The organism is Methanosarcina sp. 2.H.T.1A.6 (assembly GCF_000979455.1).
GTDB lineage: Archaea > Halobacteriota > Methanosarcinia > Methanosarcinales > Methanosarcinaceae > Methanosarcina.
Window position 1 is genome coordinate 1 of record NZ_JJOY01000014.1, and the last position, 57,671, is coordinate 57,671.

General features: G+C 43.9%; 56 protein-coding genes and 2 tRNA genes (1 of these 58 running past the window's edge). 24 read left to right on the plus strand and 34 right to left on the minus strand.

The window, feature by feature from the left end:
• Positions 1 to 206: 206 nt before the first annotated feature.
• The 5 genes from EO98_RS03600 to EO98_RS03625 form a co-directional block, all read right to left on the minus strand.
• Entirely contained in the window at positions 207 to 827 is a 621-nt protein-coding gene (locus EO98_RS03600; protein ID WP_048141422.1) for an S-layer protein domain-containing protein, read from the minus strand.
• Positions 811 to 1,788, minus strand: a complete 978-nt coding sequence (locus EO98_RS03605; RefSeq protein ID WP_048136301.1) for a biotin--[acetyl-CoA-carboxylase] ligase — start codon at positions 1,786 to 1,788, stop codon at positions 811 to 813. Before EO98_RS03605 ends, EO98_RS03600 begins: the two co-directional genes overlap by 17 nt.
• 116 nt (positions 1,789 to 1,904) lie before the next feature.
• A complete protein-coding gene (locus EO98_RS03610) occupies positions 1,905 to 3,386 on the minus strand; it encodes an acetyl-CoA carboxylase biotin carboxylase subunit (protein WP_048141424.1) in 1,482 nt (493 codons plus the stop codon).
• A gap of 22 nt (positions 3,387 to 3,408) precedes the next feature.
• Positions 3,409 to 5,127 carry a sodium-extruding oxaloacetate decarboxylase subunit alpha gene (oadA, locus tag EO98_RS03615; protein ID WP_048141426.1) on the minus strand — a complete coding sequence of 573 codons (1,719 nt, stop codon included), beginning with the start codon at positions 5,125 to 5,127 and terminating at the stop codon, positions 3,409 to 3,411.
• 579 nt (positions 5,128 to 5,706) lie between these two features.
• Positions 5,707 to 6,654 carry a class I SAM-dependent methyltransferase gene (locus tag EO98_RS03625; RefSeq protein ID WP_048141431.1) on the minus strand — a complete coding sequence of 316 codons (948 nt, stop codon included), beginning with the start codon at positions 6,652 to 6,654 and terminating at the stop codon, positions 5,707 to 5,709.
• 320 nt (positions 6,655 to 6,974) lie between these two features.
• Between EO98_RS03625 and EO98_RS03630 the strand changes: the two genes are divergently transcribed.
• Positions 6,975 to 7,187 (plus strand): histone family protein, encoded by a 213-nt coding sequence (locus EO98_RS03630; protein WP_048136291.1) that lies wholly within the window; start codon positions 6,975 to 6,977, stop codon positions 7,185 to 7,187.
• Positions 7,188 to 7,424: 237 nt separating this feature from the next.
• Here EO98_RS03630 and EO98_RS03635 read toward each other — a convergent pair whose 3' ends face one another.
• From EO98_RS03635 to EO98_RS03645, 3 genes are all read right to left on the minus strand, one after another.
• Entirely contained in the window at positions 7,425 to 7,688 is a 264-nt protein-coding gene (locus EO98_RS03635; protein WP_048136288.1) for a 4Fe-4S binding protein, read from the minus strand.
• A gap of 172 nt (positions 7,689 to 7,860) precedes the next feature.
• Entirely contained in the window at positions 7,861 to 8,373 is a 513-nt protein-coding gene (locus tag EO98_RS03640) for a small multi-drug export protein (protein WP_048141432.1), read from the minus strand.
• A 196-nt stretch (positions 8,374 to 8,569) separates the two neighbouring features.
• A complete protein-coding gene (locus EO98_RS03645) occupies positions 8,570 to 9,574 on the minus strand; it encodes a replication factor C small subunit (RefSeq protein WP_048141434.1) in 1,005 nt (334 codons plus the stop codon).
• A 335-nt stretch (positions 9,575 to 9,909) separates the two neighbouring features.
• Between EO98_RS03645 and EO98_RS03650 the strand changes: the two genes are divergently transcribed.
• Positions 9,910 to 10,449: a DUF2284 domain-containing protein gene (locus tag EO98_RS03650; RefSeq protein ID WP_048141435.1), complete on the plus strand. Its 540-nt coding sequence runs from the start codon at positions 9,910 to 9,912 to the stop codon at positions 10,447 to 10,449.
• Between the two features lie 116 nt (positions 10,450 to 10,565).
• Here the strand turns inward: EO98_RS03650 and EO98_RS03655 are convergent, their stop codons facing one another.
• Genes EO98_RS03655 through mmcA form a run of 8 tightly spaced genes read right to left on the minus strand, consistent with a single transcriptional unit; the run spans position 10,566 to position 17,211 of the window.
• On the minus strand, positions 10,566 to 10,901 hold the full coding sequence (locus EO98_RS03655; protein ID WP_048141437.1) for a DUF4870 domain-containing protein: 336 nt from the start codon (positions 10,899 to 10,901) through the stop codon (positions 10,566 to 10,568).
• 52 nt (positions 10,902 to 10,953) lie between these two features.
• A complete protein-coding gene (locus tag EO98_RS03660) occupies positions 10,954 to 11,760 on the minus strand; it encodes a Fe-S cluster domain-containing protein (RefSeq protein ID WP_048136274.1) in 807 nt (268 codons plus the stop codon).
• Positions 11,757 to 12,347, minus strand: a complete 591-nt coding sequence (gene rnfA, locus EO98_RS03665; RefSeq protein ID WP_048136272.1) for an Rnf electron transport complex subunit RnfA — start codon at positions 12,345 to 12,347, stop codon at positions 11,757 to 11,759. The genes EO98_RS03660 and rnfA overlap by 4 nt, the downstream gene beginning before the upstream one ends.
• 1 nt (position 12,348) lies before the next feature.
• Complete coding sequence (rnfE, locus tag EO98_RS03670; protein WP_048136270.1) at positions 12,349 to 12,984, minus strand: Rnf electron transport complex subunit RnfE; 636 nt, start codon at positions 12,982 to 12,984, stop codon at positions 12,349 to 12,351.
• 5 nt (positions 12,985 to 12,989) lie between these two features.
• The gene (gene rnfG / locus EO98_RS03675; RefSeq protein ID WP_235283665.1) at positions 12,990 to 13,550 is read right to left on the minus strand and encodes an Rnf electron transport complex subunit RnfG; all 561 of its coding nucleotides are present in this window, start codon (positions 13,548 to 13,550) and stop codon (positions 12,990 to 12,992) included.
• Positions 13,547 to 14,404, minus strand: a complete 858-nt coding sequence (gene rnfD / locus EO98_RS03680) for an Rnf electron transport complex subunit RnfD (protein WP_048136268.1) — start codon at positions 14,402 to 14,404, stop codon at positions 13,547 to 13,549. The genes rnfG and rnfD overlap by 4 nt, the downstream gene beginning before the upstream one ends.
• Positions 14,405 to 15,718 carry an Rnf electron transport complex subunit RnfC gene (gene rnfC / locus EO98_RS03685; RefSeq protein ID WP_048141439.1) on the minus strand — a complete coding sequence of 438 codons (1,314 nt, stop codon included), beginning with the start codon at positions 15,716 to 15,718 and terminating at the stop codon, positions 14,405 to 14,407.
• Positions 15,719 to 15,732: 14 nt separating this feature from the next.
• Positions 15,733 to 17,211 carry a methanogenesis multiheme c-type cytochrome gene (mmcA, locus tag EO98_RS03690; RefSeq protein ID WP_235283673.1) on the minus strand — a complete coding sequence of 493 codons (1,479 nt, stop codon included), beginning with the start codon at positions 17,209 to 17,211 and terminating at the stop codon, positions 15,733 to 15,735.
• A gap of 1,141 nt (positions 17,212 to 18,352) precedes the next feature.
• On the opposite strand from mmcA, the gene EO98_RS03695 reads away from it, so the two are divergent.
• The gene (locus EO98_RS03695; RefSeq protein WP_048141443.1) at positions 18,353 to 19,378 is read left to right on the plus strand and encodes an FAD:protein FMN transferase; all 1,026 of its coding nucleotides are present in this window, start codon (positions 18,353 to 18,355) and stop codon (positions 19,376 to 19,378) included.
• Between the two features lie 92 nt (positions 19,379 to 19,470).
• On the opposite strand, the gene thpR is transcribed toward EO98_RS03695, so the two are convergent.
• Positions 19,471 to 20,028 carry an RNA 2',3'-cyclic phosphodiesterase gene (gene thpR / locus EO98_RS03700; protein ID WP_082098464.1) on the minus strand — a complete coding sequence of 186 codons (558 nt, stop codon included), beginning with the start codon at positions 20,026 to 20,028 and terminating at the stop codon, positions 19,471 to 19,473.
• Positions 20,029 to 20,449: 421 nt separating this feature from the next.
• Here thpR and EO98_RS03705 point away from each other — a divergent pair, with 421 nt between their 5' ends.
• Both EO98_RS03705 and EO98_RS03710 read left to right on the plus strand, forming a co-directional pair.
• On the plus strand, positions 20,450 to 21,325 hold the full coding sequence (locus EO98_RS03705) for a diadenylate cyclase (RefSeq protein ID WP_048141445.1): 876 nt from the start codon (positions 20,450 to 20,452) through the stop codon (positions 21,323 to 21,325).
• A gap of 275 nt (positions 21,326 to 21,600) precedes the next feature.
• Complete coding sequence (locus EO98_RS03710) at positions 21,601 to 22,320, plus strand: DUF1614 domain-containing protein (protein WP_048141447.1); 720 nt, start codon at positions 21,601 to 21,603, stop codon at positions 22,318 to 22,320.
• 433 nt (positions 22,321 to 22,753) lie between these two features.
• On the opposite strand, the gene EO98_RS03715 is transcribed toward EO98_RS03710, so the two are convergent.
• The 4 genes from EO98_RS03715 to EO98_RS03735 form a co-directional block, all read right to left on the minus strand.
• Positions 22,754 to 24,994, minus strand: a complete 2,241-nt coding sequence (locus EO98_RS03715) for an S-layer protein domain-containing protein (protein ID WP_048141580.1) — start codon at positions 24,992 to 24,994, stop codon at positions 22,754 to 22,756.
• A 337-nt stretch (positions 24,995 to 25,331) separates the two neighbouring features.
• A complete protein-coding gene (locus EO98_RS03720) occupies positions 25,332 to 26,384 on the minus strand; it encodes an mRNA surveillance protein pelota (RefSeq protein ID WP_048141449.1) in 1,053 nt (350 codons plus the stop codon).
• Entirely contained in the window at positions 26,381 to 28,753 is a 2,373-nt protein-coding gene (gene rqcH / locus EO98_RS03725) for a ribosome rescue protein RqcH (RefSeq protein ID WP_048141451.1), read from the minus strand. Before rqcH ends, EO98_RS03720 begins: the two co-directional genes overlap by 4 nt.
• A gap of 364 nt (positions 28,754 to 29,117) precedes the next feature.
• Positions 29,118 to 29,951: a formylglycine-generating enzyme family protein gene (locus EO98_RS03735; RefSeq protein WP_048141455.1), complete on the minus strand. Its 834-nt coding sequence runs from the start codon at positions 29,949 to 29,951 to the stop codon at positions 29,118 to 29,120.
• Between the two features lie 560 nt (positions 29,952 to 30,511).
• Here EO98_RS03735 and priS point away from each other — a divergent pair.
• The 13 genes from priS (at position 30,512) to EO98_RS03790 (ending at position 39,854) form a co-directional block, all read left to right on the plus strand.
• Positions 30,512 to 31,756, plus strand: a complete 1,245-nt coding sequence (priS, locus tag EO98_RS03740) for a DNA primase catalytic subunit PriS (protein ID WP_048141457.1) — start codon at positions 30,512 to 30,514, stop codon at positions 31,754 to 31,756.
• Positions 31,722 to 32,438, plus strand: coding sequence for a hypothetical protein (locus EO98_RS03745; RefSeq protein ID WP_048141459.1), 717 nt, complete (start codon positions 31,722 to 31,724; stop codon positions 32,436 to 32,438). The genes priS and EO98_RS03745 overlap by 35 nt, the downstream gene beginning before the upstream one ends.
• Before the next feature lie 401 nt (positions 32,439 to 32,839).
• The gene (locus EO98_RS03750; RefSeq protein WP_048136241.1) at positions 32,840 to 33,118 is read left to right on the plus strand and encodes a 50S ribosomal protein L44e; all 279 of its coding nucleotides are present in this window, start codon (positions 32,840 to 32,842) and stop codon (positions 33,116 to 33,118) included.
• 6 nt (positions 33,119 to 33,124) lie between these two features.
• Positions 33,125 to 33,313, plus strand: coding sequence for a 30S ribosomal protein S27e (locus EO98_RS03755; protein WP_048124561.1), 189 nt, complete (start codon positions 33,125 to 33,127; stop codon positions 33,311 to 33,313).
• A gap of 74 nt (positions 33,314 to 33,387) precedes the next feature.
• The gene (locus EO98_RS03760) at positions 33,388 to 34,200 is read left to right on the plus strand and encodes a translation initiation factor IF-2 subunit alpha (protein ID WP_048141461.1); all 813 of its coding nucleotides are present in this window, start codon (positions 33,388 to 33,390) and stop codon (positions 34,198 to 34,200) included.
• A 6-nt stretch (positions 34,201 to 34,206) separates the two neighbouring features.
• Complete coding sequence (locus tag EO98_RS17695; RefSeq protein ID WP_082098461.1) at positions 34,207 to 34,362, plus strand: RNA-protein complex protein Nop10; 156 nt, start codon at positions 34,207 to 34,209, stop codon at positions 34,360 to 34,362.
• Positions 34,363 to 34,371: 9 nt separating this feature from the next.
• Positions 34,372 to 35,142, plus strand: coding sequence for a proteasome assembly chaperone family protein (locus tag EO98_RS03765; RefSeq protein WP_048141463.1), 771 nt, complete (start codon positions 34,372 to 34,374; stop codon positions 35,140 to 35,142).
• 113 nt (positions 35,143 to 35,255) lie between these two features.
• Positions 35,256 to 36,659, plus strand: coding sequence for a TIGR00375 family protein (locus EO98_RS03770; RefSeq protein WP_048141465.1), 1,404 nt, complete (start codon positions 35,256 to 35,258; stop codon positions 36,657 to 36,659).
• 200 nt (positions 36,660 to 36,859) lie between these two features.
• Positions 36,860 to 36,943: transfer RNA gene (locus EO98_RS03775), tRNA-Ser, on the plus strand.
• Positions 36,944 to 37,476: 533 nt separating this feature from the next.
• Positions 37,477 to 37,968: a rubrerythrin family protein gene (locus EO98_RS03780; protein WP_048141467.1), complete on the plus strand. Its 492-nt coding sequence runs from the start codon at positions 37,477 to 37,479 to the stop codon at positions 37,966 to 37,968.
• 322 nt (positions 37,969 to 38,290) lie between these two features.
• Entirely contained in the window at positions 38,291 to 38,440 is a 150-nt protein-coding gene (locus EO98_RS18205) for a hypothetical protein (RefSeq protein WP_156161013.1), read from the plus strand.
• Between the two features lie 97 nt (positions 38,441 to 38,537).
• Positions 38,538 to 38,730: transfer RNA gene (locus tag EO98_RS18210), tRNA-Trp, on the plus strand.
• Between the two features lie 464 nt (positions 38,731 to 39,194).
• Positions 39,195 to 39,854, plus strand: a complete 660-nt coding sequence (locus EO98_RS03790; RefSeq protein WP_255350257.1) for a PEGA domain-containing protein — start codon at positions 39,195 to 39,197, stop codon at positions 39,852 to 39,854.
• Positions 39,855 to 40,025: 171 nt separating this feature from the next.
• On the opposite strand, the gene EO98_RS03795 is transcribed toward EO98_RS03790, so the two are convergent.
• The 6 genes from EO98_RS03795 to groES all read right to left on the minus strand — a co-directional run bounded on the left by EO98_RS03795 (position 40,026) and on the right by groES (position 46,180).
• Complete coding sequence (locus EO98_RS03795; RefSeq protein WP_048141473.1) at positions 40,026 to 41,216, minus strand: pyridoxal phosphate-dependent aminotransferase; 1,191 nt, start codon at positions 41,214 to 41,216, stop codon at positions 40,026 to 40,028.
• A 291-nt stretch (positions 41,217 to 41,507) separates the two neighbouring features.
• Positions 41,508 to 41,975, minus strand: a complete 468-nt coding sequence (locus EO98_RS03800) for a hypothetical protein (protein WP_235283667.1) — start codon at positions 41,973 to 41,975, stop codon at positions 41,508 to 41,510.
• A 296-nt stretch (positions 41,976 to 42,271) separates the two neighbouring features.
• Positions 42,272 to 42,955 carry a queuosine precursor transporter gene (locus EO98_RS03805; RefSeq protein WP_048141477.1) on the minus strand — a complete coding sequence of 228 codons (684 nt, stop codon included), beginning with the start codon at positions 42,953 to 42,955 and terminating at the stop codon, positions 42,272 to 42,274.
• A 130-nt stretch (positions 42,956 to 43,085) separates the two neighbouring features.
• Positions 43,086 to 43,913 (minus strand): ribonuclease H family protein, encoded by an 828-nt coding sequence (locus EO98_RS03810; protein WP_048141479.1) that lies wholly within the window; start codon positions 43,911 to 43,913, stop codon positions 43,086 to 43,088.
• Between the two features lie 252 nt (positions 43,914 to 44,165).
• The gene (gene groL / locus EO98_RS03815; protein ID WP_048141482.1) at positions 44,166 to 45,776 is read right to left on the minus strand and encodes a chaperonin GroEL; all 1,611 of its coding nucleotides are present in this window, start codon (positions 45,774 to 45,776) and stop codon (positions 44,166 to 44,168) included.
• 125 nt (positions 45,777 to 45,901) lie between these two features.
• Positions 45,902 to 46,180, minus strand: a complete 279-nt coding sequence (groES, locus tag EO98_RS03820) for a co-chaperone GroES (RefSeq protein ID WP_048141484.1) — start codon at positions 46,178 to 46,180, stop codon at positions 45,902 to 45,904.
• A 259-nt stretch (positions 46,181 to 46,439) separates the two neighbouring features.
• On the opposite strand from groES, the gene EO98_RS03825 reads away from it, so the two are divergent.
• The 3 genes from EO98_RS03825 to EO98_RS03835 all read left to right on the plus strand — a co-directional run bounded on the left by EO98_RS03825 (position 46,440) and on the right by EO98_RS03835 (position 48,490).
• Positions 46,440 to 46,847, plus strand: coding sequence for an ArsR family transcriptional regulator (locus EO98_RS03825; RefSeq protein WP_048141486.1), 408 nt, complete (start codon positions 46,440 to 46,442; stop codon positions 46,845 to 46,847).
• Positions 46,848 to 46,982: 135 nt separating this feature from the next.
• A complete protein-coding gene (locus tag EO98_RS03830; protein ID WP_048141488.1) occupies positions 46,983 to 48,122 on the plus strand; it encodes a DUF362 domain-containing protein in 1,140 nt (379 codons plus the stop codon).
• Between the two features lie 122 nt (positions 48,123 to 48,244).
• Complete coding sequence (locus EO98_RS03835) at positions 48,245 to 48,490, plus strand: transcriptional regulator (RefSeq protein ID WP_235282964.1); 246 nt, start codon at positions 48,245 to 48,247, stop codon at positions 48,488 to 48,490.
• Between the two features lie 121 nt (positions 48,491 to 48,611).
• Here the strand turns inward: EO98_RS03835 and EO98_RS03840 are convergent, their stop codons facing one another.
• From EO98_RS03840 to EO98_RS18705, 4 genes are all read right to left on the minus strand, one after another.
• Positions 48,612 to 49,211, minus strand: coding sequence for a hypothetical protein (locus tag EO98_RS03840; RefSeq protein ID WP_048141490.1), 600 nt, complete (start codon positions 49,209 to 49,211; stop codon positions 48,612 to 48,614).
• A gap of 178 nt (positions 49,212 to 49,389) precedes the next feature.
• Positions 49,390 to 50,220, minus strand: a complete 831-nt coding sequence (locus EO98_RS03845; RefSeq protein ID WP_235283669.1) for a winged helix-turn-helix domain-containing protein — start codon at positions 50,218 to 50,220, stop codon at positions 49,390 to 49,392.
• Positions 50,221 to 50,594: 374 nt separating this feature from the next.
• Positions 50,595 to 51,452, minus strand: coding sequence for an AIM24 family protein (locus EO98_RS03850; RefSeq protein ID WP_048141492.1), 858 nt, complete (start codon positions 51,450 to 51,452; stop codon positions 50,595 to 50,597).
• A 170-nt stretch (positions 51,453 to 51,622) separates the two neighbouring features.
• Positions 51,623 to 51,781 (minus strand): hypothetical protein, encoded by a 159-nt coding sequence (locus EO98_RS18705; RefSeq protein WP_156164118.1) that lies wholly within the window; start codon positions 51,779 to 51,781, stop codon positions 51,623 to 51,625.
• Between the two features lie 291 nt (positions 51,782 to 52,072).
• Between EO98_RS18705 and EO98_RS03855 the strand changes: the two genes are divergently transcribed.
• From EO98_RS03855 to EO98_RS03865, 3 genes are all read left to right on the plus strand, one after another.
• Complete coding sequence (locus tag EO98_RS03855) at positions 52,073 to 52,726, plus strand: phosphoribosyltransferase (protein WP_048141494.1); 654 nt, start codon at positions 52,073 to 52,075, stop codon at positions 52,724 to 52,726.
• Between the two features lie 133 nt (positions 52,727 to 52,859).
• The gene (locus EO98_RS03860) at positions 52,860 to 53,117 is read left to right on the plus strand and encodes a hypothetical protein (protein WP_048141496.1); all 258 of its coding nucleotides are present in this window, start codon (positions 52,860 to 52,862) and stop codon (positions 53,115 to 53,117) included.
• Between the two features lie 163 nt (positions 53,118 to 53,280).
• The gene (locus tag EO98_RS03865) at positions 53,281 to 54,276 is read left to right on the plus strand and encodes a cation diffusion facilitator family transporter (protein WP_048141498.1); all 996 of its coding nucleotides are present in this window, start codon (positions 53,281 to 53,283) and stop codon (positions 54,274 to 54,276) included.
• 212 nt (positions 54,277 to 54,488) lie between these two features.
• Here EO98_RS03865 and EO98_RS03870 read toward each other — a convergent pair whose 3' ends face one another.
• The 3 genes from EO98_RS03870 to EO98_RS17380 all read right to left on the minus strand — a co-directional run.
• Complete coding sequence (locus EO98_RS03870) at positions 54,489 to 55,868, minus strand: sensor histidine kinase (protein ID WP_052734547.1); 1,380 nt, start codon at positions 55,866 to 55,868, stop codon at positions 54,489 to 54,491.
• 152 nt (positions 55,869 to 56,020) lie between these two features.
• The gene (locus EO98_RS03875) at positions 56,021 to 56,419 is read right to left on the minus strand and encodes an MASE3 domain-containing protein (RefSeq protein ID WP_048141500.1); all 399 of its coding nucleotides are present in this window, start codon (positions 56,417 to 56,419) and stop codon (positions 56,021 to 56,023) included.
• A gap of 276 nt (positions 56,420 to 56,695) precedes the next feature.
• A protein-coding gene (locus EO98_RS17380) for a PGF-pre-PGF domain-containing protein (RefSeq protein ID WP_052739196.1) crosses the window boundary here: on the minus strand, positions 56,696 to 57,671 show its 3' portion. It continues 596 nt past the right edge of the window; only the last 976 of its 1,572 coding nucleotides appear in the window; its start codon lies off the right edge, out of view — the gene reads right to left on this strand; it ends in the stop codon at positions 56,696 to 56,698.

The following is a 57,671-nucleotide window of genomic DNA, read 5'->3' on the forward strand; positions in this document are numbered from 1 at the left end:
CTTTAGCTGTACTTTTAGTGGGGATAACTGTAAATTACGGCATTAAAGAAAGGAAGGAATTACAAGCTTTCTCTGAGTAACGAAGTAAAGAGGGGGCTATATTTTTAAGTAAGACTCTTATTTTTAAGTAAGACTCTTATTTTTAAGTAAGACTCTTATTTTTAAAACATGTTTAAAACTCACTCAACAAACCACTTTTTCATAAATCATTTCTTCTTATATATTCCTGCAAAAAAGCCAGTTACCAAAAAAACGGCTCCAATACCCAGAAGAAAAAGGGGCAGATCAAAACCTTCTGCCTGGTTTTCAAACAAAGGAGGGATAGAAGAATTGTTATCAAAGTTACCGGCAGGAGGAGTTTCGGGTTTCTGGGGCATGGGAAGCCTGGAGTTGAGGTGTTGATACACTGGAGAGAACCTTACCAGTACTCCATTTGCCCCGGCATAGATGGTGTCCACTGTGAGGTTCAAAATCTCTGTAGAGTTATTAGAATATACAAAAGTGCTGCCCTCACTGACAATAGCGTCTTCAAGGAAAACTCCTTCCCTGCTAAGTTCGATCCATACCTTGCTGCCCTCAGTATCAGCACCTTTTACGTAAATCTGATAATCCTGTAAGAATGTGTAGTAGTCTCCTGACCGCACATAAATCTCGTCCCCGTCAATTAAAATAATAGGAAGCTTCCCCTCATCTGCACCAGCCGGAACAGGAAGTACTGCACAGAAGAGAATTGAAAAGAAAAAAAAGACCAGAAGGGAGAAAAAAAGTGCAGGCAGGAGATTTGCTCCTTCCCTGCTTTTTCTTCCATGTTTATTTGGGGCGCGCATAAATGCATCTACCTGCAATAATTTCTTCCTGAGTATCATCTGCCTTTCTGATTATAAGTGCTCCGTCAGGAGTTACTCCAACAGCTTTGCCTTCTATAATCCTGGAAGGTGTGGTGACCTTTACATCTCTACCAATCGTATCCGAGAGTGCAAGCCAATCATTGAGTATCTGGGAAAAAGGCTGGGTCTTGAAGCTTATATACTGTTGCTCAAGCTCAAAGAGGAAATCCTGCAGGAACGAAACTCTTCTTAGATGTCTTCCAAGCTCGACTTTCAGAGTGGTAGAACCTGCACGGAAAGACTCGGGAATATCCTTTAAATCCATATTTACATTGATTCCTATCCCGAGAACGACATAGTCCACTCTATCCACTTCAGCCTTTGCTTCGGTAAGGATCCCGCAGACTTTCTTTCCATTGATACGGACATCGTTTGGCCACTTGATGCGGGCATCAAGGCCCATATTGCGGATTACATTTGCAACTGCAAGCCCGGCAACAAGAGTCAGCCTTGAGGCGTGCCTGAGAGGAATCCCGGGCTTCAGGATCACAGACATCCAGATCCCACCATGGGGTGAGACCCATTCCCTGCCCATGCGGCCCCTGCCTCCCTTCTGTATCTCAGCGATAACAAGGGCTCCTTCTTCTTCGGAAGCTGCAATTTCTTTAGCGACACTGTTAGTGGAGCTAACTTCCTCGAAGTAATGAATCTTCTGTCCCAGAAGAGTTGTTTTGAGTCCCATCTGGATCTCATCAGGGTACAGGAGTTGAGGCACTGATTTCAGGACATAACCCCTCTTGGGAGATGATTCTATTTCATATCCGTCCGCCTGAAGGGATTTGATGTATTTCCATACCATAGTCCTGGAAATTCCAAGCTTGAGTCCCAGTTCTTCCCCAGAAACAGGGGTTTTCTGTGCATCCTTAAGTGCCTTAATAATTCGAGATCGTTTATCTCCCATCCGCGCACCCCATACAAATGTATACGTTCCGCCGTATATATTGTCTTAGTCCAAACATATGCATCATATCAAACAGACCGGAATTTCTCATTACAGTTTTCCGGAGAGTAAACTAGTCACCGCTGTGTTTTCTGGGCCATATTAACATATGCATGCACAGCAGCCGTGATCGCTGCGACCTTCTTGTCCTTTGCCTCCAGAGCCGAAGCCAGAGTAGCCCCTTTTTCATTATCGGCCTTAACGACCTCTTCCACAGCTTCAAGGATATTCTGCTCTTCGATAAAACCGGTTGTCATATCGCCTCTGCGAAATGCAGGATTCCTCATGACAGCTTTATGGAAGGGAATATTGGTTTTGACTCCCACGACCACGTATTCGTAAAGAGCCCTTTCCATCCTGGCAATGGCATCCTCTCTTTTTCTTGACCAGACGCAGAGCTTGGAAATCATGGAATCGTAATAAGGGGAAATTGTATACCCAGTATGTACACCGCTATCCACCCTTACTCCAGGGCCTCCGGCAGAACGGTATCTACGGATCTTTCCTGGCGAAGGGGCAAAGTCGTTTAAGGGGTCTTCAGCGTTGATCCTGCATTCGATAGCATGGCCGTCAATAACGATATCTTCCTGCTCAAGCTCGAGCTTTTCACCCCAGGCAATCCTGAGCTGTTCCCTTACAATATCGACCCCTGTGACCATTTCGGTGATTCCATGTTCCACCTGCAGGCGGGTATTGACTTCAAGGAAATAAAAGTTCCCTTTAGAGTAAAGGAACTCGACGGTTCCTGCGTTTACATAACCTATTGCTTTTGCCACCCTCACGGCAGCCCCGCCCATCTGCTCCCTTAGTTCGGGAGTCATGATAGGAGAAGGAGCCTCTTCAATCAGCTTCTGGTGCCTTCTCTGGATGGAACATTCCCTGTCCGAAAGATAAACCGTATTACCAAAAGAGTCGGCAAGGATCTGGATCTCTATGTGCCTGGGCTCTTCTACGTATTTTTCAATAAATACCGAAGAATCCCCGAAAGCCGAACCTGCCATCTGCCGCGTGGAACTCAGGGCTGTTGCAAGCTCTTCCCTGGAATTAACGACTTTCATCCCTATTCCGCCGCCGCCTGCAGACGCTTTGATAAGGACGGGGTAACCGATCTTCTCAGCCACCTCAAGGGCTTCGGTAACGTCCTCAACTGCATCTTTTGTTCCCGGAACTACAGGGACTCCGGCTTTCATCATCAGATTTCTTGCCCTGATTTTACTTCCCATTTCCGCAATCACATGGCTCGGAGGACCTATGAAGATAATACCCTCTTCTTCACAGCGTTTTGCAAAGACAGGGTTTTCAGAAAGAAAACCGTAGCCAGGATGGATTGCATTGGCTCCGGTGTTTTTTGCAACTGCGATGATAGCTTCCATGTTCAGGTAACTCTGGCTGGCAGGGGCAGGGCCTATCAGATAGGCCTCGTCGGCATACTTGGCAAATAGGGCATTTTTGTCAGCCTCCGAACAGACAGCTACAGTGGAAATTCCGAGCTCCCTGCAGGCACGCATGACCCTGATTGCGATTTCACCGCGGTTTGCAACAAGTACTTTTTTGAACATAATACATTCCACCTTGCTCAATTCATTCGATTGACAGTATTATGTCACCAGGAGTAACCGTATCTCCTTCGGAAACAAAAATTTCCTTGACGGTTCCCGAATGTGGAGCATGGACCGTGTTTTCCATCTTCATAGCCTCGATGACAGCAACCGTATCTCCTTCCTTCACGACATCTTCAACCTTAACCTTTATGGAAAGCACCATACCCTGCATTGAGCTGGAAACTCCTCCTTTAATGGATTCAGCGCTTGGCTTTTTAGGAGATGCCTCGGAGATGGAAACCCCACCTAGAGGCTCGATCTTGACTTCGTAGACCTCGTCATCTACCTCGACCTTGAAGTGGGTAGGCATTGTGTACTCCTGAGGAACTACAGGGGCAGGAGCAATAACTGCCAGGGATTCTTCTTCCATTTCCCCTTTCAGGAACTTCGGAGCAATTGCCGGATAAAGGATGTATGTAAGGATATCTTCTTCGGATTTTGCAATACCCATTTCCTCTGCTTCTTTTCTCCTCTTCTCATATTCAGGCTTGAGGAGGTCTGCAGGGCGGCAGTGAATCGGCTCTTCGTCGCCTATGATTTTTCCGACAATTTCAGGGCTGATTGGGGCAGGAGAGCGCCCGTAGAGCCCGCGTACATAATCCTTTACCTCTTTAGGAATGACCTTGTAACGTTCTCCCATTAGCACATTGAGCACAGCCTGCGTGCCTACAATCTGGCTTGTAGGAGTAACAAGAGGCGGATACCCGAGCTCTTTTCTGACTTTCGGCATCTCGTCAAGCACAGCCGCATACTTGTCAAGGGCATTCTGCTCTTTTAACTGGGAAACTAGGTTAGAGAGCATGCCTCCAGGGATTTGATAGATAAGGACATTGGTGTCGATTTGTTCGGAAATGGGGTCAAGAATCCCCCGGTACTTGTCCTTCAGGTCTTTGAAATACCTGACAACCTCTTCAAAGGCTCCAAGGTCAAGACCTGTATCATACGGAGTTCCCTTAAGAGCTGCAACAACGGTCTCGGTAGGCGGCTGGGATGTCCCCCATGCCAGAGGAGAGAGTGCAGTGTCCAGAACATCCACCCCAACATTACAGGCTGCCATATAACTCATCGGGGCCATTCCCGAAGTGCAGTGGCAGTGTAGAGAAATTGGGATAGAGATCTCTTTTTTCATGGCACTGATTATCCGGGTGGCATCATTGGGAGAGAGAAGTCCTGCCATATCTTTGATACAGAGGGAGTCACATTCCAGCTCTTCAAGCTGTTTTGCAAGCTCCACATATTTTTCTACTGTATGAACAGGGCTTATGGTGTAGCAGACCGTACCCTGTACGTGGGCTCCCAGGCCTTTTGCCACTTTGATAGAAAGTTCCATATTCCGGACATCATTGACCGCATCGAAAACCCGGAAAATGTCAATGCCGTTTTCATAGGCTTTGGTGACGAACTTTTCAACAACGTCGTCTGAATAGTGCCTGTACCCTACAAGGTTCTGGCCGCGGAGCAGCATCTGAGCATCTGTGTTGACCATCTTTTTCTTGAGGTCCCTGAGGCGCTGCCAAGGATCTTCATTAAGGTAGCGAATACAGGTGTCGAAGGTGGCACCTCCCCACATCTCGAGAGAAAAATACCCAATCTGGTCCAGTTGTTCAACCACTTCGAGCATGTCCCTTGTCCGCATCCTGGTTGCCAGGAGGGACTGGTGTGCATCCCGGAGGACGGTTTCAGTAATTTTTACACGCATGGATGAGCCTCTTAAATCGAATCAAAAAACAGAATTTATTGAAATATACTCATCCGTGACTTTTCCAGAGAGATTAATCTGGAATTTCCGGAGTATAGATAGGAACTTGTTTTTTGATTCGGATCGGTCAAAGCATATAAGTCTCCTGGTAGCTATCATGTGCAGTAGCATGTGCAGTAGCCTGCAATTTGCCTGGAGAGGGGTTAATTCGGTATAATATAACCGAATCTCCGGTACCGCATAATGTAGCAGGAGAAAATTAATATTACAAGATACGCACGCAAAACTCAACGTGTCTTGCGTCGATAGGAATATTTTTAATAATACCATTGTTAACAAGTAAATACTTTTCGCTGCCGTTAACATTAGGGAGTACTCATCTCAAAAAGAAGCTCCCGGATCAGAAAAACAACTATAATACAATAATAGGAGAACTCCTAACCCTGGTGGAAAAAAGAAGGAAAAAGAGGATAAAACAAAAGAAAAAGAGAAGAGAAGAAAACAAAAGAAAAAGAGGATAAAACAAAAGAAAAAGAGAAGAATACAAAAGAAAGCTCATTGTCTGGAAAATACACTTTTTTACTTTCGCCCGACAAAGAGCCACTGGTCATAAGTACCTTCTGAATCCGTGTTGTCCACGATTTCCCCTTCGACCCCTGCCTTAAGGAGAGTATCGGCGAGAATTTCAATCTCTGGTTTGCTGCTTACGGTAAAGAGCAGGACAGCCCCATCAGCTGCAACCGAGACAGCCTCTCTCATAATGCCGGTCCAGAGCTCCTTGTTAAATTCATAGACAAGCCCCAGCATGAAGCCCATTACGGCATCAAAACTGCCGGGCTCAAAGTATCTTGAAATGGCTGTTGCATCCATAACCACAGCCCTTTGAGGGTTCAGGACCTGCTGCTCGAGCCCCTGACAGACAGTACACTTATTGATTTCTATTGCCAGAGGGTCCAACCCGAGCCTGTAGAGTGCGAGCGTTGACATCCCGTTTCCACAGCAAACCTCAAGGAGCCTGCCTTCGGGGTAATAGCCTTTTTTTCGGAGAAGCTCAAAAATTTCGGTGACTCTCTTTACACGATTTTCAGAAAAAACACTTTTATAGGACTCAGGTCTCACAGAGCAGCTCGGACAGAAGTTCCGGCTAACAAGCATAAGGGAGTAGTATTCATTTATTGCGTTCCGCCAGGTTTCGGGAGGAAGTTCAATATCCTTTTCAGGAGGGTGTAGGGCAAGAATGGAGTCTGCAAGGGCTTCAAATCTGGTTTTCAGGGAAGCCGACGCAAGGGCTCCGGTAAATACTGACCAGAAATCTACAGGAACGTTTCCATCTGCAGGATTGAAAAACAGCAATCCAACCGTGTGTTCCCCCTCCCTGACCCTTATAAGCCGAATGCTTTCCGCGCCAGGAAAGTTTCGGACTCCGTTAAGATACTGGAGCGTACGCTCAGGAGTTCTCTGTGTGGTATAACTTTCTTCTACAAAGTAGATCTCTTCATCTAGGTCAAGGAGTTCCTGTAAGAGCATGTGTGACTAGATTCGAATAATCTAATATCAAGATTTCGAAAAAGAGATTCCGAATAAAATGATTGGAATAAAAGTTCATTGAATAACAAGTTTAAAAGACTTCCAAGAATTTACGGGCATAAGAGAATGATTATAAAAATAGTTTGAAAGAAAAAAAGAGGTAAATGGGCTTTACAAAGTAAATAAAGGGGAAAAAGAGCATTAAAGGCTGAATAAGAAGTGAAGAAAACCCCGATATAAGCAAAGGTATTTATAGAATCTGATTACAAAATCAGAGATTAGAAGGAATTTATATTAACAAAAAGAACCTGGAGGATAATATGGCAGCAAAAGTTATACCGTTTGCACCAATTGAGCGTTTAATAAGGACAGCAGGTGCCCACAGAGTAAGCGAAAGTGCAGGAATGGCCCTTACGGAAATCCTGGAAGAATATGGGCTTCAGATTTCAAAAGAAGCTATAAAACTTGCAGAGCACGCCGGCAGAAAAACCGTGAAGGCTGAAGATATAAAACTGGCAACAGAAATGCTGTAAATAAAAAGAGATATTCCTGGCAGGCAATCGCAGATTAGGAGGGTGTAAGCACCCAGCTTCAACCCATTTAGCATCAACTTAAATGGGCAATACTACAAAAAGTATTGGAAGAAATCGGATTGCCAGCGTTCTGAAATACCGGTTCAATAATTCGAATCCCGCTTTTAGGGATAAAAAATAACTAAAAAGACAAAATGCTGAAAAACAGCATTTTTCCTATTTTTACTGTTATCCTTATTATGCAGTCGCGGATTCAAGCTCAACTATAGTGAGAGATTCCACAGGGCAAATCTTTGAGCAGGCTCCGCAGCGGATGCAGACTTCGTCACTGATAATTGCCATCCCGTCGATGATCCGGATTGCAAGTTCAGCAGTCTCAGGATCAAAATCATCGCTTTTCATTAGTTTCGCGTTCACAGGGCAAACGGAATAACAGATGCCGCACCCAATACATTTTTCGGACTGAACTATTTTTTTGTTTTTCTTATCTGCCTTTGCCATTAAAAATCACCTCAAAAAATTCCAGATAATTGCCAGACAACGGGAAATATACCGCATAAGAAGCTGTAAAAGCGAGACTGGCTGCAAATATAAAGAGAAATTTATATTTGTTCTGTCTATGATATATTTGATATTTTTAAGGTATATGAAGATTTCGAAGAGCCTGTCAGGGTCAAACTCCGAAAATAAGGTCAGCCAGGCCCATGCCCGTCATCGTGAGTATAGTTACAATGGCTCCTGCTATCATTACCCCTGCAGCGATTGCTGGCAGTGAATGCTTGAACTTGATCCCGAACACAAACGCGGCTGCACAGCCTGTCCAGGCTCCGGTAACTGGCAGAGGCACGGCAACGAAGAGGGTCAGGGCAAGGAGTCCGTATTTTTCAAAGTTTTCAGTGTGGTTTCGTCGGGTCCTTGAAAAGAGCCACGTGAAAAAGACATCGAAGATGTGGTAACGCCTCAGGTACCCGGAGACTGGCTCAAGGAAAAGCAGAAGGGGGACCACAGGAATAAGGTTTCCAAGCACCGAAAGGACATAAGCCTCAAGAGGCCCCATTCCATAGATGCCCATGGCAACAGGAATTGCGCCCCTCAGTTCGGAGATCGGAAGAGCCCCTATAACCATTACTGCAAGCCAATGGGGTACAGACCCCAGCATTTCGACCAATAAATTTTCAACAGACATGATGATCAGGAGTGATAACTATAATCTTTTGAGAGAAAAAGGCTCGCTTCAGTCAGCCTTTTTCTGCCGTTCAGAGATCTGGATGTAGAGCTTGCGGCAAGACCTGTTAATCTGCCAGCTAACTCAGGAAACCATATAGCAGGGTATCCCCGATTAAGAGCTTGCGGCAAATCTGTTTATCAGGATTTCTGAAGCCTCAGTCTTCTCTTGAAAGAGCAAAATGTGCAAGTAAGGCTTCCAGCTGGATTTTTTCACTGGCTCCTTCGGTTAGCCTGAAATCAGTCTCCCCGATGATATCCACAAGTGCGACAATATCCCTTTCCGAAAGCCCGAGATCCAGAACCATAAGGTTATCCATTTCAGAAACCACCCTGTAGATCTGTCCCACGATGTCTTCTCCGGAAAGCCCTTCTTCATAGAGCAGCCTGTTAAGCTCTTTTCTGGCAGCCCTGAAGTTTCCACGCAGGGCAGTCTCGATCAGGTCCTTTATCTCTTCAGGGTTTGCAGTTGCCGTAGTCCTGTAAATAGTTTCCCTGGAAATAGGCTTTTCCGTATCAATGAAGACAGCAGCTTGAAGAGAATTGACAGCTTTTCGCATGTCTCCCTGAGCTACATAAATCAGAGCTTCATACCCGCCTTCGGTAATGGATAAAACCTGGTCTTTAGCAATGTATTCAAGACGTTTTTTAATGGCTTCATCGGAAAGTCGCCTGAACCTGTAAACTGCACACCTGGACTGAATAGGCTCGATGATCTTGGAGGAATAGTTACATGAGAGAATAAAACGGCAGTTGCTGCTGAATCTTTCCATGGTCCTGCGGAGTGCAGACTGCGCATCCGAGGTAAGGGCATCGGCTTCATCAAGGAAAATGATCTTGAACGGAGCTCCTCCTATAGGGGCGGTTTTTGCAAAGTTTTTAATCTTGTTTCTAACGATATCAATACCCCTTTCATCGGAAGCATTGAGTTCGGTAAAATTTTCTCGCCATAACTCTTCCCCGAAAATCTCCCTTGCAATTGAAACTGCAGAAGCTGTTTTCCCGACACCGGGAGGCCCGGAAAAGAGGAGGTGAGGAAGGTTTTTAGTTGCCACATAAGACATCAGGCGCTCGATTATATCGTCCTGCCCTGCTACCTGATTAAGCCTGACCGGCCTGTATTTTTCAATCCAGATCTCTTCTTTAATCTTAGAGTCCTCCATTAATGTTTACACCTTAATTAGAGAAGATAATATTTAAACTTTCGAATGTTTGCGATATATAAGGCATGCCGACCGCATTTCGAAACAGGAGAACCCTCATAAGTCAAAACTCTGGAACGGGGATAAATAAGAAGGCAAGAATAAAAGGATATTAGGGTTTAAAACAAAACGCCCTGAATATAAGAGAAAACGAAAGTTTATTGAAAGAGACTTCCGGTTGCGAATGTATTTTTTGTGCAAAACGACTGTCTTAAATTAGAGATGAGAGGAATTCATTAGAGTATTAAAGAGTTAGAGGGACTGATAGTAAAAGGATTTAGATGAGAGGGATTTAATTGCCCGAGAATTTACACATTTTAATTGAAAAGGCTTCAAGCCCGGGACTTAAAGTCTACCCCCTGGAATCAGGAGATCTTGTGGTGGAGAACCGGATAGCCCTGAAATGTGCCCACGGCTGCCGGAACTATGGAGAGAGGCTTAGCTGTCCTCCCCACATCCATTCCATTGAAGAATTCAGGAAGATCCTTTCAGAATACAGAGATGCGCTCCTCCTTGTGGAAGAACACGATACTGCAGATGTGCAGGATATCCTCGAAGCCTGGGGAGAACTCCAGAAAAAGTCCTTCCGTAAGATGTTCGAGCTGGAACAGGAAGCTTTCAGGAAAGGTTTTATCTATGCCCACCTGCTCCGGCCCGGCCCCTGCAACGAATGCGAAAGTTGCAACCTGGAAAAGTGCGTAAAACCTGAGTTCAGGCGTTTTCCCCCGGAAGCCGTGGGAGTCAACCTGCAGAAAGTTATGGAAAAGGCAGGTATCGAGCTTGAGTTTTGCAGACCTGAAAAAACAATGTGTGTAGGGGTTCTCCTTGTGGAATGAAAAACTAAAAAAGCCAGAAAAGAAGCCAAAAAGAAACCAAAAAGAAGCCAAAAAGAAAAGGTCGAATTGCCCTTTTGGGGGAGAGCAATTCGGATTTTCAGGTTAAATCTGTTTGTTTACTCACCATAGGCAAAATTGTAGGCAATCTTTCCTATGATGGGGATTTTGAACTTTGAGCCCCTGAAGGCCATGTACATCGGAATCACGATGAGCAGCATTCCAGGCATTCCAACACCGTCTGCAATGGCCCAGCCAATCGTTGGGATCCATGCCACAAGGAAGATAAAGAGAACATACGGCAGGAAGAGCAGGATCGACTGCATGGCGTGGAAGCGGACGAACTTGTTCTTGCGCTCAAGGAGCAGGAAGAACAGGCCTGAGAGCCAACCTACAGGGTAACAGAGAGCTGCCACGACATTTTCAGGCAAGCCCAGGAAAGTTTTGTACGGCATATTTTTCACCTCTTTAGTCTTTAAAGGCTGTCAGAAAATAAACGAGCCCGGATTACCGGAGCTCGATTGCCTTCTGCGGGCAGATAGTAACACAGGCTCCACATGCTGTACACTTTTCCTGATCGATTTCAGCCAGGAATTCCGTGACCTTGATAGCGCCTGCTGGGCATTCTTTTTCACATTTCTTACAGCCGATACAGCCAACCTCACAGACTGCCTTAACGTCTTTACCCTTGTCATGGGAACGGCAGAGCACATGCACTTTCTCTGAGTTCCTGGCAAAGGTGAGCACACCGTTAGGGCAGGATGCAATACAGTTTCCGCAGCTTGTACATAGGTTCTTGTTCACAACCGGGAAACCGTCTTCTCCCATGGAGATGGCGTCAAACGGGCAGGCTCTGACACAGGTCCCAAGCCCCATACAGCCGTAGGTACAGCCTTTCCTGGAATCACAGAGCATGAGGGCAGCTTTGCAGCCTTCCACTCCCTGATAATCATAAAGGGTCGTACAGTGAGCCTGTCCACCCTGACAGCGGACAAAGGGAAAAGCCTTCTCGGACTCTGAAACTTCCTGTCCCATGACTGCGCCAATCTGTTTTGCAACGTCATATCCTCCGACCGGGCAGCTGTTTACAGGTGCACCACTGAGGACAATTGCTTCGGCACAGGAAGCACATCCGGCAAATCCGCACCCACCACAGTTGGCTCCGGGGAGAAGGGAAGCGACCTCATCGACCAGAGGATTGGTTTCCACTTTAAAGACCTTGGAGGCAAATACCAGCATTGCGCCTACCGCAATACAGAGCCCTACAAGCACCGAAACGGTGTTTATGATCACAGTCATAATGTCTGCGGTCATAGTGGAATCACCTTGAAGTAGTTAGCAAAGGACATTGACATGATCAACGCAATGAAGAAAGCGTATGTGACTCCTCTTCCAACTGCTTTTGGGACATAGAGCACGTTACTCCTCTCACGTATGGAAGACATGATGAGCATTGCAACAGTATATCCTACTCCGGCTGCAATCCCGAAAGTAATACTCTGGATGAAGGTGTATTCGTTCATCACATTAAGCAGCACAGCACCGAGCACTGCACAGTTCGTGGAGATCAGAGGCAGGTAAATACCAAGCGACCTGTACAGAGGGGGCATATGCTTCCGGACAATAAACTCTACCAGCTGCACAAGCGCTGCAATCACTATGATGAATGCAATCGTGTTCAGGTACTCAAGCCTCAAAGGAACCAGAATGAACGTGTACAGGAGGTATGAGACGAAAGAGGACAGCGTAATAACGAAGATAACTGCCCCTGACATCCCGGATGCGCTTTTTACGTCCTTTGTGACGCCCACGAAAGAACAGAGCCCGAGGAACTGGACCACCAGGAAGTTCTTAAGAAACACGCCATCCATAAAGATCGCAAATAGAGATGCGTCTGCCATTTTAATCACCTTTCATAGCCTTTAAAATCCTGCGGTAATTGACCATAGTCATCAGGACCCCAATGGTCAGGAAAGCTCCCGGCGACAGAGTCATAACACCTATGGGGTTGTACCCCAGCATGGAGACAAAGTCAATTAACTGGACTCCAAAGAGCTTGATCCCGCCTGTACCCAGAAGCTCCCTGATACCTCCAAGAAGCATTAGCACAAGCAAGAACCCTGAGCCTACACCGAATGCATCAATTATCGAGTAAAAGACTCCATTCTTCAGGGCATAGGCTTCGGCACGTCCGATCACAATACAGTTCACCACGATCAAGGGAATGTACACACCTAAAGATGCGTACATACCAGGCGTAAACGCTTCCATTACCATATCCACTATCGAAACGAAAGTAGCTATGACAATGAGTTCTATTGGAATTCTCACTGTGTCAGGAATTTCTTTTCTAAGTAATGATACCAGCATATTTGAACCGACAAGAACAAATAAGGTCCCTGCAGCCATACCAATCCCGTTTTCAACGGAAGTGGTGACAGCCAGCGTAGGGCAGAGCCCTAACACGAGGCCAAATATGGGGTTGTCCTTGGTAATTCCTCGCATATATTCACTTGCTACACTCCTATTATCACCCATATGAATCACCCTTCCTGAGCTCTTACACCATCGATACCAAAGTGCAGAGCATTCACCACCGTTACGGTTGAAATAGTCGCACCGGAAATGGCATCAACTTTTCCACCGTCTTTGGACAAACTAAGATCAGCCACTGGCAGATTTATGAACTGGGACTTAAAACCGGGTTCCGTAATTTTTGCTCCAAGCCCCGGAGTTTCGGCGTGGGACATAACTTCCATTCCTGTTACGGTGTTGAAGTCCGCGCTTACTCCACCAAGAAGCTCAACAAGGCCCTGTGCACCGGGTTGAGTATTTCGGAAGGCATACCCGACGATATTTCCGGAAGAGTCAACTCCACGGAAGTACAGAACAACAGGGTTGCCTTCTGCATCTACCTCGTCCCCATAAACCGGTTCAAAGTCTGCAGCTGCAGGCAGAACCGCTTTTAATGCCTGCTTCTCCTGCTCAGCCTGCAGTACTCCCAACTGCACCTGGGTAGGGACAAAGGTCACTGCCAGAAGTACAGCCGCGAGCGCTGAAAGTACAATCATTTTTATGATAATGTTTGCCGGGGTATTTTTCACGCTTCAACACCTCCAAAAGGCTTTGGAACGGTGGAGCGTTCGATCAGCGGGGAAATGGCATTTGCAAGCAGCAGTCCATAGAAGGTCCCCTCGATATAATTTCCAGTGAAGTACCCGTAAACTACTGTAAGGACTCCACAAGCAACCCCGTAAATAAGTCTTCCATTCCGGGTTATCGGAGAGGTAGAGGTTTCCGTTGCAATGAAAAACACTCCAAGCAGGAAAGACCCTGTAAAGATGTAAGAAAGAGGATCTCCGAGCACAACCACAAGCACCACAGTTGTCAGTAAATACATGAGAGGAATTCTCCACTCAATGTACCTTCTGGCAATGAGGTACAGCACACCGATCATCGCAATGGGGGATGCATCTGCCAGGAACCCGGCTCCTGTCTCAAGGATAAGGTCCGAGAGAGAACCAAGCTGGGGAACTGAGAGAGGTACCATCAGGAAAGGCCAGGAAAGCTTCAAAAAGACCCAGGTAGCCAGTGCGGGGTTGAACATATAAGAGCCAAGCCCCCCAAAAGCATGCTTTACAACCCCTACTCCGAAGACTGCCCCGATAAAGGGTAGCCAGAAGGGGACTGCGGGTGGGACCATCAGTGCGATCAGCAGTCCCAGATAGACTGCATTTCCATCACCGATTGTGACTTTCTGTTTGAATGCCTTTTGGATTGCCAGTTCGATAAAAACTGCACCCAGCACTCCGGCAACAAGATTACCGAGAGCGGGGAATCCAAATAAGTAAATCGAAGCTAAACATAACGGGAGAAGAACAATAAATCTGCTCCACATTAATTTCTTAACCGATACACCTTCCTTTATATGAGGAGGTGGGGATACCGTAAAGGCCATTTATTTAGTCGCCTCCTCCATAGCTTCAGCAGCACTCAGGTTGTGGATCTGAAGCTTTGAGTATTTGATCAATTGCACAAGATGTCTTTTTGAGGGACAGACTACCGCACATGCCCCGCACTCAATGCAGTTCATAGCGTACAGCTGCTCACATTCCTCATATTTACCAAGGTTCGAATAGGATGCAATTCTGGTCGGAAGCAGGTTTACAGGACAGACGTCCACACAGCGCCCACAATGGACACAGGCAATCGATTCATCCCGCAAGACTTCTTCCTTTGTCTGGATGACAATTCCCGTGGTGTTCTTGACCACTGGAGCCTCATCCGTATACACGGCTACTCCGCCCATCGACCCGTTAATAATAAGCTTGCCAGGTTCACCCCTGTAACCTCCGCAGGCATCAATTACGTCCTTTATAGGAGTTCCGAACCTGACAATTACGGACCCGGGCTTGTTGACAGCTCCTGTGACCGTTACTGCGTTTTCAAGGTAAGGCTTACCTTCATATATGGCATCGTATACTGCTTTGGAAGATTTTACTCCGCATACTACCACATGCACATCTGAGGGTTCGTGTCCGAGGGAGATCTTCCTGCCCATCACATCAGCTGAGAGCAGGTTCATCATCGTTGGGGTATAGGTGATTTTGCCTGCTGCAACCACGATGATCCGGTCGTCAATGTCTTCAAGGTAGTAGTCAGCGTGCCTCTTCCCGATGATCGGGGCAATAGTGAGGGGTTTTCCATCAACTACGGCGCCTTTGAAGGCTTTTATGGACTCCTTGTCATCTGCCCGGACAACAATTACTCCCCTCGAGATCCCACTTGCTTCAAGCATAAGGCTGAACCCTTTGAGAACCTTGTCAAGGGAGTTCAGGTAAGCATGGGTAATCAGGGGAAAGGTTGCATTCATGAGCAGAGTATCGATTCTCTTTCCAGGCTTCAGGGCAAGGTATGTGGGCTTTTCGTAATACTCAACAATTCCCGCTTCCTTGATCATCTGAATTAACCTTGAAGGAGGTGCATTCTTTTCAGGAACGAACTCAACCGATTGTGTACACTCTGAAGGTGTGAGCACAACACTGAGGATTCTCTTTCCGCTGGGGTTTGGCATCAACCCAATTGATTCCACAGTCCCGCAAAAGGGGGAATGGACATAAGCGAGGTCGCTGCCCTCGCATTCCCCCAGCTTCTGGCCGACGAGAACCTCTTCGCCTTTCTTAACCAGAGGAGCACAAGCAATTCCGTCATGCTGCCTCATGGGTATAATCGCCTTTTCAGGCAGTTTATCAAGTCTAATAACATCACTCAAGGTTTGCCGCCTCCTTACAGTGCAGGCTCCGTTTCAACCTCTACAGGTTTCGGCCTGGGATAGGTAACAGCGATGCTCTTTGCAGCTGCTGAGTCTCCTCCCGGATCCTCTACATAACCTATAGATGTCCAGTCAATCACGGCTTTGCTTCCATGGCAGTCCTTGCAGGTCAGAGGAGAAGAAATTCCCACATCTTTGCTGACGATGCTATGTGCGACCTGATAATAAAGTTCCGAAGTCCTCAAGACCGCATTCGGATAATCGGGCTTTCCGTCTCCGTTGGCATCGTAAGCCTGCATTTCGTCCACTGTTACTTTACCATCGCCGTCGGAATCCGCTGCCTTCACATACTGTACCGGGATAGGATCTCCAACGGAGATACTTGTGTTCGGGTTTGCGAGCACTTCAGGGTTAGTACCTGCGTCCCACCAGGTTCCGGTAATATTGTTGAACGGGGTGAGCATTACACCGGTGTCATTCCTTGTATCCACGCTTGGCAGGACATCTCCGAAGGTTCCGTTGTGCCAGGCAAGGACAGGCTGGAAGTCTGCTTCCCGGTAAACATCTTCGCGTTCTCCATTCTGCCAGCTGAAAGATTCAAGTGGCTTGCCACCCGGCAGATCTCCTCCAGGAAGCTCAGGGATGTGACATGCTTCACAGGCAAGGAATTCCATGTGAGAGTCAGCAAATGGACCGTGTGATATACCTGCATGGCACTCAGCATCGTCACAACTGCGCATGGTATCATCATAGTGGCTCTCCGGAAGGTCGGGGGAATCAGAAGTGTTTCCACGTCCGATCTGGTGATCAGAGGTTATTATGAAACCTTCAGTGTGGTGACATTCTGCACATTCAACACCTTTTGCTGCATGGACGTCTGACTCTGCATAGGATTCTTCATCGCCCCACATAACAGCCCTCTGTTCTACATCGGTGATGTGGCACTTCTGGGCACAAGAAGACTCCTGAGGAGCCCCGTTTACATTGTCGTGGAAAACGATCAGCAGAGGGTAGGGGGTAAGCAGATTAGCGTTGTAGACAAAAAACTGTATAGGATTGGTCCTTGCAGCAAGGCTGGATTTTGCCATAGCTGCGCTGTTTGCATCATCATATTCTCCCTTTTCGATTTTCTCGGCACGGGCTTCGAAATCGTAGAGACCATACTGCTCATGGCACATCATACAGTCAACGCCAACACCATATTCTGCAAGCGGACCTCCACCAGGATGGTACTTCCCGAATTCTTTGACCCATTCCTCTTCTCCGGATGTTTCAAGATCAAAATTTGTGAGGGGAGACCACCGATCCATATCTACCTGTACATGATAAGAATGATTGACATTTTCGTAGACATCGAAGTGACAGCCTCCACAGACCGTATCGGACCATTCTCCCTTGGTCATGTAGTGGGATGCAATTTGATCATTCCCTGCATATCCAAGAGAAGAATAGGCACCAGCAGCCACGAGAAGCAGCACAGCGACTCCCGACACCAACAGATTTAACCTATTCATAACGACCACATTCTCTTTTTTTGTTCACGTTGTTATGTTCATGCTTGGAAAGAAACAAAGTTCAAATTTCAACAACTTGAAGCTTATATTGAGTAATGAATGAGATTGAAGGATAATTTACGGCTGGATCGTATACGGCCAGGGGTGTACTGCCGTCACTTCCAGGCCTCCAGTGGCATAATCCAGAAACACAAAAGGAAATAATTAACGGAAAACTGAAGCGAGAAGGAACTGGCATGAACGGCTAGCCTAGCTCTTTTTGGCATAATTTGTTCCCCTGAAGGCTTTTTGATCACCGGCTTTTTCCTTTCCTTGCTTTAGATAGCCATTTTACTCCGAAAAACAAAGCTAAATTCCACTTCAACGAAAAATGTTTGCTTGAGGTAATACTTATTTCTTTCGAAATAAGTTTGAGGGAATTGTACAGACATTAATAAAGTAATAAAAATATATACTTAATATATAGTACGTGACGTATATTAATTAAATATATAAAATGTCTGTAATAGAATTTAAAAATTACACTTTTTTAATATATATAGTTTTCCTAAGAAAATATACATGATTATACATTAAAATCAGGAAGGGAATCTACAAAAGTCACCTGGTGAAAAGAATCCTATTAAACCTTCAAAGAAAAGAAAAAAGCCTGTCAGATAAAATAACATGAGGAGTATATAAAAGCAGTAGAAAATGGTCCGAGTAATCAATAATTAGTTATTCATTAACCATTAATCATGAATCAACCAGTAAATAAAAGTGAATTGCCAGTAAATAAAAGTGAATAACTATAGAATGTCCCGCACAGAACAGGGAAAAATGCAGCAACGAAAAATATGATTAAAGAATATAATGAAAGAATATCAAAAGCCTATTGTCAATAAATAGACAGCACAGAAAAACAAAAAAAATAGATCGGAAGAAAGAGTTAAAAAACTGGCTGAAAAACATTGAAAATAAAAAAGCAATCAAAAAAGTAAATAAAAATCAAATTTCACCTTCAATTTCATTTAATTTCACCTTCAATTTCATTTATACCTCGATCCAGTAAAATAAACATCTGGATAGAATAATAAAAATAACCCAAAATTAAAAAACAAGAAGGAAAAATTGATAGAGCATGGATTCAAAATACAAAACACTATTTGCGTTTTTACTGATTATATCCATATTAGTATCAGGCTGCGTGCAGTCTGAACCTGAAGAGGATAGAGAACTTAAGGAGTTTCAACAGACCAGAAGCACTATGGATACTACAGTTACGGTAGCTGTATACGCTTCAAATGACAGCGAAGCTTCGAAGGCTATAGAGGACGCCTTTAGTGAAATATACAGAATTGACGCCCTTATGAGCCCTTCAAAAGAAGACAGCCAGCTTAATATCCTGAATACCAGAGGAGAAGTTGAAAATGCTGACCCTGCTTTTATCTACGTACTGAACCAGTCAAAGTACTATTCAGAGAAAAGCGGAGGAGCCTTTGATATTACCATCCAGCCAGTACTTGACCTATGGAAGAGTAAATTCCTTCCTGAAGGATCACAGAAACCTCCAACTGCAGATGAACTGAACGAAACTCTCAAACTCGTAAACTACTCGGAAATAAGCACAGAAAATGGGAATGCAAGCCTGAACCCCGGGATGAAAGTAGCCCTGGGAGGGATTGCAAAGGGCTACGCAGTTGATAAAGCAATCGAGTCTTTGAAGGAAAACGGGATTGAAAACGCTTTTGTCAACGCGGGAGGAGACGGGAGATACATAGGTCAGAAGCCAGATGGCACTTCCTGGATGGTAGGCCTTCAGAACCCTGACAGAAGCGAACAATATGTTACTGCAATTGAAGCTCGCGATATTGCAGTAGCAACAAGCGGAAACTATGAACGTTACTTTAACGAGTCGGCAAGAGTGTCACACATCTCGGACCCGAGAACAGGATATTCTTCTGAAAGCCTTATTAGCAGCACGGTAATTGCCAGAAACGCTATTGACGCCGATGCTTTTGCAACTGCAGTCTTCGTGATGGGAGAAGAAGAAGGGCTTGAGATGATAGAAAATCTCGAAGGCGTTGAATGCCTTATAATAACCGAAGACCGCAGGCTTGTGTACTCAAGCGGATTCAAAGAATATGAAGCAGAAAGCTATAGCTGAGGTCAGATCAGTGTGAGATGTTGTAGTTAAGACACACAAAAGGAACTGATCAGGGTATGGAGGACTTATACAGTCCAGAGCAAGAAGACCTGTCAGTCCAGGTATACAGTATGCAGGACCTCATAAATGGGACCTTCAGGTGTTAGAGTGCTTTTCTTCAGAAGCACTTTATTTACCTGCATGCTGCCAATTTTTGTATCTTTTAACTCTTTCAGGGCATCTGCAAAAGCATTTTTTTGATCTTTATTCAGGAATTTTACCCTGGCAAGGGTAGCATGAGCAGTAAATGCCCTCCCGTCTTCTTTGAACTTAAAAGGTTTCAGGGCGGTTTCCACATCATCATGAAGAGTCTCGAAGTTTCCTGTTGCCCCCAGCCACAGGACTTTAGGATTCGAAGGCTTTGGGAAAACCCCGATGCCTTCAATTTGTGCTTCGAAAGGCTCACAAGTAAGAGAATCAAGAGCCTCAGCCAGGGGTTTTACCATTGATTCTTCAATATCACCGATGAACTTCAGAGTTATGTGAACTATTTCAGGATTAACAAACTTAAGGTCAAAATCGGAAAATCTCTCCTGGATATGGAGGATTTTTTCCCTGAAACTCGGGTCCAGTTCCACTGCTATAAATGTCCTGATCAAAGCTTTCACCATATAAATTAGAAAAAATAACCAGAAAAATGTTTCTATCACTTTACCGTTCAGAAAAAACAAATTCAGGATGACATTTCCAGAAAAATTGTAAACCCTAGTGATCCGGACTACATTTAAAAAAGGTGAGAAAAATGAATAGCGAGAGTTGAGGAGAAAAATAACAGAGAAAAGAGGAAAAATAGGAGCAATCACAGAACAATTATAATATATCAAATATTACACTACACGGTAAACAGGCCTGTTACGTATTCAATTACCGGTAATGTTAACTCTGAGAACTAATGTGAACCTATGGAAATGATATTAGCTCGAAGAAATAATAATTAACTTAAAAATCAAACAGCAGAATATAAACTAACCTCAGAGCAGAGAAGCAGGACTGCAAATATAGTTGCGTAAAAATAAAAAAGGGGTGGACGACATGGACAGAGCACGTATAATTGCAGAAGCGGCAGCCCGTATTTCCCATGAACTTAATGCTGCCGCAATTATGGTCTCAGGAGATCTGAGCTTTGAGGGAATCGAGACCGGAGGAGTTCCGGTGTATTATATCTCCATGCGCCCGAAAAGTATAATCGATCACCTCGTAGCAACCGGCAAAGAAGGAAAAAGTCCTGTAAAAGAACTCAGCGACCAGCTCAACCGGGAAGCTTCGGGTAACTTTGACCACCTGCAGCATGCTGCAGCCATAGAGTACGTGCTTGAGGGGCCCAAAGGCGGGATTGTTGTCGGTGTTGTCGAAACTCGCGGTTCCAGCTCTATTATAGTCCATAGCCTCGATGAAAACCCTCTGATAAAAGCAATGAAAGAATGTGAAGAGAGGGTCAGGCCTGAAGTCATGAATGCGGTTCTGAAGATTGCTTTTGATATCGCCCTCACGGGCAGGGAAGGAAAAAAAATAGGAGCTGCTTTTATTGTAGGCGATTCCGAAGAAGTTCTGAAACGCTCTCATCAGATAATCCTTAACCCTTATGCAGGCCATGAGGAAATCCACAGAAACGTCCTTGACAAAAAAAACTGGGAATCCATAAAGGAATTTGCCCAGCTTGACGGAGTTTTTGTGATAGATGAGACGGGCATTATCCATGCAGCAGGACGATACCTTGACGTGGATGGGAAAAATATTGATATTGATAAAGGGCTGGGAGGACGGCATGTCTCAGCAGCCGCCATCAGCAGGGATACGGTAGCAATCTCAGTTACAGTATCAGAGTCAGGCGGAGTTCTCAGAGTATACAAAGATGCAAAAGAAACCATCTGCATAGAATCCTTACAGCCTGCTACCAGATACATCTGACCTGGAATGCAGGGAAAATGTTTAGCTGCCTGTTAATTAACTGCTTGTTTTTAAATACCTGTTAATTAACTGCCTGTTTTTAAATACCTGTTTTTAACTACCTGTTTTAAAATACCTGTTAATTAACTGCCTGTTTAAATACCTGTTTTTAACTACCTGTTTATTAGAGCTCTCCGGTGCAGGTATGGAAACTCGAATGAAGATGGATACTCATTAATAAAGAGAATATACATATCTCTTAATATGCAGAAAACCGGAGAACAGAGAGTAATTCCATGAGCAGGCAGATCTTCTACATGCCTTTCAGCCTGAAATTCCTTTTCCTTTTGATTCTCATTCTGATCTTTGGGCTTGGGTCTCTGTTTCTGGGAATTATTGTATCTGCCTTCATGAAAATAGGATTTTCTGCAGAAGACGCACTCTTAATCCTGCTCCTATCCCTCCTTGGAAGCGGGATCAATATCCCGCTGACAACTCTGAGGTCTGAAATCCCGGTCGTCAAGGAAAGTTATATAAAAGTCTTTGGGATTTCCTACCGGATTCCTATCCGGCAGATTGTTAGAAATGAAACGGTACTTGCTATCAACGTAGGAGGGGCAGTTATACCGGTCCTGATTTCTGCTTATCTTCTTGCACAATTCCCTTCTTCCCTCTTTCTTGCAGGAATTGGTGTAGCAGTTGTTGCAGCCATAACCTATTCCGTAGCGAAGCCGATTAGGGGAATAGGAATTGCAACTCCGGCCCTGGTCCCGCCCCTGACAGCTGCCCTTACTGCAATCCTGCTTACTTCGGTAATCCAGATATCTGACTGCCCTGTTGAACCTTGCCGTGTTATCATTGCTTATACGGGAGGAGTGCTTGGGACCCTTATAGGAGCTGACCTGCTTAATCTGGGAAAAATCAAGAAGCTGGGAGCTCCTGTTGCAAGCATAGGAGGGGCGGGTACATTTGATGGGATTTTCTTAAGCGGCTTTATCGCACTTCTTCTTATCTGAAAAAGTAGCCCCTGATTAATTGATGGATATATTCCGGAATCCATGAGGAAAATTTCAGTTTTTTCACCCTGCGCCGCGTGGGGCCCGAACCAGCCGGTCAGGTAAGAAAAACAATCGAAAAACAGAGACCGCAAATGAAAGAAAATATACTGAAGAGATGCTGAAAAAATACCCCCGGAATGGAGAAAATATTTTCCTTGCCGGAAACCGTTTTAAAATTACAGAAAAACAGAAGTCCCTCTGCTAGCTCATCTGGCTGTCAGTTAAAAAAGCAGAAAAAAGACGCCCTAATAAAAAAGAGATTGAGAGAGACAGCTCTCTACAGAGATGACTCTCTATTAGAGAATGACTCTCTACTATATTCCTTACAGATAAATACCCTTTACAGATAAATACCCTTTACAGATAAATATCCCTCAAAGATAATAACAGATTAACTCTTTATTCTAAGAGCCAGACAGACCATAACCCCAAGAATCCCGGAGATTATTCCAAAGCCAGGAAGTTTTGCGGGGGCTTTCTCATCGGCTTTTTCCTCAGGGTAGCTATTGTTATCTTCACCCTCAAGCGCTATACTGGAAGAAGCTGCCCTGTAATCAGATGAGATGTTTTCAGACTCATTTGAACCTGGGACCGTATCTGTCAAGTTGCCCTCTTCTGAAAAAGTGTTATTATCAGCAGGTCCGGCATTTTTGTCTTCAATGACAATATCCGTGGCAGGGAAAATAATGTATCCGCTCGGAGAGGTACTGCCTTTCCCCTTATCTGAGGTCTGGAAATACCAGGAGTCAGTAAAGTAGTTCTTTTTGTCCTTGTCGAGGTTCAAAGTAATCGAATTTGAATTTTTGAGGACAATACCGTCTTTGGAAGTTTCCTTTACTTTAAATCCCTGGATTTCGTCCCCATTTTTAATAATCAGAGTGTTATCCCTGTCGATTAACCAGGTATATTTGAAAACTGCAACAGAATCAGTGGCACTCATAAAAACAGAGTCCACATAGGTAATGAAATAGAGCTGGTCTTTTCCATCTCCGAAGTCTGCTGTTGCGGTAAAAGCCTGGTTTTTTACAGTTCCGTCAGCTTCCATAATTCCGGACTCAAGTTCATTATCTCCTTTGTAAAGAGAGAACCAGACCTTTTTTCCTTCTATATCGATCTGGTTTACTGTTAGAGAATAATCTTTTCCAAGGTCCCAGGCCTCACCGGCTTTGAGCATTTTTTTATCACTGCCGTCCTGGTTGATAACAAGATTTGCAAGCTGACTTGCATCATTTTCAACTGTAATATATTGTTTCCCGAACAAGGCAAGTTTGTAGAAGAACATCCCTCCAAGTTCTGCAGGAGTTGTTCCAGCATCAAGCCCGAGTTCGGAAACAAGTGAATATTTGCTGGAAAACTGCCTTGTGGAATACACAAGTTCTTCTTCACCTATTACGTGGTTCCCTGGATTGCTTTTTCCAAGCTCGTCCTTCCCATCTTTTTCGATGTACTGCAGACGTTCTCCCCACCAGTTATCAGAAGCCACAAAATCCTTGTGTTTGTTTATGGGGTAGACAAAACCGCCAAAAGTAGTAGCATTCCAGCAAAAACCATCGGAAGAAGTCTCATTTGTATCAAGAGGCAAACCTCTCAGGGTATAATTTCCAGGATTGCTCAGTTCTTTTGCAGGGAAAATAATGTATCCGCTCGGAGATGTACTGCCCTTTCCTTCATCTGAAGTCTGGAAATACCAGGAATCTGTAAAGTAAGTCTTTTTGTCTTTATCCAGATTAAGGGTGATTTCCTTTGAGTTTTTGAGAACAATCCCGTCTTTTGAAGCTTCTTTTACCTCAAACCCCTGATACTCATCCCCATTTTTAATAATCAGAGTATTATCCCTGTCGATTAACCAGGTATATTTGAAAACTGCAACAGAATCAGTAGCACTCATAAAAACAGAGTCCACATAGGTAATGAAATAGAGCTGGCCTTTTCTGTCTCCGAAGTCTGCTGTTGCGGTAAAGGTCTGGTTTTTTACAGTCCCGTCAGCTTCTACAATTCCGGACTCGAGTTCATTATCTCCTTTGTAAAGAGAGAACCAGACCTTTTTTCCTTCTATATCGATCTGGTTTACTGTTAGAGAATAATCTTTTCCAAGGTCCCAGGTCTCACCGGCTTTGAGCATTTTTTTCTCACTGCCACCCTGATTGATAACAAGATTTGCAAGCTGACTTGCATCATTTTCAATAGTAATATACGGTTTTCCAAACCAGGGTAACTTATAGTAAAACATTCCTCCAAGTTCTGCAGGAGTTGTCCCGGCATCAAGCCCCAGTTCGGAAACAAGTACATATTTGTTGGAAAACTGCCTTGTAGAATACACAAGCTCCCCTTCACTTATAACATGGTTTCCGGGGTTGTTTTTTCCAAGTTCGTTCTGGCCATCTTTTTCGATGTACTGCAAGCGTTCTCCCCACCAGTTCTCAGAAGCCACAAAATCCTTGTGTTTGTTTACAGGATAGTTAAAGCCTCCAAAAGTAGCTGCATCCCAACAAAAACCATCAGATGAGGTCGCATTGGTGTCAAGAGAACTCCCACAGATAGCCGGGGCTGCAAAGCCTAAAGGAGGGGCCAGCAAACAGATTACAAACGCAATCAAAAGTGAAGACAAAGCTTTTTGGATACCACGATTCATGAATATCATCACTCGTTTTCATTGAAATTTATAAATTAAACCATACATAAGAAGAAACTATAAGCAAATATTGTTATAAATAATAGAGAACGTAACAACAAATAAAGCTGGGTAGTTAATAAATTTTACTAATTTGAATTGAAAAAAAGAAAAATAGTACTAAATAGAACATAAAAACAAAAAAAGAAAATGAATAGCTTCAGTTTATCAGGAAATCGAGGACATAAGACCTTAATAATAAAAAACAAAAAAACAAAAGCAAAATTAAGAAAAGGGGTAAAAAATTAAGCAAATAGGCATGAAGAGTTAAAGAGCTGCAATCACATTCAGTATCTGCTCAGCCCCTGACTCTGAAACGGAGCAGAGCTGCAATTCCTCCCAGTTTGTGAAGCTTTTCCCCAGGCTCAAAGGTCGTGCTGAATACAACAACCTTTCCCTGTGCCTGCTCAACCTCCATAAGAAGTTTGTCGATATCTTCTCCTTTTTCCCGCCCTTCCCGCAGGGTTTCGTCAGCAATGAGCAGGGTTTCGACAGCCCCGTATCCAAGAGCATTTTTAACATCCGCAAAACCATAAGCGGCTTTACCGTCCATTGAGATCTCCCTGATGAGGTCTTCCATGAGAGAGGATTCCCGGGCTATACGGGACTCCTGCATGATTCGGTCCACAGCCCCTCTGCGGAGCACTTCCTGAAAGCCGGACATCCCGATCATTGAAGTATCTTCAGTCAGCGCCTTTGAAGCCATATCAGGCTCAACATCATGGAAATATTTCAGGAAATCTTCTTTGGTAAACCCGGGGCCTGCAATCACTATAGAGGCGTCTTCGGGAACCGCATGCCTGAGCTGTTCAACAAGTTCCCTGAAAAACTCATTCCTGAGCCCGGTCTCTCGCTTCCCGGATGACTGCCGGATATGGGAGTAGATCTCAATTCCGTAGTGGCGCACAAAACCAATGTCTGCATCACCCTCTTCGACTGCCACAAGAACAACTTTAGGGCGTTTTCCGGCCTCTTCGGCATCCTGGATGCGCTGGAGCTGGTCATTTTTCCAGTGCTCCTTGACAATGGAAATATTTGTCCCTATTTCGATATTAAGAGTGTGATAGGAGCCGGTGTCCATCCCCTGCTCTATCGGTCCGTGTATTCGCAGCCTGTTCGCGAATTTGTGGAACTCCATTTCCTCAACCCTGATCCCGAGCCGGACCTTTACTTTCTCGACTTTTTCCGGACGAAGTTTGTCGCTTGCAGAATCAGCTTTCCTTTTGGTAAGGGCAAAGACCATATCGCCTTTTTCAATGATGTATTTCAGATGCCAGAGATCGTCGAGGGTTTCAGCTGTTACGGCAATTTCCCCTTCCCTGCCTTTAAGAGAACGGTTCGTAACCCTCATACCTTTGTCACTCCATGCATTTCAGTTTCCTCTTCACTTCCCTCTTCACTTCCCTCTCCAGACTCCGTTTCAATTTCCACTTCAATATCTTCTCCGGCTTCTTCTCCGAATTCATCTTCAGTTTCTTCCTCATAGCCCTCAGATTCGGCCTCTAGTTCGGAAGCCCCGTATTCTTCTCCTTCAGGCTCGATTCCCTGCCCTTTTCGTTCTGGTTTCTGGGTCCTGAGGTTTGACTCCCCGGCAGGGATCATCATAGCTACCAGGTCAGGGGATGCGATCTGCTTTACAAAGCGAGGGTCACCAAGCTTGTCCGCATAAATCCGGTAGATTTTTTTCGAGATATCATTCTGATTGAATTTGCCCGGAGTAAGTTCAAGGATATAGTCCCCATGCTTCCGGACTGCAGAAGCAGGCCCGCCTATGACCCTTGTCTCGCCTTTCAGCTCAAGCCCGACTGCAACTCCAAGAGGTACATCTTTGAAGTAATTGCGCTCTCCACGGATAACAAATGCCCCCTTTTTCAGGTACTCTCCTGACTCCGGCGTCTTTGTTACCTGTTCAGCTTTAATCCAGTAGCAGTCCCCACTGAACTGCCCGGCTTTCCAGAGGCTCGAATAAGAAACTGCAAACTGTGCAACTTCCTGAAGAGTAGATTCCGGAACCTCCTCTCCTCCGGTTTTAATAACTGTCAGAGGAGCACCCGGGGTCTGTGTATGGAAGACGATATCTCTTTTTTCCATGTATTTTTTGAAAACTTCCTCGTTAGTGTCGGCATCCCTGCCTCCTACAACCAGGAAACCGTCTGAGGATACAAACCACCTGAAACGGTCGTACCAGTGCTTTTTCCGGGACGCCTGCAACTTCCTCCCTGCCTTTGCAGCCTTTGCCGCAGCCTTTTTCGCCATAGCCTTTCTGGTATCCTCAATGGCTTTGAGAGCCCCTTCCCTCTTTTTAGTAAACTTTTTGACCTTCTCGTAATATTCCTGGGCGTTCTGAGGCACGGTCTTCCGGATATCAAGGTTGACGCTCTTGCCGTCAAGCTCAACAGTTACAGTCCCGGTCTTCTGATCAATATTTGTAATCATTTGTGCAGCAGGCACGGCCTTTTTTGCCTGTTTCAGGATGGAACGGATTTCATCCCAGGAATAGCCCTTTGCCCTTGCACCGTTGAGTACGGAAAAAAGCTCTTCGATAATCTGGTAATTGGCGTAGACTATCTCTGCAAGAAGGTTATTTTTCTCAATTTCTTTTTCGAACTTTACAAGGCTCTCTTCCTGCTGGAGAAGCCGCCTTTCGTAAACGCCAAGAGTTTTCTCTTTTTTTTCGGCTTCCTTTACCTCTGCAACCTGTTCCAGAGACTTTTTCCCGAAAAACTCGTCAAGTGCCGTATTAAATGAATCAAAATATTCCTTTTCATATTCAGAATATCGGGTGAGGTCAAAAGGCATCACATCGAATGTTTCGATCTTCCCGTTGATTTCCGTCTTTATATGCTGAGGTCTGAGTCCCGGAACCTGAGTTTCAAGTCCTGCTCGAGTTTCAACTTCTATTTCATTTCCGGATTTGATTTCAACCCCGGATTCAGTTTCAACTCCGGTTTCAGTTTCGATACCTGTTTCTGGCTCAGCCTTTATCTCGCCTTTACCTGCAGTCCTGCCCCTGAACAGCGGGGAAAAGAGGTCCTGCAGCGCATCATGGAGCCTTTCAGCATCCTCTACAATGGCTTCTTTTGCAGGTTTAGCCTTATCAATTCCTGCACGAGCACAGGCCTCTTCTGCCAGGACTCCCCCAAGGTTGAATCTTGTAGCAATGGTCCGGACAATATCGGCGGTCGATTTAGAAAACGCGTCCATAAGGTCCGAAACCTTAGCCTCCACAGGGCTCAACTGTGCCTCAGGAAGCTCATAAATCTCCCCACTCCTCAGCCTGCGGTCCTTCATAGTCACGGGGTTCATTGGCAGGATAATTTTGTTTTCGGAATCCACAATCAGGACGTTTCCCCGAGCGAACAGCTCCACAATGAGGGTGTTTCTGATCCCTCCCCTCTCAATCCCGATCTTCACGATCCTGTCAAAGTCGTGCTGCTCCACGGATACAATCCTGCCCCCCGCCAGGTACTTTCGGAGGAGCATGGGAAAAGCCTGAGGAAGCGTGGGGCTTTCCCTGAAGTGTTTACTTAAATGGATACGCTTCCCAGCCTCAATAAACAGGTTATCCCTACCCTGATGAAAAACGTAAAGGTTGATGCGGATTTCCCCACTTGCGGGCTGGTAGATCTTCCCGATCTTCGCATCAAGAATGGACTTCGGACCCCCTGACAGCTCGGCAACAACTGCAGCAACGTCGGCACTTGACATATCCTGTTTCATGAAGTGGATATAATAGAGGATTCATGTATAAGTCTATTGTCTAGACCGATTAGAGCTTCGGCACCCGAGTTGAGCCACCCGAGTTGAGTCTCGGGATCTCAGGAAATCTGAGATTTTCTGGGAGTTGCACTGCAAGTGCAACAGTACGCGGTCCTTTTCGCTCCTCTCAAGAGGACTTATTGATGGCGACAGTTTTGGAAAAGTTTTGAAAGGGATTAGGGGAGAAGAAAAAAGGATTGAAACCGAAGCAGCCGTAAAAGCCATATTCAACCTATCCTGTCCCGCCCCCCGGCGCGGTTTTTCCGCAATGTAGATTGAAGAAGACACACTGGACATTAGTTGCGAAGGAGTAAAGCTAAGGGGATTACAGTTCCATCAGTAGGCGAAAACCAAGGTTGCCGAAACGACTCTCAGCTTCGCGCTTGAAGCGGCCAGCTGATCGGCAAGATTCAGCACCACAGTACCAGCTGCCCCCACGAGAAACCCGATCGAAGCAATCCTCATCTTCCCATGAATTACCATCAAAAGGAGAATCTTTGTAGTTTTCATGCCATTTATCCTGAACCCATTCCCAGACATTCCCATGCATATCGTAAAGCCCCCAGGAATTAGGCTGCTTCCGGCAAATCGAGTGAGTTTTACGACCTGAGTTTTCAGCGTACCATGCATAATCATTAAGCTTTGACTCATCATCACCAAATGAATACCCTGTTTGTGTACCGGCTCTGCAGGCATATTCCCATTCGGCTTCTGAAGGTAAACGGTACTTATCGGTACTTTCTGTTGCATTCAGTTTTTTAACAAATTCCTGGACATCATTCCAGGAAACCATCTCAACTGGTCGGGCTTCACCCTTGAAGTGTGAGGGATTAGTTCCCATTATATTTTTCCATTGTCTTTGTGTGACCGAAGATTTACCCATGTAGAAAGGATTTTTAATTTTTACTTTATGCACCGGAGATTCGGAATCGGATCTGTCTTTCTCTTCAGAAGGTGAACCCATATCAAATTCCCCGGGCGGGATCAGTACAAATTCCATACCAGTAGAGGAGCTGGCAAAGGTTGCAGGAGTTTCTGAGTATCCAGACTTTGCCACGACATATGAGTCTTCAACAAAATATGAGTCTTCAATTTCTCCCCTTTTCAGATGGCATAGAACTGCGTTAATGTGATTTTTAAGGTTACTTTTGCTTCCCATAAGATCTTCCCCCCAAAAGTTCTTATTTCGGTGTCAGTTTCGATAGTTATTCTGGTTTTTCATGGGCATTGACAGGAACAATTATAGAGATATTATATATATTAATAGGAAATTCATTTCCGGATTTCTTAGTCAATTTGTTTACATTGTATATGAGCTCTTTTTCTTTCTGAGTAAATCCCATCCCGGTTTAACCTATAATGAGTCCTTTCCGCTGACAATATTTACTTTGAACCTACTCTATCTTCGAATCGACTCTATCTTCGAATCGACTCTATATTCGAATCGACTCTATATTCAAGTGAACCGGAAAATCCGAATAATCAGTTGTTCCTGTTAAAGTCCCGATTTTCCTTCCAGGAATGATGTTTATTTCTGTGATCCTGAACTGGTGGTTTTCCAGCAGGCTTTGAAGCCTCTTACCTGGACACAAATTGAGGATAAAAAAACTGTTTTAAAAAAACTCATATAAACAAAAGTAAAATATGAGTTAATCTATCTTAGGAAACCCCAAACCTAAAATCAAACTAAAAGATTCAAAACCCAAATTCCCAAAAACCATGGACCACCGAACCACCCGTTATTTGAAATCCTGTTTTCAGAACTATTATAAAACCGCTGAAATAGTTCTTCCTGACCACCTGCCTAATAGAGAATGGGCTTTCATCTTCTACGATGATATGCCGGAAAAAATGATGCATCGGCACAAGTCTTTCGGTTCTCCGGGAGAGGCTCTTGATTACCTTTACGGCATGGTTCCTGCGCATGTTTACAATTCTACGGCTTACTACGAATACCCTGATGCAAAGAAGATGAATGAGAAAAACTGGCTCGGGGCAGAACTGATCTTTGACCTTGATGCAGACCACCTGCCAAATGCCCCGAATAATTATGCTGATATGCTTGAGCTTGTGAAGAAAGAGACTCTTAAGCTCATAGATTTTCTGTTAGACGATTTTGGAGTTTCAGAACAGGAAATGGAGCTGGTCTTTTCCGGAGGAAGGGGATATCATTTACACGTTACGAATCCGAAAGTTCTGAAGCTCGGGAGTTCAGAGAGAAGGGAAATCGTGAATTATGTGAGCGGAAGGGACATTGATTTCAAGCACTTTTTCAAGGAGATTGCAATGGATGGGGATTTCGGGACAGGCTCAAAGGCATTTAAAGGGATTAAGAACGTGCCTATGAAGTGCACGCTTGTTGGATACGATTCCGGGTGGGGTAAGAGGATTGCGCTTTATCTTACGGACTACATGAAGACTGAGTGTGAAAAAAAGTACAAGAAAGATATGTTTCCCGAACTCCGCAAGCATGAGAAGGTAGGGGATGCCACAATAAAAAAGCTGATTAATATTACGAACAGCGAAAATGGCTTAAAGGACATTCTGGAGAGAGGAAGGCTGGACTTTGACGTAAGAAATTTTAAGGAGATTGCCGCATATTTTATGCAGGAATCAGTTGAGGATTTCCTGAACAGGTTCGGAGCCAGTGTTGATGAACCGGTGACTGCCGACATCAAACGCCTGATCCGTGTACCCGGGTCCCTGCACGGCGGGTCCGGGATGCTGGTTAAGAAGCTTGCTTTTTCCGAGCTGGAAAGGTTTGATCCGCTCAATGATGCAGTTATCTTCAGCGACAAACCAACAAAAATAACCGTTTCAAAGCCTTTCTCAGTACAGCTGAAGGGCAAGGATTTAAGAATAGAAGAAGGCATACAGGAAGTTCCGGAGTATGCAGCCGTATATCTAATTTGTAGAGGTGTTGCGGAGTATGGACATAGAAAAAATCAGCCAAACACTGTATAAGGAAAAAAACCAGACATTGAAAACGATTCAGGCTGATTTTTATCAGGAAGCTGAAAAATACATCCGGGAGCTTGAGAAAGAGATAGGGAAGATTAATAATCCCCGTTCTCCGGAATCAAAGATGCTTAATGACGAGCATGAAAGAGCACTTTCGGACCTTGAGACTATCTTTATGAAAAGGATAGGGAAGGTCATTACCCGGGCAACGATCCAGTCTAACGCTGATAAACCTATTTCAAAGGATCTCGAAAAGCTGCTTCCTGCAGAGAAAATGCTTTATGATCTTGTGCTTCAGGGAATAGAAGCTGCAAAAGTAGAGCTTTTAGGCCCCATTCTTTATCCCGATTCAGGGAAGATTCCGGCCTGGCCCGGGACAGGGGATGCAAGACAGGCATCTGCCGCGGTTCTTGTAGACGCAAAAACAGGCAGGGGAATAACTGTAACTGCCGAAGGGAAGAACACAGGGACAGAGTCGGGCAAAAACAATATAAACGAAGAATATGTTGTTGTCCGAATACTGAAGGACCTGCCTACTTTCACAGGGGCGGACGGCCGGAACTATACGGTCAATGCCGAAAATGTGGTTGTTTTGCCGCAACTGAATGCAACAGGGCTGATAAAGCGGAAAGCAGCAAAACTGATTGCTGCCGGAGAGAAAGGCTCCGGAGAAAAGAATTCCTAAAAGAACTGATTCCTTGAGACATGAAGCTTATTTTAGCCAGAAAAACAGTTGTGGACAGGCATATCAGAGACCCTGTAAACAAAGGATTCATGCCTTATGAAGGAAAAGCACTTCAGGCAATAGTATTAGTATATATATGTGTAGCTATATCTGTGTAGCTTAACCTTGTTAGCGTGCTCTGACCTCGTCTTCAATAGGAGACCGTCACTCAGGATATCGAAACAAAAGAGGTTCAGACGATTTCAAACTTATCAATTAACGCTTCCCAAATTAATAGATTCCCAGGAATTAAACGCCATACGTAACGCCATACGTATATTCAATAAGTATATTTAACAGTGCTTTTCCGCAAAAGCCGGAATATGCACAAAATACCAATAATCATCAAAAAGGTGTAAAGAATGAAAATTCCAAAGAGGTTCAGAACTTACTGCCCGTTCTGTAAGACCCACCAAGAACACGTAGCAGAGAGGGTAAAGAAGGGCCAAGCTTCATCAATGACTCACATTGCAAGGCAAAAGAAAAGACAGCAAGGCATAGGAAACAGCGGAAAGTTCTCAAAGGTGCCCGGTGGCGACAAGCCAACAAAGCGCATCTGGCTCAGATACCGCTGCACCGTATGTAAGAAAGCCCACCAGAGACCCTGTTTCAGGGCAAAGAAGTTCGAGTTCAAGGAGTAAGATAAAATGATAGACTACACCCAGCGACCAAAAAGCAGGTTCCTGCGCGTAAAGTGCAACGACTGCGAAAACGAACAGATCATATTCGGAAGCGCAAGCCGTAAAATTACCTGCGTAGTCTGTGGAAGGACCCTTGCCGAACCAACCGGTGGAAAATCAACAATTACCACTCACATCCTGGAAGTACTTGAATAACCGTATCAGGGAAAGCACTTAACAGGAATAGAGTATAGAATAATTTAGAGAACAAAAATTGAGAAGTGGTACGAATGGGAAACGATAACTGGCCTGAAATCGGAGAATTTGTTGTCTGTACGGTGAAGAATGTAACTGATTTCGGAGCCTACGTCGAGCTTGAAGAATTCGGAGGAAGGGAAGGTTTCATCCATATCTCCGAAATAAAAGCAGGCTGGGTCAAGTACGTCAGGGACTACGTAAGGGAAGGGCAGAAGATTGTCTGCAAGGTTCTGAACGTGGACCCTTCCCGAGGCCACATCGACCTTTCGTTGAAAGACGTAAATGAGCACCAGCGGCGGGCCAAGATCCAGGATTGGAAGAATGAGCAGAAAGCCACCAAGTGGCTCCAGTTCGTGGCCGAAGAGACCGAGAGCGAGGGCGATGAAATTGGCCTGCAGGCTCTGCATGAAAAACTTGTAGAAGAGTTTGGAAGTGCATACGCCGCCTTCGAAGAAGCAGCTGTTGAAGGGGAAAGCGCCTTTAAAGGGCTCAAAGTCAACAAAAAATACTTACAGAGCATAATCAAAATCGCAGGAGAAAATATCAAACTGCCCTTCGTGGATATCGCAGGGTATGTGGATCTGACCTGCAATCTTCCAAATGGCATAGAGGTCATAAAACAGGCCCTTCATGCTGCAAATTCCATCAGTGATGTTGATGGGGAAGATATAAAGCTCGAAGTAAGTTACACAGGGGCTCCGAGATATAGAATCAAGGTAATAGCTCCTGACTATAAGAAAGCCGAATCAGTCCTTAAAAAATCCGCTCAGACAGCAGTAGACACTATTGCTAAACTTGGCGGACATGGGATTTTCAAGCGGCATATCGAATCAGCAAAGGCGTGATAACCTTTGGGACAAAAGATCCGCAAATGCAAAAATTGCGGCAGGTACACTTTAAGGGAAAAATGCCCGGCTTGCGGGGGAGAAGTCTTACCCGCGATCCCGGCTCGCTTTTCTCCTAAGGACCCTTATGGCAAGTACCGAAGACTGGCAAAGAAAGGATAAGGGATTTTTATGCAGCAAAGTACACTTGTCCGCCTGAAAGAAAAACTTGAGCTCAAAACCCCCATAATGGTAGTTGGACTTCCGGGAGTAGGGCTTGTTGGCAAGCTGGTGGCAGAGCATCTGGTAGACGAACTTGGGGCTGAAAAGATTATGGAGGTTTATTCTCCGCATTTTCCACCCCAGGTCCTTATCAATAAAGATTGTACTGTCCGTCCGGTAAGCAACACCATATACCACGGGAAAGTAAACGAAACTGATGTTCTTTTTCTTGTAGGGGACCACCAGAGCACTACTTCACAGGGACATTACGAACTCTGCTCTCTTTATCTGGACATTGCAGAGGAACTTAAAGTACCCAGAATATACACCCTCGGGGGCTACCCTACAGGCAAACTCACCTATGAAGAGACAGTCCTTGGGGTTGCCAACAGCACGGAACTGATCGAAGAGATTAAAAAATTCGGGGTCGAGTTCAGGGAATCGGAGCCAAGCGGGGGAATCGTAGGAGCATCCGGTCTGCTTGTGGCTTTCAGCAGGATGAGGGGCATAGATGCTGCTTGTCTTATGGGAATGACGCCAGGATACCTGATGGATCCCAAAAGTGCCCAGTCTCTTTTGAAGGTGCTGTGTAATATGTTCGGGATCGAGGTAAACACAGACTCCCTTAAGAAAAAAGCAGAGGAAATGGAAAGTATCCTCGAAAAGTTGAAAGAAAAAGAAGAGCAGCAGAACTTCCCAGAAGTTAAACCCACGGAAGAAGACCTGCGCTACATAGGATAAATACATAGATAGGGAAGTTCCAGGTAGAGAATACGCGGATAGAGAATCCGGATAGAGAAATACATATTTAAGGAACCTGAAAGTTAAAAACGATTCTGGCGAAAGGTTCGGAAATGAAAGTCAATGCAGACCTCCATCTCCACTCAAAGTACTCGATGGCGTGTTCGGGGAAGATGGAACTACCCACAATTGCTAGTGAAGCTTCGAGAAAAGGGATGGAGCTTATCGGTACAGGGGACTGCACTCATCCGAAGTGGCTGGAAGAGATAAAAAAAGCAGCTATTTCAGACGAAGAAATCCGAATAGGAAATATATGTTTTATACCCACTACCGAGGTCGAGGATATCGACCGGGTACACCACCTCCTGATTTTACCTTCTATTTCAAAAGCCGAAGAGCTGGCAGAAAGAATTGCCCCTTTCGGAAACCTTGAAGCAGATGGGCGCCCATCAGTTAAGCTGGATGGCTGTGAAATTGCAGAGATTGCAAAAGATCTTGGAGCTCTTATAGGCCCCTGTCATGCTTTCACACCATGGACTGCTCTTTATGGCTACCATGACAGCCTGGAAAGCTGCTATGGGGATATGACAGAATATGTCTCTTTTGTTGAACTTGGCCTGAGTGCAGACAGTAATTACGCGGACAGGATTGAGGAACTGCACCGACTGACCTTCCTTACGAACTCTGATGCCCATTCCCCTTCTACCAACAAACTGGCAAGGGAATTTACTCAGTTCAATGTTCCGGATATTACTTTTGAAGGCATCAAGAAAGCAATTCTCAGGAAGCAGGGATACGGAGCTACTCTGAACGTCGGTTTTTTCCCTGAAGAAGGAAAGTACAACCGGTCTGCCTGCGTCAAGTGCTTTACTCAGTATCCGCTGCCGGAAGCCGAAGCTAGAAGATGGCGCTGTCCGATATGTAGAGGCATTATAAAAAAAGGAGTGGCTGACCGGGTCAACGAACTTGCGGATTTTGAAAAACCCGAGCATCCTGACCACCGACCTCCTTATCTTCACCTGATCCCTCTTGCAGAGATCATACAGATGTCACTCGGCCACGCAAGCGTCCAGACAAAAGGCGTAAAGACTGCTTGGGAAACCATTGTCGGGCATTTCGGAAACGAGGTTGAAGCCCTTATCTATGCAGAACCGGAAGCCCTGAAAATAGTGGATGACAGGATAGTAAACGCAATTCTCGCTTTCAGGAAGGGCGATGTTATAATCCACCCCGGCGGAGGTGGCCAGTACGGCTGGCTCGAACTGCCCGGCCACCTGAAAGCAGAAAAACCCGGACCTGTAGAAAAAGGCGCCGAGGAAAAGAAAAAAGCCTCAAAAATAACAAAAAGAGAGATAGGAAAGCCAAGAACTCAGATATCATTTTCTGACCTTGAGAGAAAAAAATTCGCAGAAACAGTCGAAACTGAAGAAGAAAAGACAGCAAGAGCGAGTAAAAAATGGCCAGAGAAAGAGAATCAGGAAAAACCTGCAGGTCAGAGGTCACTTTTTGATTTTTAAAATCCGAGAGTCGCTGAGAATAAAATATATAAGATAGAAAGTCTATTCACTTAACTCTGCACCAAAAACGTCGGGTACTGCCCGGGAACGTCCTCATTATTTAAAATCCATCTAACATTTAAGCTAACGTTTAACATTAAAGCGAAGTTTAACATTTAAGCTAACGTTTAAGCTAACCTAAAACGTTCTTAAAGCAAAATGCCCAGGTAGTCTAGCGGTAGGGCGACGGTCTCGAAAACCGTTTCTTCTTTGGGAGAGCGCAGGTTCGAATCCTGCCCTGGGCGTAACCCTCTTATTAAAACCTTATTAAAACCTCTTTTTAGAAAAACAGGTGTTGCCTGATTAATTTGTTAATCCATTCCGGAACCCCCGAGGAAATCGGTCAGTTTTCTCCCCCTGTGCTGCACGGAGCCTGAGCCGGCCTGCCAGCCAGAATAAATAATTTCCTAACTCAGGAAACCATTTTCAAGAATGTAGGTATAAACGCTTCCTCCAGCTTGCCCACAGCCCTACAAAAAAAGAAGTGAGTACCGGGTTTTTCTAACACTATTAATATTTACTTTTTTATGTCACTTTTAATTTCTTGCTATTATTTTCTTCCTTCTCTTCTTTTTTGTTGGAAAGACCGCTCTCCTGCGTCGAGCGTGAAAAAGACACAATACAACGAATGACGTTGTATGGGGAAGAAATTCTTGTAATTCACTCCTTTAGTCCACTTGAGTGAGCGAAGCTCACTGTTCTTATGGGCGTTAAGAATAATAGATATGCCCCCAGTAAATAGGGTGAAAAAAAGATTTCAAATTAAGGGGAGATATGCATGAGTTCCAAAGACAACCTTAAGGCTGCATTTACTGGCGAATCAATGGCAAACAGGACATACCTGGCCTTTGCGAAGAAAGCAGACGAGGAAGGGTATCATCAGATAGCCAAACTCTTTAGAGCCGCTGCTGCTGCGGAAACAGTTCATGCTTTCAATCACCTCCAGCGTATGGGAGGGATTGGAACTACAATGGATAACCTGAAAGAGGCCGTTAACGGCGAAACATACGAATTTGAGACAATGTACCCCACTTTTATAGAGGAAGCAAAAACAGAAGGGGACAACAGGGCTCTCTGGAGCTTTGAAGTGGCAAATAAAGTAGAAAAGGTTCATGCAAGACTATATGAAAAAGCCCTGGAAGAAATAGGGAATAATAAAGAGGTTGATTATTACGTCTGCGGGGTCTGCGGACATACTATTGAAGGTGAACCTGAAGGGAACTGTCCGATTTGTGGGGCACCTGCATCCAAATTCAATAAAATTGACTGAAAACCGATTAAGACAACAACATTTCAGACGGTCAGGGAAATCCATCGAGAGCTAACAGATAAGAAAAAAGCTCTCCATTTACTTTTTTGCTAGCATGGCTTTAAAAACAGATTGAAGCCATTATTAACCTTCTTTCGTTTTAATAAGGGCATCAAGCAAATAAGGAATTCGATTCCCGCGTTCCTTTGATTCTTTGGCTTTTATGCAATTATACTTCCCGAAACCTCAGGGATTCAGATAAACAACTTTATTTGCAAAACCCCTGATATAGAACAAAATTGAAAAGGGAGCCCTGAATTTTTTGAAATTAAACAAGAAATTGATGAAATACTTCGACCGCCGCAGAACAGGCAAATGGACAGGTGAGGTAAGTGCATATGACTTCGCAGTTCGCCTGCTTGGTTACATATCATTTGCGATATTTGTGCTCACAATCCTTGCAGGAATAATCTATTTTCTGTTTATGTACTGAGGAAGAAATAGAAATATGTTCTCAAAAACCATGTTTCTTGCCGTTAACTATTTAAAAGAGAAAGGATATGTCAGTATCCTTGTTAACCTTTCATTAAGGGGCTGTGGCCTAGCCCGGCATGGCGATGGGCTCCAGCGGATAAATGATGAACAACGGGTCTACCGAGTCTTTCCCGACGGGGCAGGACAATGAGGAACCGTTGGAGCACTGATAGATGCTCACCAGAAAAACTGTGAAAGCAGTTGTTCGGAGATACCCGTCGATCGTGAGTTCGAATCTCACCAGCCCCACCTTTATTATTTTCTTTAATTTTCTTTAATTTTCTTTAATTTTCTTTAATTTTGATTTTCAGGAAAACATTCTCATCTTTGTATGATTACTTTCTAATTCCAGTATCGATACTCTCGATATAGACCTCTTTTTTGATAATATCCTCTTTTGGATTCAGTTCAATCCCGGAAATGAGAATACGGAGTTATAAATATCAGTTACTTGAAAAAAAGACCCATCATTCAAAACGAAGGGATTCCTTATAAAAATTAAACCTGATCTTAAAAGAGGGGTTAAACCGAAAGACTTCAGGAAAATCCTGACCTGCACAGTATGTTCCTTTCTGATACTTACTTTAGCCGTCAGCCCTGTATTTGCGGACATATCTACCGCAGACCCCGGGCAGGTAAATTCTACAGTTGAAGAGACTGAAGAAGCTAAAAATCCAGCGGCAGCCGAAAAAGGGAATTTCGGGAAAATTGAAATCATAACAATTCCAAACGGCTCTGAGATCCATATAAAGGAAAAGGTCGTGGGAAAAACCCCGGCTCTTATAGAGAAAGTACCGCCCGGTTTTTATGAGGTTGTGCTAACGCAGGAAGGGTATGAAGATGTCTTTGAGAGGGTGCTTGTTAAAGCCGGGAAAACGGCCTCAATCTCAAAAAAACTCCGTGTAAATGAGAGAGTACACAGCATTTCTTCAAGCCCCTCCGGAGCAAATGTCTACCTTGACGGGAAGTACAAAGGAATAACTCCGGTCGTATTTCATGCAGACGAAGGGCAGCATAAACTTACTATAAAAAAGACCGGATACAGCACGGTTTCAGAAGAGATCAATGCCTCCGGAGAGACAGCACTTGTGATGGAGGAAAAGCTCCACCTCAATCTCTTTACATACTTTGCTGCAACCCTGGTTCTGCTGGTTGCAGGCGTTATTATAAAAAGAAACCCCGAAAAGTTAAAGTTTAAATTCCCGAGAAAAGTTTCGGCAGGTGACAAGGCACTCAAAAAAGTTCAGAAGGCACCAGAGAAGAGAGATGAAAAACTGCAAGGGAACTCATCAGTTCCTGATGATCTGGTAGAACTGGAAAATTTTACGGAACAAAATTTTGAATACACAGTAAAAAAGAAAAAGAAAGTCTGATTAAAAATGATTATCAGGAAGGTTGATTAGAAAAATTGATTAGAATAATTGATTAGAATAATTAATTAGAATAATTGAGAGGCAGAAACGGACTGCTTCCGGATTCTGGAAGTTTTCATCCTTCATCCTTCATCCTTCATCCTTCATCCTTCATCCTTCATCCTTCATCCTTCACCCTTCACCTTCAAATTCTTTTTCCAGAAAAGCCTCCAGACGGTCCATGCCTTCTGCAATGTTTTCAAGGCTGTTAGCGTAGGAAAAACGCAGGTAGCCTTCTGCCCCGTTTCCGAAGTCTATGCCGGGAGTTACTGCCACGCCTGCCTCATTGAGGATCCGGCGGCTCAGCTCAAGAGAATCATTGCTGAACTTGCGGGCATCAGCAAGGACATAAAAAGCTCCCATTGGCTCTTTGCGAACTTCGAGGCCCATGCCGAGAAGCCTTTTAAGCATGTACTGGCGACGTATATTATAGGTCTGGACCATCTCAGTAACGTGTTCCTGAGGACCTTTCAGGGCTGCAATGCCTGCCTCCTGGACAAAGGAGTTAGCGCAGATAAAGAAATTCTGGTGAATTTTCTGAATCGCGCGTATACAATCAGGGGGGCAGATAATATAGCCAAGTCTCCAGCCGGTCATTGCATAAAGTTTGGAAAAGCCGTTAAGGACAAAGGCATTTTTAGTATATTCCAGGATGCTGTGTTCTTCTCCGCTGTAGATCAGGCCCTGGTAGATTTCGTCCGAAACGATAGGAATTCCTTTTTCATCTGCTATTGCGGCAAGGCCCTGCAAACTTTCAGGAGACATAACATGCCCTCCGGGATTTGAAGGACTGTTAATGAGGATGGCTTTGGTATTCGGACTCAGGCACTGCCTTACTGTTTCGGGTTCAAGGACAAAGCCGTTTGTCTCGCTCGTATAGACAAAAACAGGGGTTCCGCCCAGATACTTTACGAAATTTGGATAGCAGGCGTAGTGAGGGTTCGACATAATTACTTCATCCCTCTTTTCAAGCAGAGCCATAAAAACAATCAGGAGACCAGGGCTTGTCCCGGAAGTAACAATAACCTGATTCGGGTCCAGGTCAACTCCAAACTTCTGATGATAAGACTCAACTATTGCCTCTCTGAGAGCAGGGAGTCCCTGGCTGTGAGTGTACTTTGTAAATCCCCTACCAATCGCAGCACAGGCAGCCTCACAGATATGGGGAGCAGTAGGAAAATCAGGCTCCCCTACCTCAAGATGGATTATATGCCTGCCCTTAGCTTCCAGAGCCTTGGCACTTTCCAGTACTTCCATCACATAGAAAGGAGGGATATCTTCTGATTTTTTTGATAAGATGCAATCGGAATTTATCGAAAACATAAAAGACCTTCTGAAAAGCGATTAATATAAAAGCCACAAGGTAAAAGCAAGTAATATCACTGAGTATGTACCTGAAACTGCGTATGCTTTCAATATTTAAATATTCTGTGGGAAAAACAAAGAGTCAAACCTGAGGGACATAAAAGAAAAATTAATCCCGGAATGAGTTTAACAAGAAAAAAGTTAACTCTCGGAATCAGGTAGATTTTATCTGTCTAAGGCGGGAAGACCCCTTCCTCAAACCTCTGGGCCTTCAGGCGAAGGGATTAGGGAGGGGCAGTTCGCAGAAACTTAATCTTTCGGCATAATTTTATCAACTACCTCCACATCCGGCCCAGCCCAGCCCTGATCTTCAAGCATTTTTGCAAAATCACGCTGAAAGGTCTGGAATATTACAACGTTTTCAGGGACAATATTGAGGAAATCGTAATCTCCATAAGCTCCCGTAAAGAAAGAGGCGACAGTTTCTTCAAATTTTTCCTCGATTCTTTGCGGGTACCAGAGCCCGTATTGAGAAAGTAAAACAAAGTTAGGATCAGGCACAGGAGCCTCTTCCGGATAGATATAAAAACCTATAAAGACCTCTTCTCCGGACTTTGCAAGAACCAGTTTCTTTTCAAACCCCGGTTTCTGAAGTTTGAGAAACCATTCCCCCTTTAGAAGGTCTTCAGGTTCTTTGATAACTCCATGGGCTTTCAGAATCCTTTCAGCTACCTGCTGGATTTCCAGAATAATGGCATTACGCTGTTCTTCAGGCATCTTCAGGCAGGAGATACAGAAGTCTTCGGAGGGAACTCCTTTGTATTGAGTACCAGCCTCTGCACCTGATTTTTCCTGCTTTTCAGCCTTTCTTTCGAAATCTGTTTCTGAACTTTTCGCATTACTCGGGATTTCAGCCTTAACCTGCCGTATTTCGGTCTCAGAATGTTCTACCGTAATTAGTACCCCCGTTAATGTATAGGACGGAGATGCCCATAAGCATTGGTATGTAAGTCCCTAAAAAAGATTCCCGATCCACTCCCGGATCGGACCTGATTTCAGGAACTGCACCTGTTTTAACCTTTAACCGGACCTGCTTCCCCGCTTTCCCCGGGATAGGGGACATCGTTTATGTTTCCAGAAGCAAGCCATCTGACACCAAGATATACAAAGGGGGTATCAAGGAGAGCAAACATCACTTTAAGGATCCAGACAGGCAAAATCATATAAAAAACTGAAACTACCCCCAGTTCGGGAGTTACATGATAGAAAGCAATAAACGTGAAAACGATGGAGTCGAGCAGCTGGGAAACAATTGTTGAAAGATTGTTTCTGAGCCAGAGATACCTGCCATTTGTCTTCTGCTTCCAGAAATTAAAGGCCCACAGGTCATGGTGCTGGCTTATAACAAAAGCGATCATGCTTGCCAGTATAACTCTCATGGAATTTGAAAAAACGCTATTAAAAGCCTCATTATTCGGGTACAAATGAGATGGTGCCAGACCAGTACTTATGAACACGAAAAAGGATGCAATACAGAGTGAAAGAAAACCTGCATGTAAGAAAACCTTTGTCACTTCCCTTCCTTTAACTTCTTCTACCATGTCCGTAATAAGGAAAGTAACCGGATATGCGAAAAAGCCTACCGAGGTTACGATCCCGAATATCTCAATTAGCTTGCTCCCGAGAAGGTTTCCAAGGAGTAGAGAGCTGACGAAAACTGTTAGCAAAAGCTGTATCTTGTAATCTATGGGTTTCATGAATTCTCAGGATTTAAGTTGGGTTTAAGGGTTGGATAACATTATAAACTGGATACTTTAACATCTTCAACACCGGCATTTGGTCCCCTAAAAAGGGGATTTAAGCAGGGGTCTATTAGATGCCGGAAAATTACCTGAAACGTTCTGCTCTTCTGAAGAGGTTTTGAGGCGACCTGTCTACTTCATCACATATTATCTTATGGGGGATGGAAGAGGGCAGAATTGAGTAAGCCTGACTGTCAGTACCCCGAAGCCCCCAGGTTTCGTCCGTGAGCAGGAAATAAGAGTTTTCAAGCCTTACTCCCTTTGATTTAAGGGAAGAAAGGACCACAGGGTTTGAAAGGTCTTTTCGAATCTCTTCCGCAGCCTTTACCTGAGTGCCAGGACCTCCTTTTTTTACAGGATAAACAAGGTCATCGGAAAGGGTCTTTTCCATTGTGCGGACTATCAGCCTGTAGCAGGTTTTTTTGTTTGTGGACATTTCCGGAACTTTTTCCAGATAAAAAACGTTACGGCCATTCCTGACAATATCTGAAAGAACGTCTTCCCGCCTCGAAAAAGATTCCACATCAGACGTGGATATACTCGAGAAAAAAACAGGAAACTTTTTAGACAGACTGTCTGCAGCTGCCTGGTTCGCCTTCTCGCGGGGAATATATTCAAAGCTAACTCTGGACCCTGAAAACTCCTTTTCTACTTCCTGCGCCCTTCCCTGAAAAGCTCTTACGGCTTCAGTAGAATCATTATAAACAATTATTTCGGCATCGCCTTTTGAAAAGATCCTGACAAGGGATATGGCAAAATTGAGGGCTGCAAGTTCACAGTCAAGATTATTCTGAGGATGACCCGGGACTTTAGTTGTTGACTGGTGGAGCTGCCCACCATCCCGTAAAACCACGCAACCGAGGTAGGAGTCTTCACTTTCATTATAAGACGAATCACAGTAGACTTCAAGCATCTTTAGTTTCACCTTTCTGGTAAGGAGGAGTTTGTAATAAACGAACCGGATGATTATAACAGATAGATTATAGATAAACAGTTATAAATATTGAGAATTGAGCTTTTATAAAAATAGTGTGTTAATGAGAGAAAAAGGTTTTCAGCCTTTCTGGTGATAAAGGAGAAAGGAAAAGGGCTTTAGAGTGATTCAGGAAAAGTAATAATGAGAGCAGGAAAAAAGGAAAAAGAAAAGAAAAGAAAAAAACTGCAATCAGATAATAATTGTATCTGTCCTGTCGTCCTTTTCTTCATCAAAATCGGTTACAAGAGCTTCAGTCGTTAGCACCATACCTGCGATTGAGGCAGCGTTCTGAAGACCGCTTCTTACCACTTTTGTCGGATCGATTACACCTGCTTCGAAGAGGTCTTCAAAGACATCTCTCTTTGCATTGTACCCGAAGAGTTCACTGGATTCCGCCCTTATGGTTGCCACCACTTCAGCGCCTTCTCTGCCTGCGTTTGTGGCGATCTGGCGAACAGGATCTTCTATAGACCTCTGAACAATCTTCACGCCTACCTGCCTATCGCCGTCAAGTTTCAGGGATTCAAGAATTGCAGCTGCACGGAAGAGACAAACCCCTCCTCCTGTGACCACACCTTCCTCAACTGCGGCTTTTGTGGCGTTCAGGGCATCATCGATTCTCATCTTCTTTTCTTTAAGCTCGGTTTCGGTTGCAGCTCCCACTTTGATTACTGCAACGCCGCCTCCCAGCTTTGCCTGGCGCTTTTTAAGCTCAGTTTTTCTGTAATCAGCTTCAGCAATATTGACCTGGGCTTCAATGATCCTGACCCTTTCATCAATCTTTGCTTTGTCGCCCCTGCCTTCTACAATTATGGTTTTATGGTTGTCAACCGTGACTTTCCTGGCACTTCCGAGCATGTAGTCGCTGAATTCCTCAAGTTTCATGCCCTTCTCTTCGCTGATGACCTGTCCGCCGGTCAGGACGGCAATATCTTCAAGCATCTCCTTTCTCTCGTTTCCGAATCCGGGAGCCTTTACAGCGCAGACCCTCAGGGCTCCGCGGATGATGTTCAGGATCAGGGCTGCCTGGGCATCCCCATCAACATCCTCAGCAATAATCAGGAGGGACCGGCCTTCAGAAGCGACCTTCTCAAGCACAGGCACGATCTGCTTCATGCTGTTGATCTTCTTATCTGTAATCAGGATATAGGGGTCTTCAAATTCACAGATCATTTTTTCAGTATCAACTGCCATGTATGGGGAAACAAAACCACGGTCAAACTGCATACCCTCAACAACATCAAGGCTGGTTTCCATTGTCTTTGAGTCTTCAACGGTGATTACCCCGTTGTAGCCGACCTTTTCCATAGCATCGGCAATCAGGTTGCCTATTTCTTCGTCATTGTTTGCAGAAATAGTAGCTACCTGTATGATTTTGTCCTTGCCCTTTACTTCCACACTCTTGCTCTTGAGATACCCTACAACCTTTTCTGTGGCAATCTCAATCCCTTTCTTGACCTCTATAGGGTTTGCCCCGGCACTGATGTTTTTCAGGCCTTCCCGGATCATGCTCTGGGCGAGGAGGGTGGCGGTAGTTGTCCCGTCTCCTGTGTTGTCCTGGGTTTTGGAAGCGACCTCCTTGACAAGCTTGGCCCCCATATTTTCGAACTTGTCATGGAGCTCTATTTCTTTTGCAATGGTGACACCGTCATTTGTGACCACGGGTTTTGTGCTTTTATCCAGCACGACATAACGGCCCCTCGGCCCCAGGGTGATCTTAACAGTATTTGCGACTTTATCTACACCGTTTAAGAGGGCTTTTCTTGCACTCTCATCAAACATTATCTGCTTTGAAGCCATCTGTATTCACCTGGATTAGGATCAAATATTCTTACTTAATTAAGCTATAATTTATCGAAGTCGTGATTTACCTGATATTCAGGATATGCCTGATGTAATATATTCAGAAACGGCCTCATTTGACATTATTCTTCAACAACGGTTGCCAGGATATCCTTGAAGTCGACAAAAATATATTTTTCATCATCTATTTCAATCTCATCGGCCTGGTATCCCCCGTAAATTACGTGGTCTCCCTTTTTCAGAGGGAGCTCCTTCCCGTCTTCAAAGGTCCCCACAGCCAGAACGATTCCTTCTTTTTTCTCCTGCCGTGCAGGCTCCGGGATATAGATCCCGCCTTTAGTCACTTCTTCTTTCTTCTGGTTCTTGAGTAATACTCGTTCGCCAATAGGTCTGACAATCACTCTTTGTTCCTCCTTGATATGTAAGTGACCTAAAATTAGCTGAACATTCACTTGTTGCTATAAGTCAGCATGGAATTGATGAATGTATTGAGCTGTAAAACGCCCAACTATCTGCATATAATGTAAAACTTATATTTAAAAATTACCCGCATTTTAGAGAAAATTTATAAGTAAAATAAAAATAATTGCAAAAAAATCGAAATGATGCCTACAAATTAAAATAAAATATATATACATGAATCTCTAAAATAATACACAGATGGTTCAGCAGATTCTTCTCAGAAATCTTGAAAAACCCCAGATAAAGAGCCTTGAAGAAGATCTTTTATGGTTCTGTGACAGTTTTGGCTTTTCTTCGGGCAGGGATACCGAAAACACAGCCAACAGGATAATCTTCAGCCTGCTTGAAAAACTTTCAAATGACGAGATAAGTTCATCGGAAATTCTGGCTGAAGACCTTGATATGAAAATCTCAAGAATCAACCATCACCTCCGGAACCTCAACGACTCCGGGCTCCTTTACAGGAAAAAACGCCTGATTTATTTGAGGGGAGGCAGCCTGAAAGCTGCAGTAAAGGAGATGAGGAAAGACTCGGAAAGGATACTTGATGAACTGGAAAACGTAGCTGAAGAAATAGATTCAATTATGGGCCTTAAAAACCGATAAAAGCCGGGATATAAAAGGCACTTCAGGAGATAACAAACTGACTATAGACTGGAAGCTGAGAAACTAACAACAGCCTAAAACAACAGGCTGAAACCGGAAAAGAATTCAATAATCATTTCCATTTACATTTTAGCAATGAACAGAGTCTCCATAGTTTCCTGCCCTGATTATTCTGATACAAAAGAAGCAATAGCCCGGGCTCTTGGCCTGCTGGGCGGCATTGAAAAAATAATTGATCCGGGAGATCGCGTACTTCTCAAGCCAAATCTCCTTTCAGCCAGCCCACCGGAAGCTGCCACAACTACCCATCCTTCTATGGTAGCGGCAATGTGTGAATTCGTGCTCAGTGCAGGAGGAAAGCCAGTAGTCGGAGATGGAGCCGGGATCTCAAGGCCTGGAGCTACAGCAAAAGCCCTGAAGGTTTCAGGCATAGAAGAGGCTGCCCGCAAAGCCGGAGCCCAGATTGTGAACTTTGAAACTGCAGGTTTTACTCTGGTAGAAGTTCCAGAGCCGCTTCAGTTCCGGAAACTGTACATTGCAAACCCTGTCCTTGAAGCAGATGTTATAATATCTCTTCCGAAACTGAAAACCCATGAGCTTACATATTATACAGGCGCGGTCAAGAATTTCTTCGGAGTCCTCCCCCTGAAATGCCGAAAAGAAATACATCTTCTTGGAAACAGGGATCTTTTTGGTGAAGCCGTCGCCGATGTTTATTCTGTCGTAAGGCCCAATTTTGCAGTCATGGACGGAGTTGTAGGCATGGAAGGAAATGGGCCTTCCCACGGAAAGCCTGTAAACTCAGGAGTGATTCTGGCAAGCCCGGACTGCGTTTCCCTGGATATTGTTGCAGCAGAACTGATCGGCTTTGATCCTCTCAAAATCCCCACTACGGCAGGTGCCCTGAAGAAAGGTTTCGGAAACCAGTGTCCTGTGGTGGTCGGAACGCCATTAAAAGAAGTCAAAAAGAAATTCAAGCCTTCGAGCGGGGGAATCAGTACATCCCCTGCGTTCCTTAAGCGCAGCCTTGGCAAATATTACACCATTAACCCCAGAATCAACCAGAGAAAATGCACTCAATGCGGAGCCTGCTATCTGAACTGTTCTCCCGGGGCGGTGGAACGGCTGGAAGACGGAACTTTCAAGATTAATCCGGAAAAATGCATCCTGTGCTACTGCTGCAGGGAACTCTGCCCTAACGATGCAGTCGAGATAAAAAAGTCCCTGCTGGCACAGTTTTTAACAGAAACCGAGGATTTAATACGTAGAGCATAAATGTAAAATGAAATCTGGCAATTACATTATAACACTTTCTTTTTTATCTTTTTGCAAGATCTTTTAATCCAGAACGCCTAAAAGATGTATTAAAAGAATCTTTTGCTTGGGAAAATACCCCTGTGCTCGTAAATGAAGAAGGTGATGGGATGCTTTATACCTATATAGATACAGAGTATGCTCCGGAAAAATGCTCTCTTTGCAGCGGAACCGGGAATGATGAAGGTGGAATCTGTGAAGCCTGCGGAGGACAGGGAAACGTGCTCGTTGCCCAGCCTGCAATAATATGTCCACTTTGCAGTGGGTCAGGTAACCTGGAAACAGGGACCTGCAGGGCATGTGGAGGAAGTGGCTGGGCTCTTTTATGAAAAAAAACATGAAGGGTCCCAGATTTATACCGCCATAATCATAAAATGAAACTATGGCTTTTCAGGAACTATATTTATCAGAAAACTTCTCCGAATTCGCCGGGAAATCCTCCTTTCCCGTTTACTTTTGCCGCCCCAGAACTTCGTTCTTTTTTTCAGCGGGCAGACAGTCAAAGCATGTCTCATACCTTGAGGACTTATACTTTTTTCTGCATACCGGGCAGAGCTCCATGCCCCTCAGGCTTGCAAAATGACAGCGATTGCAGAGTACGGTTGCGTGTTTCAGAGACGCATATTCTTCCTCGGCTTTTCGAGTTTCTTCTTCAATTAGATCTTCAATCCCGCTTTCTTCAAGCCATTCATGATAAAGATTTTTGAAGTTTCCTTCTCCTGTATCTTCAACAAGCACTTCGATACACTGCTCTTCAAGGTCAGTATGGTCAGGCTCGGTTTTATGTACAGTAGAGGCTTTGTGCCAGGCAGGGTGGCTTTTATGGCGGTGTTTACCGGTCAGGACGTGCTCGAATTTCTGGTACTTTTGTCTGTACACTTCCCTGAATCTGGTATAAGCAAGACTGTAAATCCCGGAACGGACCTCTGCCGGAGAAAAGGCTCCGGGAGTATGGACACACAGGCGCTCAGAAGAGCCGCACCAGGCACAGGCTTTGCCTTTAATGAATTCAGCCCTTTTTTCTTTCCATTCCTTAGAGGTTCGTTTCATTGGAATACCTGTAAGATCTTCGGGAATCAAAGATATTTAAAACTGGAGGTCTCATGTTCAGATTAAAGTATATATCTGATTTAACAGGTCACATGAAGCTCTCTGGCTATAAGTACTGCATTCAGGATAATTCATTGAACAAACTTTCTGACTCACTAAACAAACATTTTCTGATCCCCTAAACAGACATTTTCTGATCCCCTAAACAGATTTTATCTGACCTTTCCATATAGTATTCGAAGAGTTCTCTACCCCAGGCCAGGGCGCGGGATTCTAAATTGAGAAGGTACTGCCCTTCAAACCTTCCTTTCTTATTGAAAAACCCGAGCAATAACGCGTTTTCCGAAATAGCAATCAATGCAGGAATTTCAAGCGGAGCTCCTGCATGCACAAAAACAGAGGCATTTTTCCTCGCCAGAATTATCTCTCCCGTATCACGGAAATCCCCTGAAAACCTATCAAATGAATCTTTGCTAAGGATGAGCTGGACCTTAACATCTTTTTCTGCGAGCTCCAGAGAGAAAGAAGGGATCTGAGGGTGAAAATAAGAAAAAAGGAGCATAACCTTTGAAGACCCGGCAAAATGATTAATCATCTCAGGGAACAGATCAAATCCGTGAGTAAGCCCGGGTTCTACAAGTTGGCTTCCTTTAAGCTCCCCTATCCGTTTTAACAGATGAAAAGGAATTGAATCCAGTTTCCTGTGGCTCCAGAAATAATCATTATCCTCAAATGTGCTGGCTGCATCCAGTAAAGGCCTGGCTTTTTTAACTAATATATCACCTATGATAGAAAGACGATATACATCTCCTTTCTGAACAATTAAACCTTCTTCTTTTAATTTTTTGATATGGGGAAGCAGGGAAATTCTGGGGACCTGAAGCAAATCAAGAATTTCATCACTATTTCGTGGCCCTTCTGCCAGCAGTAACAGTAAATTTTTCCTGTTGTCAGAAAATAAAAGAATATTAACAAGCTGTAGTTTCATCTGGGTTGCGCCTTCTAACATAAGTTAGCATCTTTTAGTAATACGACAGTGTGAAGATTTCAAATACATATAGCACGGAGATAATCATTAGTGTACGAATATAAAGGTTATCTTGAGTCTGAAAAACAAGAAAAGTAAAGAATATGGAATAAAAGATAGAGAAGGAAATATCAGAGAAGAGAGTTCAAGGTAAGAAATATCAGAGAAGAGAGTTCAAGGTAAGAAATATCAGAGAAGAGAGTTCAAGGTAAGAAATATCAGAGAAGAGAGTTCAAGGTAAGAAATATCAGAGAAGAGAGTTCAAGGTAAGAAATAAGAAAAAGCACCTTTCATCTTTCCTTCCAGGTGCTTCCCAGATTCAGGCAAATGGAACGATCCCGATGCCGGAAAGAAAATCAGTCATCACTACTGCTGCCACTGCTTCTTGAAGCATTAGGAACAGAAGGATAATAGCACCGAGAAAGGGCTCCATATACGAATTGAGTGGGAGCCATCCAGACAGTTCCGGTACCATCGAAGGTCTGAAGGGCTCCATCGCCGCTTGTCAGATTTCCGACCAGATTCTTTGCAGACCTCTCAACTGTAAAGTTGATAGAAGCCGACCTCAGGAATACAAAATTCCCATCAACCTGTAATCTCTCGTTTTTAAGCTCATATTTTAGAACCTCAGCCGGAGGCACGGGAATTGCAAGTACACACAGACCTGTTCCGCTGATTTTTGTCTGGAACCAGCCTTCTCCTCCAAAAAGACCGGATGATAGGTTTTTCTGGGATGAGACTTCTACGTTGACCCCGTTTTCACAGCAGTAGAACATTCCCTTATCTACAATAATCGCATCATTGTTCAGTTCCAGCAGTATGTAATGGCTGAAGCTTGGTTCAAGGAAAATCTCTCCTGTACCCGAATACGTGGGAGTAAAGGCGGACTCGTTGGTCAATTTATTTTTAAGCAGTTTTTTTGCAAGACCTCCAACTCCCCCGGTCTCGCACTCAGCACAGATATTCCCCTTGTGGAAATGCAGGGCACCCCTTTCAGTGGTTACTGCACTATTCATGAGGGTGATTTTTACCTGCTTGAGGCTCATGCCAGCTTTCTCAAGGTAATACAGGTTTTCTGCAAGGCAGACATCCCTGAGCCCCCGCAGGGTCTTATACTCGAGAATCTCGATCTTTATTCCGTCTTTTTCAATGCATTCCAGAACATTGATGTTATCATAGAATTTTTTCTCGATAATAGGCTCACCGCATATCAATTTATTTGAAGATAACCTTATAGATTCATGCCGAACTTCAGAAATAACATTAGATATTCAGCCATCTACTTTAATAAATATATTAGTAATTGTATTATAACATTTTGATATAGTAGCCATTTATAAAAGTTATCCATAATTCTGATAAAAAAGCAAGCAGCTCCTGAAAATTAAGCAGTTCCTATAAACATAAAGTATTGGTTTTCCAGAAGGACTCTTGAGTTCAACACTACAAGAAATATTACATGTGCAACATACACACTGAAGAATTCTACCAGAGCCAGCAAATATTTGAGAATTGAATGGATATTTTTGAAAGTTTTATTCATTTAACTTTTCTGTTTTAGCTTTATTCATTTGACTTTTCTGTTTTAGCTTTATTCATTTGACTTTTCTGTTTTGGCTTTATTCATTTGACTTTTCTGTTTTGGCTTTTCCACACTGGCTCATTTGCCATCACTTTTAGTAATTATATATAAACGGTGTTATCCCTGAGTAGAAGCATATGAGAGTTTAAATTTAAATTCGTAATAATCTATACATTTAAGGGTTTAAACATAGATAATACAAATAAACAGAACTTATGAATTAATCCGATTAATAAGGAATTGAGGGGAACAATGGCAATCTTTAAAAATAGGGCAGATGCAGGAAAACGACTGGCAAAAGAACTTATGACATACTCAAACCGTCCGGATGTACTGATACTGGCGCTTCCGCGGGGCGGGGTTCCCGTAGCTTTTGAAGTTGCAAAAAAACTGAATGTAAAAATGGACGTTTTCGTAGTTAGGAAGCTGGGAGTTCCTGGCAATGAAGACCTGGCAATGGGAGCAATAGCATCTGAAGACGTCCGTGTATTGAACGAAGACATTGTAAGGTCTTTCAAGATACCTGATAGAGTAATTGCTACGATAGCTATAAACGAACTCAGAGAACTGGAACGCAGGGAGCGTATTTACCGCAGGAACCATCCCAAACTGAATATAAGTGGCATGACTGTAATCCTGATAGATGACGGGATTGCAACCGGAGCATCGATGCATGCAGTAGTTGAAGCCCTTAAAACTAAAAACCCGGCTAAACTGGTAGTTGCAGTCCCCACGGCTTCCCCGGACACGCGCAGTTTCTTTGAGGACAAAGTAGATGAAATAATCTGTATTACTACGCCGGAGCCCTTTTATTCAGTAGGCACCTGGTATGGAGACTTCAGCCAGACTACGGACGAAGAAGTCTGTGAACTGCTGGATAAAGCAAGGAATTTTTCATCGAAATAAGCTCGCAGGTAAATCTGCTGCTAACTCGTGACCAAATCCCAGGTAAATCTGTTATTCATTATTAGCTCATAAGTAAATCTGTTATTCAGGCACAGCCGATCTGCAGTTAATAAGTAAATCCTGAAGGGAGAATATGAACGCATCATTAAATACTGGTAAAAGAGATGATGAAGTCCGTATCCCAATTGCAATCCATCTAGAGGGAATTCTATCTACCCCGGAAGGAGCCGGGGAAATTGTTGTTTTTGTGCATGGAAGCGAGACCATACGCCACAGCCCACGCAACAAGTACGTTGCAAAGGAACTTAAGAGAAGCGACTCTGGAACCCTTTTATTTGATCTTCTTCGTCCGGGAAAGTATAACGAATATAACCTATGGTTATACAAATAAGGCATGATAAAAAACAATATCGAATGACATGAATTAATACGGGACTGACGAAAGAGAATATTTATATCTGTTGATCGCTTATCTATATGTTCTGGTTTAAGGTATATAATACAGGTATAAATTTAAAATTTATTCAAATAAATCACGGCTTTTCTGAGAAATTATGAAAGGAACTGATAGTACAGATAATGAAGCCTTCTCTAACTCCGAGGAGACGGAAAACACCCGGTATTCCCAGGCAATTTACGTAACAAAGGTTGCGATGGCTTCAAACATTTTGCTGACAGGTTTTAAGTTTTTTGCAGGGATAATGGGTAACAGTTCAGCAATGGTTGCTGATGCCGCCCATTCCACGTCAGACTTCATGACCGACATCGCAGTAATAGCAGGTTTAAAAGTTGCCAAAAAGCCCAGAGACAGCACGCATAATTACGGTCATGGGAAAATCGAGACCCTGTCTGCTGCATTTATAGGACTGGTGCTCGTTGTAGTGGCTTTCGGGATTTTCTGGGGCGGGCTTCAAAAGGTTATTGCTTTTTATCAGGGAGAAGTGCTGCCAGCTCCAAGTGGGATTGCTCTTGCTGCAGCAATCCTCTCAATAGTGATAAAAGAGTGGCTATACCGCTACACCATAATATATGCCCGGAAACTTAAGAGTGATGCACTGATAGCAAACGCCTGGCATCACCGTTCAGACGCCTTCTCTTCAGTAGGGACAATGGTTGGAATCGGAGGTGCAATCCTCCTTGGAGGCAAGTGGGTGGTGCTCGACCCGATAGCCGCCGTAATATTGAGTTTATTTATCTTCAAAGTGGCATTCGATATATCTTACAAAAACCTGAACGAACTGCTGGAAGCTTCACTGGACTCAGGGACCTATAGAAGTATTGAGGAAATCCTGATAACCACGGAAGGCGTGCTGGGCTTCCATGAATTAAAAACCCGGAAAATAGGGAATGCCATGGCTGCAGATGTCCATATTGAAGTAGACAGAAGCCTGAACATTGTAGATGCACACGAAATCTCAACAAAGGTAGAAGACAGGTTAAAGGAAGTCTGCGGCAAAAATGGCCAATTCTCAATTCATGTGGAACCCTGTTCGGACTCGAATTCGGATTCAGGATACGAAGGAAAAAATGAAAAGCAGAGACTCTCCTGAAATAGAAGGTTCTTTTTAAAACATAAGCTCCTTTAACTTTTTTCACCATTTTTAAAAGAGAGTTTATACATTGAACAGCAGTTTCAGCTTGACCCGAAAATCCATCAGACATCGGCACTTTCTGCTACATTTATCCCCATTACAAACTTCGTCCCCTGATCCCTTTTAAGTTCGATACAGCCATCTATCTGTTCAACGAGAATATTTACAAGCTAGAGCCCAAGAGAATCGACAGTATTAAAATCAACGGTTTCCGGAATACCCCTGCCGTTATCTGCTACCATTAATGTGTAATCAAAACCCCTTTCACAGCCCATACCCTCGCCTGAATGTCCTGTTTTTGAAGCAGGTTTTGCTGCCCTGCTGAGACTTATTCGAATTTCCCCTCCCTCCCCTTCAGGGAAAGCATGCTTCAGGGAATTCGAGACCAGTTCGTTGACAATAATTCCAAGAGGAATTGCAGTGTCCATGCCAAAATTAACCTGTTCAAGGTCAAGTTTGAGGCTTATATTATCGTTGCCCACAAGATATGAGTTTAACAGGTCTGCAGTCAGTTTCCGGAGGTAGGCTGCAAAATCCAGAGTATCTATGTCATCACCTTTGTATAACTCTTCATGAATGAGAGCCATAGAAGCTACACGGTTCTGGCTTTCCCGGAAGGCTTCAAACATTTTTCTGTCGCTGAACCTTTCTGCTTCGAGACTGAGCAGGGAAGAGATTACCTGCAAATTATTCTTTATCCTGTGATGGATTTCTTTTATGCGGGCTTCCTCAATTTGTCGTAGAGTATCTTCTGCCTTTTTACGTTCGGTAATATCGTGAACAAATCCCTGGAATTGCCCGGAAGTTCCGGAATCTTTCGGAAGCTTCTGGAAAACCTCCCTGACCCATCTAACCTCTCCATTTTTTCTCTGTACCCTGTACTCGATTTCGGTAGATAGATCCGGATTAGAGACTGATTTTTTAATGTTCTCAAGAAGCATGGGACAGTCTTCAGGCACAACTACTTCTGCCCATTTAACCCTGTGAGAAAGAAAGTCTTCCTTACTGTAACCTGTAATCTCTTCAACCGCCCCATCCATGAAGGTTGTTTCTGCATTTTCATCAAACCGGAAACCTATAAGACCTTCGATATTTTGCACCAGTGAAGAGTAGGCTCTTTCATTTGTTTGAGGAAACACAATTGAAGGTTCACTTTCAGGTTCTTCTATTTGCACACCGAGCATCCTGTAAATACGCCCCTGATCATCCTGAAGAAAAAATGTTTTCTGCCTCAAAGCTCCTTCACTCTGTTTAAGCTCCCTGAAAAGAATGCTGTAAGGCTCACTGAACCCAGTAGACACAATTGCCGTGTAGATCAGGTAGAAAAACAGCAGTTTAAAATAGTGCCCAATAGCAAACGAAAAGTCATCCACCTGTGTAAACGTGGTGGCAGTCAGTTCTGAGAGAACTGTCAGGATTATGGAGGCTGCGAGCAGCCTGAAAACATGGTTTTCAAACCGATCTCCCTTTAGATAAAGAAGGATCAATGAACAGACAAGCGTTAAAGAGATTACATACTCGCTTATCTGTCTTTCCGCAGATGTCTTCAAAAAAATAACATTTTTCCTGCTATCGTTTTTGGAGATTTATTTTAAAATTTGCAGTTATAATTTCAACTGAAGCTTAGGAAAATGGATGCTGGAAGTTTTCAATGAAGGCAAAAAGCCACAAATTTTGGAAAATATCAAAAACATATGTTTAGTTAAACATGAAGTTTTTCAGAAAAAACGATCGCAGAAAAAATTGTGAAAATTGAAAGGACATCTGCGGAAAGCCGGCTTATGACTTTAAATGCAGTTAACCCTACACCTTCAATATAAGCAACCGGAAAAATCTCCATCCTCTCATATGACAAAGTATGTAAAAGGTCCAGGGTGCCAAAAAAGAAACAAGAAATTTCTATCAGCAAGAGATACCTGTTTTCCAGAAATGTCTTGGATTCCCATGCAACCAGAAATATTACATACGCAATTATGACACTGAATAACTCCACAAGAGTGTGGAAAAAAAGGTTGTTACTAAGGTTAATCAGATGGAGCAAACTTATTACGACTGCCCAGAATATTATTTTGTAGATTACGATCCGAGAATTCTTATCCACTTTGCTAAATACATTTACCCCATTTGAATATTATTTAGGTATGCAGAGGAACTACTGAGTTTATATTATTTATAATATATCGCCATAAAAAATCACACTATAAATTAATATAGTTACTAAAAAAAGTTTGACTTAGAAATTTACATATAACAATATTTTTGGAATTATTTTTAGATTTCTGCCCAAAATCTTTTTTCTGCTTGCTAATATCCATCCAAAAAAAATAAATGGGAAGATAATCTTCCCAAACTGGCAATATTCTATTTGATATTTAAGTTACATTTTTCTGTAGAAGTAGAGACAACAAAGGCCAACTGCACCAACTATCAATATTACAGTTACGGGACCGAATCCAGAATCCCTGGAATTTTCAGAATTATTTTCGGACATGTTCAGATCTGTTGATTTATTGATTTCAGATTTTACAGTTGGTTCTGTGGATTCAACCCCGATCTTTTCTCCTGTAATTACAAAGGAAGAAAAACCCGGAGTTTCAGCTGTGAAATGCAGGACCTGTTCATCTTCGTCTACAAGCTTTACTGGAAGCTTAACCCATTCTTTGTTTTCGTCATCGTATCTGAAAAGAGCAACAGAAGACTTGTTTATATGGGTATCCAGAATCCAGGCATTATTCACCTTGAAGCCTATTGATTTATTTTCAATATCCTTTGAATTTCCATAGCCAGCATTACCGACCCATACGTTGAATGATTTGTAAACAATACCTTCCGGAAGGTCAGAAACAAGAGTAGACTTATTCTTCAGGTCCTCAACAATGGTGGTAGTCTTGCCTACAGTTTTCTTTGCTTCAAACTTTATGAATTCAATACAGGTTGCATTCTGTGGGAAATTGAACACTACAGGCTTTCCGTTCGTGATGAAGGTCTGTGAGATCTCTTTAGATGCGACATTATTTGCAGGTTCAGGAGAGCCACCAGCTCCACCAGAAGAACCACCGGAGCTTGAGCTGTGATGACTGCCGCCTGAACTACTTCCAGTGTCTTCGACGGGGGTTTCTACTGGGGTTTCAGTTGGAGTCGTGACAGGTACAGTGGGTTCAGCAGGCTTCTCTACAGGAGTAGTTGTATTATTGATTGTGTTATTGGAGGGTACTTTTGGTTCTACAGGTTTCTCAGGAGTTGTAGTATTGTTGGTTGTATTATTTGCAGGGGGTTTTGGAGGTTGCTCGGGATCTTCAACATTATAGTCAGGTATAAGAGTTACAACCTGTTTACCTGATGCATCTGTGTGG

Bases quoted from the DNA above. Each gene is read 5' to 3' on its own strand.
- EO98_RS03715 (WP_048141580.1), bottom strand. From the start codon at position 24,994: ATGAATCGTGGTATCCAAAAAGCTTTGTCTTCACTTTTGATTGCGTTT.
- EO98_RS03710 (WP_048141447.1), top strand. From the start codon at position 21,601: ATGAGCAGGCAGATCTTCTACATGCCTTTCAGCCTGAAATTCCTTTTC.
- EO98_RS03765 (WP_048141463.1), top strand. From the start codon at position 34,372: ATGCAGCAAAGTACACTTGTCCGCCTGAAAGAAAAACTTGAGCTCAAA.
- EO98_RS03625 (WP_048141431.1), bottom strand. From the start codon at position 6,654: ATGCTCTTACAGGAACTCCTTGACCTAGATGAAGAGATCTACTTTGTA.
- EO98_RS03630 (WP_048136291.1), top strand. From the start codon at position 6,975: ATGGCAGCAAAAGTTATACCGTTTGCACCAATTGAGCGTTTAATAAGG.
- EO98_RS03830 (WP_048141488.1), top strand. From the start codon at position 46,983: ATGAACAGAGTCTCCATAGTTTCCTGCCCTGATTATTCTGATACAAAA.
- EO98_RS03750 (WP_048136241.1), top strand. From the start codon at position 32,840: ATGAAAATTCCAAAGAGGTTCAGAACTTACTGCCCGTTCTGTAAGACC.
- EO98_RS03610 (WP_048141424.1), bottom strand. From the start codon at position 3,386: ATGTTCAAAAAAGTACTTGTTGCAAACCGCGGTGAAATCGCAATCAGG.
- EO98_RS03755 (WP_048124561.1), top strand. From the start codon at position 33,125: ATGATAGACTACACCCAGCGACCAAAAAGCAGGTTCCTGCGCGTAAAG.
- rnfE (WP_048136270.1), bottom strand. From the start codon at position 12,984: ATGGGTGATAATAGGAGTGTAGCAAGTGAATATATGCGAGGAATTACC.
- EO98_RS03800 (WP_235283667.1), bottom strand. From the start codon at position 41,975: ATGCCTGAAGAACAGCGTAATGCCATTATTCTGGAAATCCAGCAGGTA.
- EO98_RS18705 (WP_156164118.1), bottom strand. From the start codon at position 51,781: ATGAATAAAACTTTCAAAAATATCCATTCAATTCTCAAATATTTGCTG.
- EO98_RS03760 (WP_048141461.1), top strand. From the start codon at position 33,388: ATGGGAAACGATAACTGGCCTGAAATCGGAGAATTTGTTGTCTGTACG.
- EO98_RS03645 (WP_048141434.1), bottom strand. From the start codon at position 9,574: ATGGAGGACTCTAAGATTAAAGAAGAGATCTGGATTGAAAAATACAGG.
- EO98_RS03635 (WP_048136288.1), bottom strand. From the start codon at position 7,688: ATGGCAAAGGCAGATAAGAAAAACAAAAAAATAGTTCAGTCCGAAAAA.
- EO98_RS03720 (WP_048141449.1), bottom strand. From the start codon at position 26,384: ATGAGGGTTACGAACCGTTCTCTTAAAGGCAGGGAAGGGGAAATTGCC.
- EO98_RS03655 (WP_048141437.1), bottom strand. From the start codon at position 10,901: ATGCCGTACAAAACTTTCCTGGGCTTGCCTGAAAATGTCGTGGCAGCT.
- EO98_RS03705 (WP_048141445.1), top strand. From the start codon at position 20,450: ATGGACAGAGCACGTATAATTGCAGAAGCGGCAGCCCGTATTTCCCAT.
- EO98_RS03770 (WP_048141465.1), top strand. From the start codon at position 35,256: ATGAAAGTCAATGCAGACCTCCATCTCCACTCAAAGTACTCGATGGCG.
- EO98_RS03840 (WP_048141490.1), bottom strand. From the start codon at position 49,211: ATGAAACGAACCTCTAAGGAATGGAAAGAAAAAAGGGCTGAATTCATT.
- EO98_RS03865 (WP_048141498.1), top strand. From the start codon at position 53,281: ATGAAAGGAACTGATAGTACAGATAATGAAGCCTTCTCTAACTCCGAG.
- groL (WP_048141482.1), bottom strand. From the start codon at position 45,776: ATGGCTTCAAAGCAGATAATGTTTGATGAGAGTGCAAGAAAAGCCCTC.
- EO98_RS03745 (WP_048141459.1), top strand. From the start codon at position 31,722: ATGGACATAGAAAAAATCAGCCAAACACTGTATAAGGAAAAAAACCAG.
- EO98_RS03695 (WP_048141443.1), top strand. From the start codon at position 18,353: ATGGATTCAAAATACAAAACACTATTTGCGTTTTTACTGATTATATCC.
- EO98_RS18205 (WP_156161013.1), top strand. From the start codon at position 38,291: ATGAAATACTTCGACCGCCGCAGAACAGGCAAATGGACAGGTGAGGTA.
- EO98_RS03860 (WP_048141496.1), top strand. From the start codon at position 52,860: ATGAACGCATCATTAAATACTGGTAAAAGAGATGATGAAGTCCGTATC.
- EO98_RS03825 (WP_048141486.1), top strand. From the start codon at position 46,440: ATGGTTCAGCAGATTCTTCTCAGAAATCTTGAAAAACCCCAGATAAAG.
- EO98_RS03810 (WP_048141479.1), bottom strand. From the start codon at position 43,913: ATGCTTGAAGTCTACTGTGATTCGTCTTATAATGAAAGTGAAGACTCC.
- rnfA (WP_048136272.1), bottom strand. From the start codon at position 12,347: ATGGCAGACGCATCTCTATTTGCGATCTTTATGGATGGCGTGTTTCTT.
- EO98_RS03855 (WP_048141494.1), top strand. From the start codon at position 52,073: ATGGCAATCTTTAAAAATAGGGCAGATGCAGGAAAACGACTGGCAAAA.
- rqcH (WP_048141451.1), bottom strand. From the start codon at position 28,753: ATGAAACAGGATATGTCAAGTGCCGACGTTGCTGCAGTTGTTGCCGAG.
- EO98_RS03845 (WP_235283669.1), bottom strand. From the start codon at position 50,220: ATGTTAGAAGGCGCAACCCAGATGAAACTACAGCTTGTTAATATTCTT.
- EO98_RS03605 (WP_048136301.1), bottom strand. From the start codon at position 1,788: ATGGGAGATAAACGATCTCGAATTATTAAGGCACTTAAGGATGCACAG.
- EO98_RS03805 (WP_048141477.1), bottom strand. From the start codon at position 42,955: ATGAAACCCATAGATTACAAGATACAGCTTTTGCTAACAGTTTTCGTC.
- EO98_RS03795 (WP_048141473.1), bottom strand. From the start codon at position 41,216: ATGTTTTCGATAAATTCCGATTGCATCTTATCAAAAAAATCAGAAGAT.
- rnfD (WP_048136268.1), bottom strand. From the start codon at position 14,404: ATGGCCTTTACGGTATCCCCACCTCCTCATATAAAGGAAGGTGTATCG.
- priS (WP_048141457.1), top strand. From the start codon at position 30,512: ATGGACCACCGAACCACCCGTTATTTGAAATCCTGTTTTCAGAACTAT.
- oadA (WP_048141426.1), bottom strand. From the start codon at position 5,127: ATGCGTGTAAAAATTACTGAAACCGTCCTCCGGGATGCACACCAGTCC.
- EO98_RS03640 (WP_048141432.1), bottom strand. From the start codon at position 8,373: ATGTCTGTTGAAAATTTATTGGTCGAAATGCTGGGGTCTGTACCCCAT.
- EO98_RS03735 (WP_048141455.1), bottom strand. From the start codon at position 29,951: ATGGGAAGCAAAAGTAACCTTAAAAATCACATTAACGCAGTTCTATGC.
- EO98_RS03660 (WP_048136274.1), bottom strand. From the start codon at position 11,760: ATGACCGCAGACATTATGACTGTGATCATAAACACCGTTTCGGTGCTT.
- EO98_RS03780 (WP_048141467.1), top strand. From the start codon at position 37,477: ATGAGTTCCAAAGACAACCTTAAGGCTGCATTTACTGGCGAATCAATG.
- thpR (WP_082098464.1), bottom strand. From the start codon at position 20,028: ATGGTGAAAGCTTTGATCAGGACATTTATAGCAGTGGAACTGGACCCG.
- EO98_RS03600 (WP_048141422.1), bottom strand. From the start codon at position 827: ATGCGCGCCCCAAATAAACATGGAAGAAAAAGCAGGGAAGGAGCAAAT.